This is a genomic window from Pseudomonas linyingensis, assembly GCF_900109175.1.
Taxonomy (GTDB): Bacteria; Pseudomonadota; Gammaproteobacteria; order Pseudomonadales; family Pseudomonadaceae; genus Geopseudomonas; species Geopseudomonas linyingensis.
Window position 1 is genome coordinate 92174 of record NZ_FNZE01000003.1, and the last position, 56335, is coordinate 148508.

Consider the following 56335-nt stretch of genomic DNA (forward strand, 5'->3'; position numbering starts at 1 on the left):
TGCCGACCCTGACCAGCGGGCTGGGCAACACGCTGACCATCACCGGGGTCGACTACGATCCAGCGACCGGCAGCGGCACGGTCTTCTACAGCTACACCCTGCTGGACAACGAAATGCACACCCAGCCGGCCAACGACACCGCGCTGAGCGAAAGCTTCGCGGTGGTGCTGGTCGACGACAGTGGTACCACCATCGGCCAGAGTCTGGACGTCACCATCCTCGATGACGTGCCGCAGGCTTTCCTCCCCGAGTACGGCATGCTGATCGACCAGGTGAGCGACACCCGGACCATCAGCGGCGACTTGCGCTTCGCCGATGCGGCCGGTGCCGATGGTGTGGGCGATGTGGGCTTTACCTTCACCGAAGGGGCCCTGGCGCTGGATGCCAATGGCAACCGGATCACCCTGGATGATCAGCAGCTGTACCTGTATTACGGCGACGACAACACTCAGTTGGTGGCCAAGACCGGACCGAATGGGGATGTCGGCTTCGTCATCGATATCGATCCGGAAACCGACAGCTACAGCCTCACGACCTACGGCGTGCTGTCCAATCACACCAGTACCGTTCTGAGCAACCTGTCGGGTGTGGGCAGCGCGGGTAACATCAATTTCAAAGGACTGATCGATGTCGGCGGCACCCAGCAGGATGTGTTGATGTCATCCACCTCCGGCAGCATCAACAGTACCCCGACCGACGTTGCCATCGGCAACCAGTGGATCGATCCTGCTGACAACATTCGTTTCGACTTTCTCAACGGTCTGGTGGTCAACGCGCAGAGCAGCACGGGCTTCAGCTACAGCAGCCACAACCTGTTTTCCAGCTTCCGCCAGAGCATCGCTCAGGTGCAGAGCAGCAATGGCACCGTCAGCCTGACGATCCTGGCGATCATCGCCGACAACGATAACGTGTTCGGCTCGGGAGATGTCGGCGAGAGCTATGTGCCGCTCTCGACCAGCAATATCCATGTGTATGACAAGCTGGGCAACGACGTCACCAGCTCGGTGACCTTGGTCGACAACGGCGACTCGATCACCATTCGTGGGCTTCTGGACGACTGGAGCTACGAAGTCAGCTCGGCCACCCAGTTCAGCGCGCTGCAGGTATCGAGTGCATCGGACTCTTCGCCGTTCGCCCTCGGCGGCTTCAGCTACACGCAGGTGCTGCCCGAGCAGCCGATCGAGCTGTCCTATCAGATCGAGGCCACCGACGGCGATGGCGACACGATCTTCAGCAACCTGCAGGCCACCCTCTATCCGCAGGCCAGTACGTTGGAGGGTGATGATGGCAGCAACAGCCTGGTGGGTACCGCTGCCGCGGACTGGATCTTCGGTCATGGCGGTGACGACAGCCTGAGTGGGCTGATCGGCGACGATGCGCTGTCCGGCGGTGGCGGTAACGACATCCTCGATGGCGGGCAGGGCAACGACCTGCTGTCGGGTGGTACCGGCGCGGATAGCTTTGTCTGGAACTCCGGCGACACCGGGGTTGACCGCATCACCGACTTCACCCCAGGCGAGGATCAACTGGACCTGTCCGACCTGCTGATGGGGGTCGACGGCGCTCTGGATTCACCGGAACTGGCCAGCTCGCTGACCGACTATCTGAGCATGGCCTTCGGCGCCAGCACCACCATCACCGTCAACCCGGATGCGGCCGGGCCGCTGCCGGCGAACCAGTCGATTGTGCTGGAGGGTATCGACCTGTCGCAGGCCTATGGCTCCAGCGATGAGGCCACCATCATCCAGGGCATGCTCGACGACGGTTCGCTGAAAGTCGTCTGAGTCCTACGATCGCCACCGCCCCTTGCCTGCGTGGAAGGGGCGGTTTTTTGTGTTGCTGTTTCGGCAATGAGCGACAGGTAGTGGTGGTGGAGAAAGCTTCGGGGATAAGCTCGACGCCAGAAATGGCGCCGGGCGCTCCGGTCAGGTCCGGATCAGGGGAGGGGAAGGGATGATCTACGTGCAACATGATGAGCAGGGTGAGCTGCTGCGAGTCGAGATGGAGCCGTTTGCCGGCATGACCACGGCACTGCCCGTGATGGATGAACAGGTGCAGGCCTGGCTCACCCGCGAGGAGCTGCGCACGCGCCTGAGCCGGCTGAAGGATTCCGACCTCGAGTTGATTCGGGTGCTGGAGGACCTGGTTTCGGTACTGGTCGAGCGCGGGGTGATCCGCTACACCGATCTGCCCGAAGCGGCGCAGCGCAAGTTGCAGGCGCGTGCCGAGGTGCGTTCCAGCCTGGGCTGCTTGAGCGGACTGCTCGGCGACGAGGATGAGCAGCAGCTCATCTGAACTCTTCTCATCCGAGCTCTTCTTATCTGAACTCCTCCGGCGAGTCGGACGGCAAGCTGCCCGAGTGCGACGCTGCCCGGTGCCCCGGTCGGGGTACCGGCGCGCCGATCAGCCGGCCCATCACCCCGTGGATTCCCAGTTCGCGCAAGGCGAGTGCCTCGCCCTCGTGCTCGACCATTTCCGCAATCAGTGGCAGATCGATGTTGTGGGTGGCGCGGCGGATGGCATCGATGAACACCCGTTTGTCCGTCTCCCGATCCAGCCTGCGGATGAAACTGCCGTCGATCTTCAGATAAGCCAGGGCGAGATGGGCCAGATTGCCGATCAGACTGAAGCGTCCGCCGAAATGCTGCAGGCCAAGTGCATAGCCGGTGTCGCGGATCGACTGGCAGAGTGGCAGCAGTTGCTCTGCAGCCGGCAGGCTGCGCTCGTCCAGCTCCAGGGTGAGCAGGTGAGCCGCCTGTGGGTGCTCGCGCAGGGTGTGGAGAATCAGGGCCATGCTGACCTGATCGTTTAGGGTCGCACTGGACAGACTCAGCGCCAGTGGCTGAGGGTGCTGGCCGAGATGGGCCAGGGTGTGCTCGAGCATCAATTGGTCGAGCCGGGGCATCCAGCCGAAGCGGGCGACCCAGGGCAGGAATATGCCGGCGGGGATGGCCTTGCCCTGGGCGTCGAGCAGGCGGGCCAGCACCTTGTGGTGCAGGATCACCGTATGGTCTGCGCAGCGCACGACGGGCTGGAAGTAGAGCTGCAACTTGCCCTGGCCGATGGCGTCATCCAGCCAGGTGCGCCATTCGTGCTGATCGAGGTCTCCGCCTCCTTCGTAGCTGTCTAGGCGCTCCCATGGCTTGTCCGCTCTGTTTTGGGCCTGGGCCAGTGCCTGGTCGGCGCGGGCGAGCACCCGTTGCTCGGTTTCGCCGGGATGGAACACGCACAGGCCGATATGGGCCAGCGGGGCGCAGTCGCTGGCCTCGGTGCTGCGCAGACTCTCCAGTGCCGCATTGAGCTCGGTGGCCAGCTGATCGGCTTCGCTGCTGCTCTGGCCGGGCATGATCAAGGCGAATTCGCCGCCGCGGGTGCGCGCGGCGAGCCAGTCGGGGTGGCCTTGCCGGGCGCTCAGGCGCTGCAGCAGTTCGCCGATGGCGCACAACAGTGCATCGCTGCGCGTGCCGCCCAGGCGTTGGTTGAGGCCGGCCAGATCATTGACCCGCAGCAGCAGCAGATAACCGGCTGCGGTCTGTTCGCCGGCGACCAGCTGGCTGCCCAGGCGCATGTCGAAGCGGCGCCGGTTGGCCAGGCCGGTGAGGCTGTCCTGGTAGGCTTCGCGGGCCAGGTGCTCGCTGTGCTGCGCCGCCTCGGCGAACAGGCTGCGCAGCTTTTCCACCATCTGGTTCATCGCCAGTACCACGCGGCGCAGTTCGGGCGTGCGCGGTAGCTGCGGCAAGCTGATGAATTCGCGCCGGCTGATCGCCTGCGCCTGTTGCACCATGTCGTCGAGCGGGCGCAATTGCAGGCGCAGCAGCCAGCCGCCGAGGGCGGCGCTGAGCAGGCCGCAGAGCAGCAGCCAGGACAGGCTGCCCATGCTGCTGTCCCACAGGCGGGCGAGGGCGAACTGTGGATGGCTCACCACTTCGACCCTGGCTGCCTGCTCCCAGCCGCGCATGATCAGGGCTTCGCCGCCTTCGGGGTGGAGATCGACCAGGCTGCTGAACCAGCTCGGCACGGCGTCGTTGCCAGGAGTCATCTGCCGCTCGACGATGATGCTGTCGTCACCGACACGCCGCACGCGGATGCTGGCGTAGTAGCCGCTGTCGAATATCGAGTTGACCATCAGCTCGACCATCGCCGGATCGTCGACGTGCGGGGTCAGCGACAGGCCCAGCGCCGTGGCGGCGTCCTGGGCGTGCGAGCGCAACTGGCTGATCGTCTGCGCGCGCGAGCTTTCCAGGCTGGTGACGAAGCTGCCGGTGAAGGCCGCCAGCAGAAACAGGCAGATGGCGATGAACAGTTGCTTCAACAGGGACATGGGGCCTCCTAGCCTCAGTTCGAGGCAAAACCTTCGGCGTGCATCTTCTTCAGCAGATCCTGCCAGCGTGAAAGATTCTTGCTGTCGCCACCTTGCCTGCCGCCGCCGGGACCGGGCAACCAGAGGCCTTCGGCGTTGAAGGCATACACGGGCAGCAGGTCGCGGCGTTGCGAGGCGGGGCGGATGTCGGTGGTCAGGTTGTCGAGCACCAGCGGGTCACTGGTCGGTGTGGCATACCAGGTCAACACCATGTGCGCCTGGTTCAGCTCCAGCGCCTTGACGTAGGTGATGCGCAGTCTGTCGCTGGGCACACCCAAGCGGCGCAGGGTCAGGTACTTGGCGATCGCATAGTCTTCGCAGTCGCCAGCGCCCTTGATCAGCGCCTCGACCGGGGTTGCCCAGTAGTCGATCTGCTGCCAGGTACGCACATCGTCGATGAACAGCAGGGTGCGGTTAAAAAAGGCGTTGACTGCGTGCAGCTGCTGCTGTTCCTCCAGGCTCACGCCTGTGCCGATCAGGTCGGCCCACTCCTGCAGACGGTCCCGGCCTGGGCCGAGGGGGCCGTGCTGCTGCTCGGCCAGCTGGATGATCCGCGCGAACTCCCCCCACGCCTGCGCCCGGAAACCCAGCAGCAGGCCGGCGAGCAGGCACAATAGGGCCAAGACATGCTTGCCCTCCAACTGCAGCGGGATCATCCCTTGCGGCTCCATCGACTGCCCATGTCTTGCCGTTATCTGTTGAGGATAGGCGCAATCGTCATCGCCTGCCTGTCCGCCAATCAGGGACGGCCCAGGGTTTTCTGGCGAAGGATGTAGACAGTGACCAGCACGGCGCTGGTGAGCATGAACAGGCGCGCCGGCAGCAGGGGGACCAGATAGCAGGACAGCAGGATGCTCACCCACATCAGGCCGATGGCCCAGGCCTTGGCCTTGAACGGAATGCCCTCACCGTCGAGGTAGTCGCGGATCCAGGGGCCGAGGCGGGGATGGGTGACCAGCCAGATGTACACCCGGCGCGAGCTGCGCACGAAGCAGGCAGCGGCCAGTAGCAGGAAGGGGGTGGTCGGCAGGACCGGCAGGAAGATGCCGATGACGCCGAGCGCCACGCTCAGCCAACCGATGCCCAGCAGCAGCCAGCGCAGCCAGGCATGACGTATCTCGGTCGGTTCGCGTGGCGCCATGCGGCGCGACTCAGTGCTGGCGGGGCTTGAGCAGTGCGGGCTTCTCGTCCGGGGCCTGGCAGAGCAGGAACAGCGCGGTCAGCAGCTCGGGGATCTGGTCGATCATGTCGTCGACCAGGTCGCGGTCGCGAGCAATCTCGTCGAACTCGGGCTGCTCGTCGAACAGGCCGGAGCCGACCATGATCGGCAGCAGCAGTTCGCTGACTTCGTCCTCGGCGTCCTCGAACCACACGCCTTCGCGCAGGAACACCCCCTCCATGAAGCCGATGCACCAGCCGCGCAGGTCGGAGGCGTCGGGCTCGTCGCCCAGATCGAGGTCGCAGGGCAGCTCCATGTCCTCGTCGCTGGCCAGCTGGCGACCGATGTGGGTCTTCAGCTGGATCAGGGTTTCCTCGATTTCGGCCTTTTCGGCATCGCTGCGGTAATGCGGCGGCTCGGCGAACAGGGCGTCGATCCACTCGCGCTCGGGAACCTGCTCGGGGCAGATGGACAGGGCGGTCAGGTAACCGTGGGCGGCCACGTAGTCCAGCGCTTCCTCATGCAGATCGTCGGCATCGAGAAAGGCTTGCAGGCGGGAGAGTTGCTCGGCGAAGGACATCGGGACACTACCTCAAGACGGATGCGCGTCGATTGTAGACGAGCCGCACTGCCGCCGCTAGGCAAGTGGCGCACGGTAGCGCCGCGTGGCTGACGTATAATGCGCGGCTTCACCAGGAGGCACCATGCTCGATTCAGCCCTGCGCACCCTCAAAGACGTATTCGGTTACGACGCTTTTCGCGGCAATCAGGCGCGCATCATCCAGCGTCTGAGCGAGGGGGGCGACGCCCTGGTGCTGATGCCCACCGGCGGTGGCAAGTCGCTGTGCTTCCAGGTGCCGGCGCTGCTGCGCGACGGCGTGGCGGTGGTGGTGTCGCCGCTGATCGCGCTGATGGACGATCAGGTCGCCACCCTCGACGAGCTGGGTGTGGCGGCGGTGGCGCTGAATTCGACGCAGACGGCGGAGGAGCAGCGCGAGATCGCCGAGCGCCTGCGCCGCGGCGAAATCAAGCTGCTCTACCTGGCTCCCGAACGCCTGGTGCAGCCGCGCATGCTGGCTTTCCTGCAGAGCCTGCCGATCGCCCTGTTCGCCATCGACGAGGCGCACTGCGTGTCGCAGTGGGGCCACGACTTCCGCCCCGAATACCTGCAGCTCGGCCAGCTCGCCGAGCTGTTCCCGCAGATTCCGCGCATCGCCCTGACCGCCACCGCGGACATGCGCACCCGCGAGGAGATTGCCCAGCGCCTGCATCTGGAAAAGGCCGAGCTGTTCCTGTCCAGTTTCGATCGGCCGAACATCTTCTACCGCATCGTGCCCAAGGATCAGCCGCGCAAGCAGCTGCTGGGCTTTCTCGCCGACCGCAAGGGCGATGCCGGCATCGTCTATTGCATGTCGCGCAAGAAGGTCGAGGAGGTCGCCACCTTCCTCAGCGAGCAGGGCTACCCGGCGCTGCCGTACCACGCCGGCCTGCCCAGCGAGCTGCGCGCGCACAACCAGAAGCGCTTCATCAACGAGGAAGGGCTGATCATGGTGGCGACCATCGCCTTCGGCATGGGTATCGACAAGCCCAACGTGCGCTTCGTCGCCCACCTCGATCTGCCCAAGTCGCTGGAAGCCTACTACCAGGAAACCGGCCGCGCCGGCCGCGACGGCCTGCCCTCCGAGGTGTGGATGGCCTACGGCCTGCAGGACGTGCTGTTCCTGCGCCAGATGCTGCAGAACTCCGAGGGCGACGAGCGCCACAAGCGCGTCGAGCGCCACAAGCTGGAAGCCATGCTGGCCCTCTGCGAAGAGACCCGCTGCCGCCGCCAGGCGCTGCTGGCCTACTTCGACGAGGAGCTGCCCAAGCCCTGCGGGCACTGCGACAACTGCGTCGACGGCGTGGAAACCTGGGACGCCACCGAGCCGGCGCGTCTGGCGCTGTCGGCGATCTACCGCAGCGGCCAGCGCTACGGCGTCGGCCACCTGATCGACCTGCTGCTCGGCCGCGAGACCGACAAGATCCGTGCGCTCGGTCACCAGCATCTGTCGGTGTTCGGCAAGGGCAAGGAGCTGGCCGAGGCTGACTGGCGCACCCTGTTCCGCCAGCTGGTGGCGCGCGGTCTGGCCGACGTCGATCTCGACGGCTATGGCGGCCTGCGCCTGACCGACAGCTGCCGGCCGCTGCTGCGTGGCGAGGTGAATCTCCAGCTGCGTCGCGATCTCAAGCCGCAGCGTGCCCAGCGCAGTTCCGGCGGGGCGAGCCAGGCCAGCCAGCTGGTGCGCGGCGACGAGCGGCCGCTGTGGGAGGCGCTGCGCACCCTGCGCCGCAAGCTGGCCGAGGAGCACAGCGTGCCGCCCTACGTGATCTTCCCCGACGCCACCCTTCTGGAGATGCTGCGCAGCCAGCCGCAGTCGCTGTCCGACATGGCTCAGGTGAGTGGCGTCGGCGCCCGCAAGCTGGAGCGCTACGGCCAGGCCTTCCTCGACGTGCTCATCGACAGCCCGGCCGCACCTGCCGAGCCGCCGAAGGTTACCGACCTGCGCCACGAGTTGGTCAGCCTGGCCCGCTCCGGCATGACCCCGCAGCAGATCGCCCGCCAGCTCGATTGCAGCGAGAAGAACGTCTACAGCCTGCTGGCCGAGGCCATCGGCCGCCAGCAGCTGAGCCTCGAGCAGGCGCTGGATCTGCCCGAGGAGCTGCTCGGCGAGATCCACGATGCCTTCCTCGATGGCGACGCCGAGCTGCCGCCGGTGGCGGCGATTGCCGAGCTGTTCGACGGTCGCGTGGCGCTCGGCGTGCTGCACTGCGTGCGCGCGGCGCTGGAGTCCGAGCTGGACGCCTGAGCCCGGCTCATTTCCCTCTCTACGGGCGCCGTCTCCGGCGCTCCCAGTCTTCCGTCGTGATCGGCAGGGACTGCTTGCAAGCATATACTTAGCAGGCTAATAATTAGCTCATTAAGTATCTGGAGTTCGACCATGGCCCATTCCGATCACCGTTTCGGTGCCGACATCGCCCTGCTGGCGCGCACCTGGCGCGCCGAGCTGGATCGCCGCCTCAGCCATCTCGGCCTGTCGCAGGCCCGCTGGCTGGTGTTGTTGCACCTGGCGCGATATGCGCAGGCGCCGACGCAGAGCGAGCTGGCGGCCAAGGTCGGCGTCGAGTGCGCGACCCTGGCGCGTCTGCTCGATGGTCTCGAGGCGCAGCAGCTGGTGCGCCGGGTGACGGTGGCCGAGGACCGGCGGGCCAAGCGCATCGAGCTGCTGCCGGGCACCGAGACGTTGATCGCGCAGATCGAAGCCATCGCCAGCGAGCTGCGTGGCGAGATCCTCGTCGACATCGACCAGCAGGAGCTGGAGGTGTGCCAGCGCGTGCTGAGCCAGATGCAGGCCAACCTGGAGCGGCGCTGACATGGGCCACGACCTCGACGTCCTTGCGGCGCGTTTCGGCAAGCATTACCCGCGCTGGCTGCTGGCCCTGCTGATCATCTCCACCATGACCATGGTGCTGTCGTCGACCAGCATCAACGTGGCCCTGCCGGCGATCATGGCGGACTTCGCCATCGGCCGGCCGCTGGCCCAGTGGCTGGTCACCGGCGTGCTCGCCGCGATGACCTCCGGCCTGCTGCTGTCGTCCTGGGCGCAGGCGCGCTTCGGTCCTCGTGCGACCCTGCTGACCAGTTTCGGCCTGTTCCTGATCACCTCGCTGGTGGCACCCTTCGTCACCTCGATCTGGGCGCTGATCGCCATCCGCATCGTTCAGGGCCTGTGCGCGGGCATCGCCCAGCCGCTGTCCATGGTGCTGATCTTCCGCACCTATCCGGGCGAGGGGCGCGGCCTGGCCCTGGGCCTGTTCGGCCTGGGCGCGATGATGGCGCCGGCCCTGGGGCCGACCCTGGCGGGCTTTTTGGTCGACCATTTCGGCTGGCACGCGGTGTTCTGGCTGCCGGCGCCGGTCTGCGTCATCAGCCTGATCGGCGGCGCGCTGCTGCTGCCTACCCTGCGTTCGCTGACTCCGCCGCGCCTCGACGTGCCCGGCTTCGTTCTGCTCAACCTGGCGCTGTTCGGCGTCCTCGCCGCCCTGGCCGAGGCGCAGCGCTTCGGCTGGCTGGACAGCGCGACTCTGCTGCCCGGGGCGCTCGGCCTGCTCGGCCTGGTCGCCTTCCTCTGGCGCTGCACCCATCACCCGGCGCCGCTGCTTCCGCTGCGCCTGTGGCGCAACGCCAGTTTCCGCCACACCAGTTGGGTGTCGATGGTGCTGGGGGTCAGCCTGTTCGGCATCACCTACCTGGTGCCGCTGTACGTGCAGACGGTGGAGGGCTACAGCGCCAGCGACGCCGGTCTGTTGCTGCTGCCCACCGGTATGGTGCTGGGCGCCGCCGTGTTCGTCGGCGGCTGGTTGAGCGACAAGGTGGCGGCGCGCTGGCTGCTGGTCGGTGGCCTGGGGCTGCTCACCCTGTCCACCGCCGGCCAGGCGTTGATGGGCAGCGGCGCGGGATTCTGGGCGATCTGTGCCTGGGCCTCGCTGGGTCGCCTCGGTATCGGCGGCCTCATGCCGGGGGTGAGTACCGGCGCGGTGCAGGACCTGCCGCCCGAGGAGCTGGCGCCGGCCACCGGCACCATCAGCTTCATGCGTCAGCTCGGCGGTGCGCTGGGCATCAACCTGCTGACCTTCTTCCTCGAGTGGCGTCACGCGGCCGAAGGTGCCGATGCGGCCGCCAATGCCATGGCTTTCCAGCAGAGCTTCTGGCTGCTGACCGTGCTGTTTGCCCTGGCCATCTGGCCGGCCTGGCTGCTGCGCAATCGCTGACGTGCGGCGCGGGCGGGGCGCTATGATGGCGTCCCGCCCGTTATCACGTTGAGGATGTCGTCGGCATGTCCACGTCCAAACCCGAGATCGTCATCACCTACTGCACCCAGTGCCAATGGTTGCTGCGCGCCGCCTGGCTGGCTCAGGAGCTGTTGTCTACCTTCAGCGACGAGTTGGGCCGGGTGAGCCTGGAACCCGGCACCGGCGGAGTGTTCCGCATCACCTGCGACGGCGTGGAGATCTGGGAGCGCAAGGCCGACGGCGGCTTCCCCGAGGCCAAGGTGCTCAAGCAGCGGGTGCGCGACCGCATCGACCCGGGCCGCGACCTCGGCCACAGCGACCGCCCGCGCAGCAGCTGAGCGGCGGTACACGCCTCTGCTTGCGCCGACGACCGGCAGCGGTGCGCGACTGGGCTATGCTGCGGTAACGAGGCTTTGCGTCATTCGCGTTACGCGGGCGTGAAACTGTGTGACGTCCGTACAGTTCGCTCAATCCCAGCCGGAGGTGGCAGATGGACTGTGCCCAGCTTTGCCCGTCGACGAGCAGGCCGTGGCTGATCTGTCCGCGGCTGGCATCAGCGTCTGCGGCGCCCGCTGATGGGGCTGGCGGATCGCACCTATGCGGCTGTTGATCGTCAGCGATACCTGGGAGCCGCGGGTGAGCGGGGTAACCACCTGCCTGCGTGCGCTGGCCGACGAACTGCAAGCGCTCGGGCATGAGGTGCGTGTCTTGTCGCCGCTGGATTTTCACGCCGTGCCCTGTCCGGGCTACCCGGAGATTCTGCTGGTCTGGAATCTCTGGCGAGTGGCCGACAAGATCCGCGAGTTCGCTCCGGATGCCGTCCATCTGGCCACCGAAGGTCCGCTCGGCTGGGCGGCGCGGCGCTGGCTGCAGCGCCATGGGCTGGCGTTTTCGACCGCCATGCACACCCGCTTTCCCGAGTTCGTGCATGCGCGCTGGCCGGTGATTCCCTTGAGCTGGGGTTATGCTTGGCTGCGCGCCTTTCATCGGCCAAGCGGGGCGGTGCTGGTCAGCACCGTGCGCATGCAGCTCGAGTTCGCCCAATTGGGCTTCTCCCGGCTGGTGCTGTGGCGCAAGGGCGTGGACATCGGTCAATTCAAGCCGCGTGTCGAGCCGCAGGCAGAGCACGAGCGGGTGTTTCTCTATGTGGGCCGTCTGGCCCCGGAGAAGAATCTGGAGGCGTTCTTCGAGCTTGACCTGCCCGGGGAGATGCGGGTGGTGGGCGACGGCCCGCTGCGCGCCGAGCTCGAGCGACGTTATCCCCACGTGCGGTTTCTCGGTTACCTGCGCGGCGAAGCGCTGGCGCAGGCCTATCGCAGCGCCAGCGTGCTGGTGTTCCCCTCGCGCACCGATACCCTCGGCATGGTGATGCTCGAGGCACTGGCCTGCGGCACGCCGGTGGCGGCGTTTCCGGTGAGCGGGCCGCTGGATGTGCTGCGTCAGGGCGTCAGCGGGGTGATGGACGAGGATCTGCAGCGCGCCTGCCTGCAGGCCCTGAGCCTGGATCGCAGCCAGTGCGTGGCCGAGGCGCAACGCCAGTCATGGCAGGCCTCGGCGCTGGAGTTCCTCGCCCGCCAGCCACGCCTGGACGGCGGGCCCTGCGTGTCGGCCGAGCAGCTGAGGGCCGAGCGCGCCGCGCCTTGAATGTTCAGCGTCCCAGCCGTGCGCTGACGAAGGTGGCCAGCACGATCAGCGCGCCGCCACCGAGGATGCTCAGGCTGGGTATTTCGCTGAACAGCAGCCAGGCGAAGAAGATCCCGTAGACCGGCTCCATGGCGAACACCACCGCCGCGGTGCGCGCCTTGAGTATGCGCAGGCTGGCGACGAACAGGCTGTGGGCCAGGCCGGTGCAGAGCACGCCGAGCAGGGCCAGCCACAGCCAGTCCAGCGCCGCCATGACCGCCAGTTGCGGCGCGGCCAGCGGCAGCAGGCACAGGGCGATGGTCAGGTTCTGCCACAGCGCCGCCTGCACCGGGCTGATGCCGCGGGCGCTGACCCGGTTGACCAGCGACAGCAGGGCGAACAGCAACCCGGACAGCACCGCCCACAGCAGCCCCTGACTGGCCTGGCTGGCCAGCTCGAACTGCGGGGTCACCAGCACCAGCCCCAGGCACACCAGACCGACCACGGCGAACTCCGCCGCCCTTAGTCGTTCGCGGAACAACAGTCCCTCGAGCAGCAGGGTGAAGGCCGGGAAGCTGGCGAAACCGAGGGTGGCGATGGCCACGCCGGAAACCTTCACAGCGTGGAAGAAGGTCAGCCAGTGGCTGCCCAGCAGCAGCCCGCCGAGGGCCAGCAGACCCAGCTGGCGCAGGTCGGGGCGCCCGCTGCTGGCGTTGCGGGCGAAGGCGAGGACCAGGCCGAGGGCGAGCACCGCGAACAGCGCTCGGCCGGCGGTGATCGCCAGCGGCGCGGCCTCGGCCAGCTTGCCGAACACCCCGGTCAGGCCGAACAGCAGCGCGCCGAGATGCACGGCGAGCAGGGCATTGCGCGGGGTCATGGCTGGCGGCTCGGGGAGCGAAGGGCGGGCGGTAGGGCGCGGAGCGGGTACATGCGGGTTTCCTTGGCAAAGGCGACCAGTGTACCTGCCCGCCGTCGTCTGTCATCGCCCTGCCTTCGCCCTGTCATCCCGTTTACACGGCGCCGCCGCACCATCGGGGAAACCCGTCGGAGGCCGTCGATGACCAGTGCCCAGCCGCTCCCGCCCAAACGCAAGCAATCCGTGCGTACCCTGTGGATCTCCGACGTGCATCTCGGAACCCGCGATTGCCAGGCCGAACGCCTGGATGCCTTTCTCAAGCGTTATGCCCCCGAGCGGGTCTACCTGGTCGGTGACATCATCGACGGCTGGAAGCTGCGCAGCGGCGTGTACTGGCCGCAGAGCCACACCAACGTGATCCGCCGGCTGATCAACATGAGCCGGCGCGGCACCGAGGTGATCTACGTCACCGGCAACCACGATGAGTGCCTGCGCCGTTATGCGGATCTGGTGCTGGGCAACATCCGCCTGGTCGACGAAGCCGAGCACCTGACCGCCGACGGCCGCCGCCTGCTGGTCCTGCACGGCGACCAGTTCGACGTGATCACCCGCTACCACCGCTGGCTGGCCTTCCTCGGCGACTCGGCCTACGAGTTCACCCTCACCCTCAATCGCTGGCTCAACCACTGGCGCCAGCGCTGGGGCTACGGCTACTGGTCGCTGTCGGCCTGGCTCAAGCACAAGGTCAAGGGCGCGGTCAGCTACATCAGCGAGTTCGAGGAGGCGCTGGCCCACGAGTGCACCAAACGCGGCTTCCACGGCGTGGTCTGTGGGCATATCCACCACGCCGAGATCCGCCGCGTGGGCGCCATCGAATACCTCAACTGCGGCGACTGGGTCGAGTCCTGCAGCGCGTTGATCGAGCATGCCGATGGCCGCATCGAGCTCTACCGTCTGGCGGGCGACGCCACGGCGGGGCTGGCGCTGGAGGACGAAGTCGCCGAGTCCCTGGTGGAGTCTTCGACATGAGACTGCTGATCGTCAGCGATGCCTGGGCGCCCCAGGTCAACGGCGTGGTCACCAGCCTGCGCGCGCTGGTGGCCGAGCTGGAGCTGCTGGGGCACGAGGTCGGCGTGCTGTCGCCGCAGGACTTTCGCACGTTGCCCTGTCCGGGTTATGCGGCGATTCCGCTGGCCTGGGATGTCTGGACGGTGGCGGAGAAGATCCGCGCCTTCGCTCCGGACGCCGTGCACCTGGCCACCGAAGGGCCGCTGGGCTGGGCGGCGCGGCGCTGGTTGAAGCGCCGTGGACTGGCGTTTTCCACGGCGATCCACACGCGCTTTCCCGAATACGTGAGCGGGCGCTGGCCGTGGATTCCGCTGGGTTGGGGCTATGCCTGGCTGCGTGCCTTTCACCAGCCGAGCCGGACGGTGCTGGTCAGCACCGAGCGCCTGCAGGACGAGTTCGCCGGGCATGGCTTCAAGCGCCTGGCGCTGTGGCGCAAGGGCGTGGATTTGCGCCAGTTCCAGCCGCGCCTCGAGCCGGGGGAGGGCGCGCCGCGGTTCCTGTATGCCGGGCGCCTGGCCCCGGAAAAGAATCTCGCGGCCTTCCTCGACCTCGACCTGCCGGGCGACAAGCAGGTGGTCGGCGACGGCCCGCTGCGCGCCGAACTTGAGAGCCGCTATCCGCAGGTACGCTTCTGCGGCTACCTGAGCCAGGACGAACTGGCCGAGGCCTATCGCGGCGCCAGCGTGCTGGTGTTCCCCTCGCGAACCGACACCCTCGGCCTGGTGATGCTCGAGGCGCTGGCCTGCGGCACGCCGGTGGCGGCCTTTTCGGTGGCGGGGCCGCTGGACGTGCTGCGCCAGGGCGTCAGCGGGGTGATGGACGAGGATCTGCAGCGCGCCTGCCTGCAGGCGCTGAACCTGGATCGGCGCGCCTGCGCCGCCGAGGCGCAGCGCCAATCGTGGCAGGTGTCGACACAGGAATTCCTGGCCCACCAGCCCCGGCTGGATGGCGGCCTCCGGGCTGGACCGGAGACGATGCAGGGCTGAGTCATGCACGGGGGGCGTCGCCGGCGGTGGCGAGAATCCCCCCGGGCAGGCGGCGGATTCCCGCCGCGAAGCCGCCTTCGGCGGCTATAAATCTATCCCATGGTGCTGATTTATAAGGAGTATTTGTTTTTTTCAGGGTTGGCCCGAGGCTTGCAATGACGCGTTACCCCTCCAGGCGAGGGGCACACAAGAAGTCTCCCGGAGAGGGGGCTAACGCGTTCGGTGACGTTCGGCGACAGGGAAAGGTCGGCGTTGCCTGTGAGGAAGACTGCATGTCTCGTCAACCGCTGTACAAGAGCCTGTACGTCCAGGTGCTGGTCGCGATCGCCGTTGGTATCGCGCTGGGCCACTTCTATCCGGAAACCGGTGCGGCGATGAAGCCGCTGGGTGACGGCTTCGTCAAGCTGATCAAGATGGCCATCGCGCCGATCATCTTCTGTACCGTGGTCAGCGGCATCGCCGGCATGCAGGACATGAAGGCGGTGGGCAAGACCGGCGGCATCGTCCTGCTGTATTTCGAGATCGTCTCTACCGTGGCTCTGGTCATCGGCCTGGTGGTGGTCAACCTGGCGCAGCCGGGGGCCGGCATGCATGTCGATCCGTCCACCCTGGATGCCAGCAGCATCGCCGCCTACGCCAAGGCCGGCGAAGAGCAGAGCACCGTGGCCTTCCTGATGAACGTGATCCCGAACACCGTGGTCGGCGCCTTTGCCGAAGGCAACATCCTCCAGGTGCTGTTCTTCGCCATCCTGTTCGCCTTCGCCCTGCAGCGCATGGGCAAGCACGGCAAGCCGGTGCTCGAGTTCATCGACGACATTGCCCATGTGATGTTCGGCATCATCGGTGTGATCATGAAGCTGGCGCCACTCGGTGCCTTCGGCGCCATGGCCTTCACCATCGGCAAGTATGGCGTCGGCTCGCTGCTGCAGCTCGGTCAACTGATGCTGTGCTTCTACATCACCTGCGCGTTCTTCGTGCTGATGGTGCTCGGCGGCATCGCCCGCGCCAACGGCTTCAGCATCCTGCGTTTCATCGGCTACATCCGCGAGGAGCTGCTGATCGTGCTAGGCACCTCGTCCTCCGAGTCGGCGCTACCGCGCATGCTGAACAAGATGGAGAAGCTCGGTTGCCACAAGTCGGTGGTCGGCCTGGTGATCCCGACCGGCTACTCGTTCAACCTCGACGGCACCTCGATCTACCTGACCATGGCTGCGGTGTTCATCGCCCAGGCCACCGATACGCCGATGGACCTGACCCAGCAGCTGACCCTGCTCGCCGTGCTGCTGATCTCCTCCAAGGGGGCAGCCGGCGTGACCGGCAGCGGTTTCATCGTGCTGGCGGCCACCCTGTCTGCGGTGGGCGGCCTGCCGGTGGCCGGTCTGGCGCTGATCCTCGGTATCGATCGCTTCATGTCGGAAGCGCGCGCCCTGACCAACCTGATCGGCAACGGCGTGGCCAGCGTGGTGGTGGCCAAGTGGTGCGGCCAGCTGGACAACGAGCAGCTGCAGCGCGAACTGGCCAACCCGAGCCGCACCGCCGTGGAGCTGCCGCTGGTGGCCGAGCCGGCGGAGGTTACGGCTGGCGCTGTTCGCCGCTGAATACCAGGGTCGCCCGGCAGCGCCGGCACAGGTAGCTGCGCCCGCGCAGCACCAGCGCATGGCGCTGCGGGGTGAAGGGAAACTCCCCGTCTGGGCACTGGCAGCGGTACAGGTAGGGCCGCTGCCGGCGTTTCACTTCATAGCTGTGGCAGCGCTCGGCGGGCAGGCCGTAGACCTTGAGCATGATCTGCTGCCATTCGCGGCCGTGCGGGCGGATGCCGGCGCCGAAGCGTTGGTGGGCGACCAGGTGTGCGACCTCGTGGGCCACGGTCTGGCGCAGAAAGTGCTCGCGATTCTCCCGATACAGCTGGGCGTTGAAGCGCAGGCGGTTTTCCGTGAGGTGGGCGACGCCGGCCTTGAGGCCGCGCAGGCGCAGGCTGATCTGCGGGCGGAGAAAGCGGCAGTCGAAGAAGGCCTCGGCCTGCTGGTAGCAGGCTTCGACACGGGCAAGCAGCTGATCGGGCATGGGCGAGTCGGGGCAGGGGAGCGTGTGCCGATTATGCCAGTCGTGTGCGGCACAAACAGCAAGGCCGCCCGCAGGCGGCCTCAGGTGGGATGGTCCGTGATTGTTGTTGGAGAATAGACCGGACCTACGCCAAGTTGTTTCGTTGCGATCTCACTCAGCTGGTGTAGACCGGACCTACACCGAAGCCCCACAGCACGACCGAGATGGCCATCATCGCCACCAGTACCACCAGTCCCACCGCCAGCACCGAGCTGGAGAACATGAAGCCCTCGTCTTTCGGGATGTTCATGAAGGCCGGGATGCCGACATACAGCAGGTAGGCCGTGTAGCACACCGCCAGCGTACCGACGCCCATGGCCAGCCACAGGTTCGGGTACAGCGCGGCCAGGCCGCCGATGAACAGGGGCGTGGCACAGTAGGCAGCAAACACCACCGAGTCGGTCAGGCTCGGTCTGGCGTCGTAGGTGCGCGCCATCCAGTGGATGAATGCCCCCATGGCGGCCACGCCGGCCAGCATGGCCAGGTAGGACAGCACGGTCATCTGCAGGGCGCTGGCCTCGGTCAGGCGTACCGCATCGCCGCTGCCGAACGACCAGCCGACCTGGGTCGTACCGATATAGGCTGAGATGGCCGGGATAGCGGCCAGGATCAGTACATGACTCAAATACATATGGCTGATGGTTTCTTTATCGCCACGAATCTCTTGCCATTCTTGATCAGGATGGGCGAAGAGCCCCCAAACGTGGTGGATCATGATCGGACACCTCATCGTTATAGGCGGATCGCCGCTGACAAGGCGCCGGAGGCACATGGCCAGTGCCATCCGGTGCCGGGTCGTCCTCTGCGACCTTATGCCGCAGTATAGGCGTCGTCCCGACAAGCTGCCGTACGAGGGCATAGAGCGATTTAGCCTCTCAGCCGCGGTTGTAATAGCGTTCGAGAATTTCCATCGCCTTGTTGATCGACTGCAGGCGTGAGGTGCTGCCCCCGCGATCCGGGTGGTGCTGGCTGACCAGCTGGCGATAGCGCAGGCGGATGGCCGGGTAGTCGGTCCGCGCCTCCAGGCCGAACAGCTCCAGCGCGGCCTGCTGTTCCTCGCCCCCGTGCATGCGGGTCCAGAAACTCTGCAGCAGATGCGCGACATCCGCTTCGCTGGTGTCGCGCAGATGGGCCTCGTCGAGATAGTAGGCGCGCAGCGGATCATGCTCGGTCAGGCCCTGTTGCCCATCCTGGTAGGACAACAGGCGTACCCGCAGGGGGCTGATTTCCAGGTGCGCACTCCTCTCGGCCCACAGGCGGTCGCGCAGGCGGTAGAGGGCGTTGAACAGCATGAAGTGGATGCGAAACAGCACCAGCTTGTCGCTCAGCGGCAGCTGGGGGATGTGCGAGCAGTGCCCATCCTTGAGTTGACGGATGATCTGGTGCTCGCTGAGGCCGGCCGGCGTTTGGCGCAGCAGCGCCAGCAGGTGCTCGGTCAGGTCGAGGGCGGGGTCGAATGTGGTGTTCATGTTGGCCAGCCTAGCACGCAGCTGACCGGCGACTTTCGGCGCGCCAGCGCAGACGTGAGCGGCTTCGCAGGGCAGGGAATCGGGTCGCACATTTCAGGGGCTGGGGTGATCGCGCGTTTGCGCGTAAAATGAGCGCCTTTTTCGCAACTCCTTTTTCTCAAATCCCCCGGACTCCACACCACCATGGGCACCCTTTCGGTCAACCAGAACAAGCTGCAGAAACGCCTGCGTCGCCAGGTCGGCGAAGCCGTCACCGACTTCAACATGATCGAGGACGGCGACAAGGTCATGGTCTGCCTGTCCGGCGGCAAGGACAGCTACACCATGCTCGACGTGCTGCTCTACCTGCAGAAGGTCGCGCCGATCAAGTTCGAGATCGTGGCGGTGAATATGGACCAGAAGCAGCCGGGTTTCCCCGAGCACGTGCTGCCCGAGTACCTCAAGTCCATCGGCGTCGACTACCACATCATCGAGAAGGACACCTACTCGGTGGTCAAGGAGAAGATCCCGGAGGGCAAGACCACCTGCTCGCTGTGCTCGCGCCTGCGCCGCGGCACCCTGTACACCTATGCCGACGAGATCGGCGCGAACAAGATGGCGCTCGGCCATCATCGCGACGACATCCTCGAGACCTTCTTCCTCAACATGTTCTACGGCGGCACCCTCAAGGCCATGCCGCCCAAGCTGCTGTCCGACGACGGCCGCAACGTGGTGATCCGTCCGCTGGCCTACTGCAGCGAGAAGGACATCGAGGCCTACGCCCAGCTCCAGCAGTTCCCGATCATCCCGTGCAACCTGTGCGGCTCGCAGGAAAACCTGCAGCGCCAGGTGGTCAAGGAGATGCTCCACGAGTGGGAGCGCAAGTCGCCGGGCCGCACCGAGATCATGTTCCGCGCCCTGCAGAACGTGGTGCCCTCGCAGCTGGCCGACCGCAACCTGTTCGATTTCCAGAGCCTGAAGATCGACGACACCGCTACGCCACGCTTCATCGACGTGATGAGTCTCTGATTTCGCCGATCAGGCCGGGGCGGGCCACCGCTGCGGTCGTATCACGAGGAAGCCGACATGCATGACTACCGCTGGCTGCACGAGTACTGTCTGAACCGTTTCGGCTCGGTCGCCGAACTGGAGGCGCGCCTGCCGCAGGCCAGGTCGGCCGAGGAACTGCGCGCCGTCGGTGACGACCGCTACCTGTCGCTGCTCAGCCTGCGGGTGTTCCGCGCCGGCCTCAAGCACAGCCTGGTGGACGCCAAGTGGCCGGCCTTCGAGGAAGTGTTCTTCGGCTTCGATCCGCACAAGGTGGTGCTGATGGGCGCCGAACACCTCGAGCGGCTGATGCAGGACGAGCGCCTGATCCGCCACCTGGCCAAGCTCAGGAGCGTGCCGCGCAACGCCCAGTTCGTCCTCGACGTGGCTCGCGAGCACGGCAGCTTCGGCGCCTGGCTGGCCGACTGGCCGGCGAGCGACATCACCGGCCTGTGGCGCTACCTGGCCAAGCACGGCAGCCAGCTCGGTGGCCTCTCCGCGCCGCGCTTCCTGCGCATGGCCGGCAAGGACACCTTCATTCCCACCGACGACGTGGTCGCCGCGCTCCAGGCCCAGGGCATCGTCGACAAGGCGCCGAGCAGCCAGCGCGATCTGGCCGCCGTGCAGGCCGCCTTCAACGCCTGGCAGGCGCAGAGCGGGCGGCCGCTGTGCCAGTTGTCGATGATGCTGGCCTTCACGGTAAATCATTGACGCACATGGATTTTTTGCCTTTCGTCGGCGACGGCCAGGGGCGCGGACGGCACTGATAGCAGATGAAGTCACATTCTGCGCGATAAAATTTGCAAATGGGGTCGTTGGTCGGCATAGTCGCCGCTCATCAACTTTCATCGACACGGTTGTGCCCATGCTCAAGCGCTTTGCACCCCTCGTGCCAATCACCCTGGCCCTCCTGCTGACTGCCTGCGCCAGCACCTCGCAGCCGCACAGTTACAGCAGCTACAACAGCTCCCATCACAGCCTGTCCTTCGAACTGGACGCGGCCAGTGCCGCCAAGGCGGAAGAGAGCAGCGTCGAGCAGCAGCTGCTCGACGACAAGCCCTACGAACTGCCGGCCCTCGACTCCCTGCTGGTGCGCGGTTTCTCGCTGATTGGCACGCCATATCGGTTCGGCGGCTCTTCGACCCAGACCGGTTTCGACTGCAGCGGCTTCATTGGCTACCTGTTCCGCGAAGAGGCGGGTATCAAGCTGCCGCGCTCGACCCGCGAGATGATCAACCTGCCTGCGCCGAAAGTGGCTCGCCACGACCTGCAGCCCGGCGATCTGATCTTCTTCGCCACCAGCGGGCGTGGTCGCGTCAATCATGCCGGCATCTATATTGGCGACGACGAATTCATCCATTCCGCCAGCCGCCGCAGCGGTGGGGTGCGGGTGGACAAGCTGTCCAGCAGTTACTGGAACAGCCGTTATCTGATGGCCAAACGCGTTATCGACTGACAATCGAGTACTGACTTGCGCACTCAGGGTGGGCACGGCTAGGGTCAAAGAGTTTCAGCAAGGATTTGCTACCGATGACCATGCCGGCCCGTTTCGCCTGTATCGCCTTTGCCCTTCTCCTCGCTGCCTGCTCCTCGCAGGCGCCGCTTCCTCCTGCCGCCTCCCTGCCAGCGTCGCCCCTGCACGCCGACGAGGTGCTGTTGCGCGCCATCGGCCTGGTCGGCACGCCTTATCGCTGGGGCGGCAACACGCCGGAGAGTGGTTTCGACTGCAGCGGCCTGATCGGCTACGTCTATCGCGATGCCGCCGGCCTGCAACTGCCGCGCACCACCCGTGAAATGAGCACCTTGCGCGTGCCCCAGGTGCCGCGCCAGCAGTTGCGTTCCGGCGATTTGGTGTTCTTCGCCACCAACGGCGGCCGTCAGGTCAGCCATGCCGGCATCTACGTCGGCGAGGGCCGCTTTGTCCACGCGCCCAGCAGCGGCGGCACCGTGCGGCTCGACAGCCTGAGCAACGGCTACTGGCACCAGCGCTACCTCGACGCCCGCCGCGTACTCGGGGAAGCGCGCCTGGCGCACAATCCCTGAGTCGCGTGCCGGCTCCGCTAGCTCAATCGCGTTCCCAATCCACGTCCAGATGGGTCTTGTCGTCGCTGTAGGTGTAGCGGGTAGTGCCGTCGTAGGCGGAATCCAGGGCATGGCCGATGCGATTGGCCAGGTGCATGCCGGTGGTGGTCACCACCACGGCATCCCCCTCGTCGGCGATGCCGATCAGCCGCTCCAGGGCATGCTCCTTGTTTTCCATCGCCTCGGTGTTGCGGATCAGATTGAGGATTTCCTCGCGATGCGCCTGGACGAAGGTGCCGGACAAAATGACGGTGCCGGCCGCGGCTTTTTCGGCGATGCGCTTGCAAGCCGGGCAGGTGGCTTCCTCCGCGGCGGTGCCGGCATCCAGCGCCTGCCACGACCAGCGCCCGGCATGGAAGTTGGCGCCGCAGCCAGGGCAGTGGGCGGCTCCGGCGAAATGGCGGGTCTCCATGTCCCGATCATGGTGTTGAGGCTGGAGCAGCGTGTCTTTGTGGCCCTGTTGATGTTTGTCCATGACCGACTCCCACTGAAAGAATTCGTCTGTCGACCACAGTCTGCCTGTGGTGATCGCATGTCCTTTCCAGTTTTGAAAAGTGCACCGGGGGACAGATTGATTATGGTCAAGCCGGGTTGGGCAACCTTAGTTGCTTTTGCTGTTTGCAGCAGACTGTAGATAGCTATTGGTCTTCAGACGAGTCCGTCTTGCAGGTCCGGCAGTCCGGTATAGGCTTGCAGAGTGGGGTTGTCCAGGAGGTTGCCATGATGCGCAAGGCGCAGATAGAGGTACCGATTCCCGACCGGGTGGCGGCGGGCAAGACCTTGGCCGGCTTGCTCGATGCCTACCGCAACCAGCCGGACGCCATTGTGCTGGCATTGCCGCGTGGCGGGGTGCCGGTGGCTTGGGAGATTGCCCGTGAGCTGGCGTTGCCGCTGGATCTGATGCTGGTGCGCAAGCTCGGCATGCCCGGGCACGAGGAATACGCCATGGGGGCGATTGCCAGCGGCGGCGTGCGGGTGCTCAACCAGGAGGCGCTGGGTTTCGGGCGGGTCAGCGAGAGCACTCTGGAGGCGGTGACGGCGCGGGAAAGGCGCGAGCTGGAGCGTCGCGACCGCCTGTACCGCGGCGAGCGCCCGCAGCCGGAGCTGCGCGATCGTCAGGTGCTGCTGGTCGACGACGGCCTGGCCACCGGCTCGACCATGCGCGCGGCGGCGCAGGCGGTGCGCCAGCAGGCGCCGGCGCGCATCGTCCTGATCGCCCCGGTAGCTTCCACCGAGGCCATCGCCAGCCTGCGCCCACTGGTCGACGAAGTGGTCTGTCCGCTGGTGCCGGACTGGCTGTCGTCCATCGGCGAGTGGTATCGCCACTTTGGCCAGACCAGCGACGAGGAGGTGCAGGAACTGCTGCGCGAGGCCTGGAGTCGCTAGCGTGCGCTCACGCTCTCGGCCCCGCAGCGCATGGCGGGGCCGCTACTCCCAGCGGCCTGGCTGGTAGGAGAACACCGGCAGCGACCAGGACCAGCGGATGGCGGCCAGGCGCAGGGCCAGGCCGAAGCTGAAGGAGGCCAGCAGGGTGATGTCGTGGTTGACGCCCAGTCGCTCCAGCAGCAGGTAGAGCATGGCCACCAGCATCGACACGCTGGCGTACAGCTCGTGACGCAGCACCACCGGCACGCGCTGGCAGAGGATGTCGCGCAGGATGCCGCCGAAGATGCCGGTGATCATGCCGGCCATGATCACCACCGGGGTCGAGTACTTGAGCTCCAGCGCCACGTTGCAGCCGATCACGGTGAAGGCGATCAGACCCATGGCGTCGAGCACCAGGAAGATCTTGTGTAGGTGGTGCATGAAGCGGGCGACCAGCATGGTGAACAGGCCGGCGCCGATGGTCAGGTAGATGTAGGGCGGGTGCTGGGTCCAGCCGACCGGATAGTTGCCCAGCAGCATGTCGCGCACGGTGCCGCCACCGAGGGCGGTGATGAAGGCGATCAGGCTGACGCCGAACATGTCCATGTTGCGCCGGCCAGCCGCCAGCGCGCCGGACATGGCCTCGGCGGTGATGGCGATGAGGTAGATGTAGAGCAGCAAGAGAGGACTCCTTGGTCCGGTCGCCTCTCCCTCTGTCCTGTGTACCTGAGAGTTTACGCAGCCGTTGGCTGCTTGCCCCTTCGGTGGGTTGCCCGCAGCAACCGCTCTCCAGATGGCGTAAATGGGTGTTCGCAGTTCCTGAGCCTGAGCGATTATGGGAGTTTGCGCCTTCGGCGGAGCGTTCGGGGTGGCCGCAACGCTCACTCTCCTGCGAAGCGGCGCATTATACGGCCGAGCCCGCCACTTGCCAGCCGTCATCGATCGAAAAGAGTGCGCCGCACCTGCGGCCGTCTCAATTCAGCGCCCGGCGCAGCACCTCGATGCAGAATTCGGTCTCGTAGGGCGGTACGTTGCACTCGATGATGTCGGTCGGCGCCACCTGCAGGCGCAGTCCGGTGATGTCGGCGCGCACCGGCTGGCGGTTCACGCAGCGGTCCACCAGCACCGCCGTGCGTGTCTCCAGCGCGCCCATCTGCGCCAGCCAGGCGCTGGCGCGCAACAGCGAATGGCCCTCGTAGAGCACGTCATCGACCACCAGCAGGCAGGTACGGGAGAGATCCAGCGCCGCCAGTTCGGGGTTTTCGATCAGCGCCGTTTCCGCGTGGAGCAGACTTAGGTCGTCGGCATAGCGCTTGAGGTGCAGTGGGTACAACGGCCAGCGGGGCAACCCGCAGTGCTCCACCAGGGCGCTCTGCAGGCGCTGCGCCAGCGGTTCGCCGCGGCGCAGGATGCCGACCAGCACGACCTCGCGGCGGCCATCGAACAGTGCGGCCGCCTGTCGCGCCATCTGCTCGATCACGGCCTCAAGCTGGAGCGCCGAATACAGGCGGAAGCGTTCGCCGGCGGGTTTGCTGTCCATGGTCACTCTCTCGCTCGCTCAACGGATGACGCCTTACAGACTAGATCCGCACGGGCGCTCCTGCTGCCCCTTAATCCGCCAGCGCTTCCAGCCGCGCCAGCCAGAGCGCCCGCTCGGCGTCGCCGACGAAGGCGGCCTCCAGGCTGTTGCGGGCGAGGCGTTGCAGTTCGGCACGGCTCAGTTGCAGCGCCTCGGCGGTCTGCCGGTAGTTCTCCAGCACATAGCCGCCGAAATACGCCGGATCGTCGGAGTTGATCGTCACCTTGAGCCCGGCGTCCAGCAGGGCCTTGAGGTTGTGCTGCTGCAGGGTCGGGAACACGCGCAGCTTGACGTTGGACAGCGGACAGACGGTCAGCGGCACCTGTTCGCGGGCCAGGCGAGCGAGCAGCGCCGGGTCTTCGGCGGCGCGCACGCCGTGGTCGATGCGCTCGACCTTGAGCACATCCAGCGCCTCGACGATGTAGGCCGGCGGACCTTCCTCGCCGGCATGGGCGACGCAGTGCAGGCCCAGTTCGCGGCAGCGCGCGAACAGGCGGGCGAACTTGCTCGGCGGATGGCCCTGCTCCGAGGAGTCGAGGCCGACGCCGTGGATGCGCGCCAGGTGCGGCAGCGCCTGCTCGAGGGTGGCGAAGCCGTCTTCCTCGCTGAGGTGGCGCAGGAAGCAGAGGATCAGTCGCGAGCTGATGCCGTAGCGCTCGCGCGCTTCGCTGCAGGCGCGCTCCAGGCCGTCGAGCACGCTGGCGAAGGCCACGCCGCGGGCGGTGTGGGTCTGCGGATCGAAGAACAGCTCGGCGTGCACCACTCCGTCGGCATGGGCGCGGGCGAAGTAGGCCATGGCCAGGTCGAAGAAGTCCTGCGCGTGGATCAGCGCGGCCGCACCGGCGTAGTACAGGTCGAGAAAGCTCTGCAGGTCGGCGAAGGCATAGGCCGCGCGGGTTTCCTCGACGCTGTGCCAGGGCAGGGCGACCTGGTTGCGCTCGGCCAGGGCGAACATCAGCTCAGGCTCCAGGGTGCCCTCGATGTGTAGGTGCAGTTCGGCCTTGGGTAGGGCGCGCAGGTAGGTTGTGAGGTCCATGGTCATCTCCCTTTTCGACTCATTTCAGCTTAGGGCACAACGCCCAGGCGGCGCTCCGCCTGTTCCAGTGCGGTCAGCAGCGCCGCGTCGCGGTGGTAGAGGTCCGGGCGGTAGTGCAGGCGGCCGTCGTCGCCGACCTCGACCGTCCAGTAGGCCAGCAGGATGGTCACCGGGCGGGGCAGGTTGACATCCTTGGTGGTGCCGCTGGCCTGGATGGTGGCGATGCGCGCGCGCTCGGCCGGCGTGGCGTCGGCGAGCAGGAAGTCGAGCAGCTCGGCGACCTGCTCGACCCGCACGCAGCCTGAGCTGAACACCCGTGGCAGCTTGTCGAACAGGTGCTGGTTGGGAGTGTCGTGCAGGTAGACCGAGAAGGGGTTGGGGAAGCGGATGGCGACCACCCCCAGCGCACTGTCAGGGCCGGCATCCTGGCGCAGCAGAATGCCGGGTGGATTGCTCCAGTCGATCTGGTGCGGGTCCAGCTGGTTGCCGGCAGGGTCGAGTACGCGGATGCGGTTCTTGGACAGGTAGCCGATGTCGCGGCGAATCTCCGGCAACTTGTCCTCGCGGAAGATGGTCGGCGGCACCGTCCAGGTGGGGTTGATGGTCAGGTGGCTGATCCGCGACTTGAGCAGCGGTGTCTGCCGCTCGGCGCGGCCCACCTGGGTGCGCGCCTGCCAGCGGCGCTGGCCGTTCTGGTAGTAGCTGATCTTGGCCCCGGCGATATCCACCAGCACCATGGTCGGTTCGGCCTCGCGGGCCAGCCAGCGCAGGCGTTCGAGATTGACGCGCAGCTGGTCGCGGCGAGCAGCCGGGCTGACGTTCAGCTCGGTCAGGGTGGCAGGGCCGACGATGCCGTCGTCCTTGAGCAAATGCGCGCGCTGATAGGCTTCCACGGCGTCGACCAGCAGCGGGTCATAGGGATCGATATCCGGGTTTTGCGCGCGAGCCTCGACCGCCGCCTCGCTGAGGAAGCCCTCGCTGGCCAGGCGCTGGGCCAGTGCGAGCACGCGAGGATCGTGCCTGCCGGGGCGCAGCAGGGGGCCGCCGGGCACGCGTTGCCACTGCGGCAGTGGTTGGCGGCGCACTTCGGACCAGGTGCTGCGCAGCTTGCGGTACAGCTCGAATTGCGGGCGCGCCTGCGCGAAGGCGCCGGCCAGATCGTCCAGACCGCTCACGGCGAAAGGCGGCGGAGCAACCGGTCGGACCGGTGCCGGGGTGCGCGGCGAATGCCAGATCGGCTCCACCTGGGCCGCATCGAGTCGCCCCCAGCTCAGGTGTTGCAGGGCCTGCAGGTAGGCATGGCTGGCCAGCACGTCGGTGCAGGGCGACTGGCGCTCGGCACGGCTCTGCGCGAGGCGCCGCAGCGTGGCTGCCTGATAGCCGTGCGGGTCGAGGCCGTCATCGGCCAGCTGTTCAAGCTGCTCCACCAGCCGCTCGAGTCGCGATCCCCGGCGCCAGACGGGGGCGAACGCCTGCTGCTGGTAGAAGTCCTGCAGGGTTGCCCGGTCCGTCGCGGACAGCCGCAGCACCGGCGCAGCGCAGTTCAGTTGCGGCTGCTCGAGTTCCAGGCGTATGACTTCCCCCGCTTCGGCATCCTGCGCGGCGGCGGAAGAAAAAGAAAATGGGCTGGCCAACAGCAGAATCGCCAACCACGGTGTATGTTTTTTAGACAAGCGTGTCACTCCGGTCCGTCGTTTGCTTGTTAGAATGCCCGACTTTGTGGGCAGTCGCATGGCAGAAGGCTGGTTGTGCAGGCTCGATCGTATGCAGGGCGGCAGAATCAACGACAGGGCGTCGCGGACAGACAGAGCGTGAAACCAGCGCACAGGCTATGGCGTGTGTCGGTGGTTGTGCGTTCTGTCAGTACAACAGAGGACACCTTATTCATGACCAGGCTGATTCGTTCGCTCTGGCTGGCTGCAGGTCTTGCAGCTTTCTCGTCTTCGCTCCTGGCCAACACGCCTCGAACTCCCGCCTTGATCGACAGCCTGGCCAAGGCCGCGCCGACCCTCAATCGCGAGGTCCTGCGCCACGCCCTGGCAGCCATGCAGTGCGCCATCAATAACGGCTCGCAGCCGGCCGAGCGCCTGGCGGTCATCGACTTCTCGCTGCCTTCTACCCAGCGCCGCCTGTGGATCTTCGACCTGAGCAGCAAGCGCCTGCTACTGCGCGAGCTGGTCGCCCATGGGCAGGGATCCGGCGAAAACTTCGCCACCAGCTTCTCCAACCGCGAAGGCAGCCACCAGTCGAGCATCGGCCTGTTCCGCACCTCGGAAACCTACCATGGCCAGCACGGCTACTCGCTGCGCATGGATGGCCTGGAGCCCGGCATCAACGACCGTGCCCGCGAGCGGGCCATCGTCATCCATCCGGCCGACTACGTGAATCCGGCCTGGATCAAGCGCCACGGTCGCATCGGTCGCAGCCACGGCTGCCCGGCGGTGCGTCCGCAGGTGGCTCGTATGGTGGTAGACAGCCTCAAGGGCGGGCAGTTCATGTTCTCCTGGTACCCCGACCAGAAGTGGATGCGCTCCTCCGCCTACCTCAACTGCAAGCCGCAGCGGGTGGCATCGATCCTCGCCGCGAGCAAGGATTCGGAGAGCTGATCGGTTGGCCGGCTGGTTCCCGGAAGGAGCCCGCCGGCCGCGACACTTTTTGTCGCACCCAGCTGGCACAATGCGCGCTCTGTCGGTGAATGGAGCGTGACATGCAGGACAACGAGCTGACGCCCGGATTCATGGTGGTGCACGGCAACCGCCTGGAGGAGCTGCGCGAGCTGGCGGTGGCGTGGATGCACAGCCATCCGCTGGCGCCGCTGGAGAACGAGCTGGTGCTGGTGCAGAGCAACGGCATCGCCCAGTGGCTGAAGCTGGCGCTGGCCGGCCAGGACAGCTGCGGCATCGCCGCAGCGCTCCAGGTCGAGCTGCCGGCGCGCTTTCTCTGGCAGACCTACCGTGCAGTGCTCGGCAGCGACAGCATTCCGCTGGAGTCGCCGCTGGACAAGGCGCCGCTGACCTGGCGGCTGATGCGCCTGCTGCCCGGCTTGCTGGCCGGCGAGGCGTTCGCCCCGCTGAGCCGCTTCCTGGCCGACGACCGCGACCTGCGCAAGCGCCACCAGCTCGCCGAGCGCCTCGCCGACCTGTTCGACCAGTACCAGGTGTACCGCGCCGACTGGTTGGCCGACTGGGCCGCCGGGCTGGACCAGCTGCGCAACGCGCGCGGCGAGGTGAAGTCGCTGGACGCCGCGGTGCGCTGGCAGCCGGAGCTGTGGCGTGCGCTGCTCGAGGACGTCGGTCGCGAGCAGCTGGCCGAGAGCCGCGCCGGCGTGCATCCGCGCTTCGTCGCGCACCTGCGCAACGTGGACGAAAGGCCCCAGGGCCTGCCGCGGCGGGTGATCGTCTTCGGCATCTCCTCGCTGCCGGCGCAGACTCTCGAGGCGCTGGCCGCCCTGGCGCGCTTCAGCCAGGTGCTGCTCTGCGTGCACAACCCCTGCCAGCACCACTGGGGCGACATCGTCGCCGACAAGGACCTGCTGCGCCACGAATACCGCCGCCAGCAGCGCAAGCACGGCCTGCCGGCCGGCATCCACGACGACGAGCTGCACCAGCACGCCCATCCGCTGCTGGCCGCCTGGGGCAAGCAGGGCCGCGACTACATCAACCTGCTCGACATGCACGATGACCCGGCGGTGTACCGCGAGCGCTTCGCCGCCTTCGGCCAGCGCATCGACCTGTTCGGCGAGGGCGACACCAGCCATCTGCTCGGCCAGCTGCAGAGCGACATCCTCGACCTGCGCCCGCTGGCGGAAACCCGTGAGCAGTGGCCGCCGCTCGATCCTAACGCCGACCAGTCGCTGCGCTTCCACATCGCCCACAGCGCCCAGCGCGAGGTGGAGATCCTCCACGACCAGCTGCTGGCGCGCTTTTCCGCCGATGCCGAGCTGCGCCCGCGCGACGTGATCGTCATGGTGCCGGACGTCAACGCCTACGCGCCGCACATCCAGGCGGTGTTCGGCCAGTACGCGCAGGACGATCCGCGCTGGATTCCCTTCACCCTGGCCGACCAGGGCCAGCGCGGCTGCGAGCCGCTGCTGATCGCCGTCGAGCACCTGCTCAAGCTACCGGAAGGGCGCCTGACCGTCAGCGAGGTGCTCGACCTGCTCGACGTGCCGGCGCTGCGCGCCCGCTTCAAAATCGACGAGAGCGAGCTGCCGACCCTGCACCGCTGGATCGAGGGAGCCGGCATCCGCTGGGGACTGGACGCCGAACGCCGCGCCGCGCTGGGCCTGCCGGACGGCCTGGAGCAGAACACCTGGCGCTTCGGTCTGCGCCGCATGCTGCTCGGCTACGCGGTGGGCAGCGGCGCGGCCTGCGCCGGCATCGAGCCCTACGACGAGATCGGCGGCCTGGACGCCGCGCTGATCGGCCCGCTGGTGCAGCTCCTCGATGCGCTGGACACCCTGCACCGGCGCCTGGCGCAGCCTGCCGCTCCCGCCGCGTGGGACGCGACCCTGCACGCCATGCTCGGCGACTTCTTCGTGGCGCAGAACGAGCGCGACGAAACCCTGCTTGGCCAGCTGGTCGAGGCGCTGGAAGACTGGCTGGAGCTGTGCGCCGGCGTCGCGCTCGACGAGCCGCTGCCGCTCACCGTGGTGCGCGAGGCCTGGCTCGGCACCCTGGACCAGGGTCGCCTCAGCCAGCGCTTCCTCGCCGGCGCGGTGAACTTCTGCACCCTGATGCCGATGCGCGCCATCCCGTTCCGCGTGGTCTGCCTGCTCGGCATGAACGACGGCGACTACCCGCGCAGCGTGACGCCGCTGGACTTCGACCTGATGGCCGGCGACTACCGCCCCGGCGACCGCTCGCGCCGCGAGGACGACCGCTACCTGCTGCTCGAGGCGCTGCTCGCCGCCCGCGAGCAGCTGTACGTCAGCTGGGTGGGACGCAGCATCCGCGACAACAGCGAGCGTCCGGCCTCGGTGCTGCTCGGCCAGCTGCGCGACCATCTGGCCAGCGGCTGGACGCTGGTGCCTGGGCATCCAGCCTGGACGAAAAATCCGGAGGACAAAACGCCGCCCTTGTTGAAGGCGCTGACCACCGAGCACCCGCTGCAGCCATTCAGCCGCCGCTACTTCGCCGGCGAGGAGGGGCTGTTCAGCTACGCCCGCGAGTGGGCGGCGCTGCACCGCCAGGCGCCGGCCAGGGCGGCGGGCGCCTTGCCACCGTTCCAGGCGGACGCCGAGCTGACCCCGGAGAGCCTGCAGAATTTCCTGCGCGACCCGGTCAAGCACTTCTTCACCCAGCGCCTCAAGGTCCACCTCGACGAGGACGTCCAAGCCCAGCTGGATGAGGAACCGTTCGGCCTCGACGGCCTGCAGCGCTTCCAGCTTCAGCAGGAGCTGCTGGCCGCCGGCAGCCGCGCCCTCGACGCCGACCCGGCGCAGGTCGAGCCGGCGCTGCAGGCCGCCGCGCTGCGTCTGCAACGCAGTGGCTGGCTGCCGCTGGCCGGCTTCGGCGAGCGCCTGCGCGAGCAGATCGTCGACAAGCTGCCGGTGCAGCTGCAGCGCTTCCAGGCGCTCTGCGCACTGTGGCCCGAGCGGCTGGAGTCGCCCAAGCCGCTGCAGTTCCAGCATGCCGGCATCGACCTGCAGGGCTGGCTCGGCGGCCTGCGCAGCCGCGACGGCGAGACGCTGCTGGCGCACATCGAACTGCTGCCCGGCGCCCTCGCGCAGGGCAAGAGCTGGAAGTGGCACCGCCTGCTGCGACCCTGGGTCAGCCATGTGGCGGCCAGCGCCTGCGGTCTGCCGCTGAGCAGTCTGCTGGTCGGCGAGGACGTCAGCCTCGCCTTCGCTCCGCTCGAGCGCGAAGCGGCGCAAAAGATCCTGCGCCAGTGGCTGGAAGGCTGGCGCGCCGGCCTGGAGGCGCCGCTGCCGGTGGCGCTGAAGACCGCCATCGCCTGGCTGAGTTCTGGTGGCGACGGCGCGGAGGACGAGGCGAAGGCCGAGGAGGCCGCGCGCAAGACCTACGAAGGCGACTACAACCACGGCGGCGAAGTGCAGGGCAGCGCCAGCCTGGCGCGCCAGTACCCGAACTTCGCCGCCCTGGTCGCCGACGGCGAGTTCTACGCATGGAGCCACGACCTCTACCAGTCGCTGCTGGCCTGCAGTTTCGAGGTATTGAAGGACCAACAGGAGGACGCCGCATGAGCCAGTCGACCAGCAACGGGCGCCCGCTGGCGCTGCGCTTCCCGCTGCACGGCAGCCGGCTGATCGAGGCCAGCGCCGGCACCGGCAAGACCTTTACCATCTCCGCCCTGTACCTGCGTCTGGTGCTCGGCCACGGCGGCGCGGAGGGCTTCAGTCGCGAGCTGCTGCCGCCGGAAATCCTCGTGGTGACCTTCACCGACGCCGCCACCCGCGAGCTGCGCGACCGCATCCGCGCCCGGCTGGTCGAGGCGGCCAGGGTATTTCGCGCCGAAGAGCCGGGCGACGGCCTGCTTCAGCAGTTGCGCACCGATTTCGGCGCCGATCAGTGGCCGGCCTGCGCGCGGCGCCTGGACATCGCCGCGCAGTGGATGGACGAGGCGGCAGTGTCGACCATCCACGGCTGGTGCCAGCGCATGCTGCGCGAGCACGCCTTCGACAGTGGCAGCCTGTTCACCCAAAGCCTGGAAACCGACCACGGCGAGCTGATGGCGGAGGTGGTGCGCGATTACTGGCGCCAGCAGTGCTACCCGCTGAGCGGCGTGGCGCTGCAGTGGGTGATCGACAACTGGCAGCACCCGGACCAGCTGCTCAAGCACAAGGTGCGCCCGCTGCTCGGCGAGCCGGGCGCGGCGCCGCGCGAGGCGCTGGGCGCGCTGCTCGAGCAGTCCCTGGCCGAGCAGGCGCGCGGGCTGGCCGAGCTGAAGGCGCCGTGGGCGACCTGGGCCGACGAGCTGGAGCAGCTGCTCGACGCTGCGGTGGCCGCCAAGCAGGTGGACGGACGCAAGATCCAGGCGCGTTATTACCAGCCATGGTTCGCCAAGCTGCGCGAATGGGGGAGCGGCGAGGAGGCGGCGCTGGACCTCGGCACCGGTTTCACCCGCCTGACCCCGGACGGCCTGTTCGAGGCCTGGAAGAAGGGCGAGCCGCCCCGGCACCCGGCGCTGGACGCCATGAGCGACCTGCAGGCCGCCCTCAGGCGACTGGCCGGTCCCGACGAGCCGGCCCAGCGCCACGCCGCCGCCTGGGTGTGCGAGCGCTTCGAGGCGGAGAAGCGCCGGCGCGCCGAGATGGGCTTCGACGACATGCTCAGCCGCCTGGATGCCGCGCTGCAGGGCGACAACGGCGAGCGCCTGGCCGAGGTGATCCGCGCGCAGTTCCCGGTGGCGCTGATCGACGAGTTCCAGGACACCGACCCGCAGCAGTACCGCATCTTCGACCGCATCTACACGGTGGCGGACAACCGCGCCGACTGCGGGCTGTTCATGATCGGCGACCCCAAACAGGCGATCTACGCCTTCCGCGGCGCCGACATCCACACCTACCTGCGGGCGCGGCGCGCGACCGACGGCCGCCACTACGACCTGGACACCAACTTCCGCTCAAGCCATGCGATGGTGGCGGCGGTCAACCGGGTGTTCCAGCTGGCCGAGCAGCGTCCGCTCGGCCGCGGTGCCTTCCTGTTCCGCGAAGGCGCGGACAACCCGCTGGGCGGCAACCCGCTGCCGTTCCACGCGGTGCTGGCGCAGGGGCGCAAGGAGGTCTGGCAGGTCGAGGGCAGCGAGCAGCCGGCGCTCAATATCTGGCAGCTGGCCAGCGAGGAGCCGCTGGCCGGCGGGACCTACCGCCAGCAGCTGGCCGAGCGCGCCGCTGGGGAGATCGCCCGCCTGCTCGACCTCGGCCAGCAGGGCCGCGCCGGTTTCGCCGGGCCGGAGGCGTTCCAGCCGCTGCGCCCCGGCGACATCGCCGTGCTGGTGCGCGACTTCAAGGAAGCCGAGGCGATACGCAGCCAGCTGGCCGCGCGCGGGGTGCGCAGCGTCTACCTGTCGGACAAGGACTCGGTGTTCGCCAGCCAGGAGGCGCGCGACCTGCTGTTGTGGCTGCGCGCCTGCGCCGAGCCGGACGTCGACCGCCCGCTGCGTGCCGCGCTGGCCAGCCGCACCCTCGGCCTCGAGCTGGCCGAGCTGGAGCAGCTCAACCAGGACGAGCGCATCTGGGAGCGGCGGGTCATGCAGTTCCGCGGCTATCGCCAGCGCTGGCAGCGCCAGGGCGTGCTGCCGATGCTGCGCCAGCTGCTCCACGACTTCCAGCTGCCGCAGGCGCTGATGAGCCGCCCCGACGGCGAGCGGGCGCTGACCAACCTGCTGCATCTCGCCGAACTGCTGCAGCAGGCCGCTGCCGAGCTGGACGGCGAGCAGGCGCTGCTGCGCCATCTTGCCGAGCTGCTGGCCGGCGAGATCCAGGCCGCCGAGGAGCAGGTGCTGCGTCTGGAAAGCGACGAGGCGCTGGTGCGGGTGGTGACCATCCACAAGTCCAAGGGCCTCGAGTATCCGCTGGTGTTCCTGCCGTTCATCTGCGCCTTCCGTCCGGTGGACGGCGGCAAGCCAGTGCATGTGCACGACGGCGAGCGCCGCCGGCTGGTGCTGGCCGCCGACGCCGACACCCTGCAGCGTGCCGACCGCGAGCGCCTCGGCGAGGAGCTGCGTCTGCTCTACGTGGCGCTGACCCGCGCGCGGCATGCCTGCTGGCTGGGTATCGCCGACCTGAAGATCGGCAACGGCAAGAAGTCGCGCCTGCACGAATCGGCGCTGGGCTACCTGCTCGGCGGCGGCGCGGCGCTGGAGGCCAGTCCCGCGCTGGCCCAGTGGCTGGAGCCGCTGGCGGTGGCCGGGCAGTGCGCGGTGCTGGCCGCGCCTGAGCCGAGCGCGCAGCGGTTCCAGGCGCCGAGCCCCGAGCAGGCGCAGCTGCACTGGCGTACCCCGGCGCGCAAGGCTGCCGAGCACTGGTGGATCGCCTCGTACAGCGCCCTGCGCACCGGCGAGATCGAGGAGGTCGCCACGCCGAGCCGTTTCGACGATGCCGCGCCGGACAGCCCGGCGGCGCAGAAGGCCGCCGACGACGAGCGCGAGAACGTGTTCGTGCCGCTGCGTGCGGGCGACGTGCCGAGCCTGCACCGCTTCCCGCGCGGCCCCAACCCCGGCACCTTCCTCCACGGCCTGCTCGAGCTGGCCGGCCGCGAAGGCTTCGCCGCGCTGGCCGCCCAGCCCGCGCGGCTGCGCGACCAGATCGCCCGGCGCTGCCAGCTGCGCGGCATGACCGAGTGGATCGCGCCGCTGGGCGACTGGCTGCTGGACCTGCTGAGCACGCCGCTGGCGCTGGGCGAGGGCGGCAGTGTCGCCCTTGCCGAACTGACCACCTACCAGCCGGAACTGGAGTTCTGGTTCGAGGCGCGCGACGTCGACGTGCGGCGCATCGACGCGCTGGTGCAACGCCAGGTGCTGCCCGGCCTGGCGCGCCCGGCGCTGCTGCGCGACACGCTCAACGGCATGTTCAAGGGCTTCATCGACCTGGTGTTCGAACACGGCGGGCGCTACTACGTGGTCGACTACAAGTCCAACTGGCTGGGCGACGACGACAGCGCCTACACGCCCGAGGCGATGGAGGCGACGGTCGCCAGCCATCGCTACGACCTGCAGTACGTGCTCTACCTGCTGGCGCTGCACCGCCAGCTCAAGCTGCGCCTGGCGGACTACGACTACGACCGCCACGTCGGCGGCGCGCTCTACCTGTTCCTGCGCGGCAGCCGCGCGGCGGGGCTGGGCATCCACCATGCCCGTCCGCCGCGCCAGCTGATCGAGGCGCTGGATGCGCTGTTCAAAGGGGAACTATCCAGGGAAATACAAGCGGAGGCCGTGGCATGAGCGAACAACTGTCCCTGTTGACGGCGGCAGCCGCCCCGTCGGCCGAACTGCATGACTGCAGCCGCCTGCTTGGGCTGCTCGATGCCTGGGTCGAGAAGGGCTGGCTGCGCGCGCTGGACCGCGCGCTGGCAGGCTTCCTGCTCGAACTGGACGACACCAGCCCGCCGCTGACCCTGCTGGCCGCCGCGCTGGCCAGCCACCAGCTCGGCCACGGCCATGTCTGCCTCGATCTGGCGGCGACCCTGGCCAATCCGGACTTCGCCCTGTCGCTGCCGCCGGAAGGCGAGGACGCGGCGCGCGCCACCCTGCTGCCCTCCGAGGTGCTCGCCGGCCTGGAGCTGGCGCCCTGGCTGGCGGCGCTGCAGGCCAGTCGCCTGGTGGCCGGCGCGGACACGCAGGACGAGGCGCCGCTGGTGCTGTGCGGCGGACGTCTATACCTGCGCCGCTACTGGAGCTACGAGCGGGCGGTGGCCGCCGCTATCGCCGCGCGCCTGGGCGATCCTTCGGTGGTGCCGGCGCAGCTCTCGGAGCGGCTGGCCAAGCTGTTCCCCACAGCACTGACGGTGGACGGCGAGCGCCAGACCGACTGGCAGAAGGTCGCCTGCGCGCTGGCCGCGCGCGGCAGCTTCAGCCTGATCACCGGCGGTCCCGGCACCGGCAAGACCACCACGGTGGTGCGCCTGCTGGCGCTGCTGCAGGAACCGGCGCTGGCCGCTGGCCAGCCGCTGCGCATCCGTCTCGCCGCGCCGACCGGCAAGGCCGCCGCGCGGCTGACCGAATCCATCGGCGCCCAGGTGGCCTCGCTGGAGGTGGACGACGGGGTGAAGAAGGCGATTCCCAGCGAGGTGACTACCCTGCACCGCCTGCTCGGCAGCCTGCCGGACAGCCGCCACTTCCGCCATCACGCCGGCAACCTGCTGCCGCTCGACGTGCTGGTGGTGGACGAGGCGTCGATGATCGACCTGGAAATGATGGCCTGCCTGCTCGCCGCCCTGCCGCGCCACGCCCGGCTGATCCTGCTCGGCGACAAGGACCAGTTGGCCTCGGTGGAGGCCGGCGCGCTGCTCGGCGACCTGTGCCGCGACGCCGAGGCCGGCTTGTACAGTCCCGACACCCGTGGCTGGCTGGAGCAGGTCAGCGGCGAGATCCTCGCCGACCCGGCCCTGCGCGAAGGGGCGGCGGCGCGCCAGCCGCTGGCCCAGCAGACAGTGATGCTGCGTCATTCGCGGCGCTTCGGCAGCGGCTCGGGCATCGGCCGGCTGGCCCGCGCGGTGAACGCCGGCGCTGCCGCCGAGGCGCGGGCGATCCTCGCCGCCGGCGGCAGCGACCTGCAGGTGCTGCGCCTGCGCGGCGAGCAGGATGCGGCGCTGGAGCGCCTGCTGCTCGACGGCCTGCCGGCGACGGAGGCCGGCCAGCCGCAGGGCTATGCCCATTACCTGGCCGTGCTGCGTGACTCGCGTCCGGCTGGCGATTGCCCGCCCGACAATCAGCGGTGGCAGGACTGGGCCGGCGGGGTGCTCAAGGCCTTCGACGCGTTTCAGCTGCTCTGCGCCGTGCGCAAGGGGCCGTGGGGCGTGGAAGGCCTCAATCCGCGCATCGCCGCCGCCCTGCATCGGCGCGGCCTGCTGGAAGGCGACCAGGGCTGGTACGAGGGCCGTCCGGTGCTGGTGACCCGCAACGACTACAGCCTAGGCCTGATGAACGGCGACATTGGCATCGCCCTGCGCCTGCCCGAGCCGGCCGACGCGCCGGACCAGCCGCCGCGTACCGTGCTGCGCGTGGTGTTCCCGCGCAACGATGGCTCGGGTGGTCTGCGCTTCATCCTGCCCAGCCGGTTGAGTGCGGTGGAAACTGTGTTCGCCATGACCGTGCACAAGTCGCAGGGCTCGGAGTTCGCCCACACCGCGCTGATCCTGCCCGACAGCCTCAACCCGGTGCTGACCAAGGAGCTGGTCTACACCGGCATCACCCGCGCGCGGAACTGGTTCAGCCTGATCGAGAGCCGCGGCGGGGTGTTCGACGAGGCGGTGCGGCGCAAGGTGGAGCGGCGCAGCGGCTTGCTGGAGGGCTTGCTGGGCGGGCGTTGAGGGTCGGCCGTCGCTCTTGTGGGAGGCCCGACCCCGGGGCGATGCTCTTGCTCTTCGGGCGGGCCTGCGGCCCGCATCGCCGCGAGGTCGCGTCTCCCACAGGGTGAGTTGCGTGCGTATGGTCGGAAGGAGTGGTATCGATGAGTGACTTGCAGATAGTAGCCGACGCCCTGCGCCGCGCCCGGCACCTGGTGGTATTCACCGGCGCCGGCGTCTCGGCGGAAAGCGGCATCCCCACCTTTCGCGATGCGCTGAGCGGCCTGTGGCAGCGCTTCGATCCGGGCGAGCTGGCCACGGCGGCGGCCTTTCGGCGCGATCCGGCGCTGGTCTGGGGCTGGTACGAATGGCGCCGCGCCCAGGTGCTCAAGGCCCGGCCCAATCCGGCGCATCTGGCCATCGCCGAACTGGCCCGGCATGTGCCGCAGCTGACCCTGGTCACCCAGAACGTCGACGACCTGCACGAGCGGGCCGGCAGCCCGGCGGTCATCCACCTGCACGGCAGCCTGCACCAGCCGCGCTGCTTCGACTGCCAGCGGCCCTTCACCCGGCTGGCCGCCGATCCGCAGGAGCCGGCCAAGGGGCGGCGCATCGAGCCGCCGCGCTGCCTGCAGTGCGGCGGCCCGGTGCGCCCGGGAGTGGTCTGGTTCGGCGAGATGCTCCCGGAGCAGGCCCTGCAGCAGGCCTTCGCTGCGGCCGAGTCCTGCGATCTGCTGCTGTCCATCGGCACCTCGGGCGTGGTCTATCCGGCGGCGCATGTGCCGCAGCTGGCGCTGGACAGCGGCGCGGTGGTTGCCCATATCAACCAGCAGGCCTTTGCCCCGAACAGTCCCCGCGAGCATTCCCTGGTGGGGCCGGCGGGCGAGCTTGTGCCTGCGCTGCTGCAGCGGGCAGGATGGCAGTGAGCCATGGAAACCGGCAGACCGTAGCGCCTGTCGATTGTTGAACTCGGGAGACCCCGGATGGAATTTCTCAAGCAAGCGCCGCGCTTCCTGTTCTTCACCGGCAAGGGCGGGGTGGGCAAGACCTCGATCGCCTGCGCCACCGCCATCCGTCTCGCCGAGAGCGGGCGGCGGGTGCTGCTGGTCAGCACCGACCCGGCCTCCAACGTCGGCCAAGTGTTCGGCATCGCCATCGGCAACCGCATCACCCCGGTGCCGGCAGTTGCGAATCTCGCGGCTCTGGAGATCGACCCGCAGGCCGCTGCCCAGCTGTATCGCGAGCGCATCGTAGGCCCGGCACGCGATACGTTGCCTGCGGACCAGGTGCGCGGCATGGAGGAGCAGCTGTCCGGCGCCTGCACCACCGAGATCGCCGCCTTCGACGAGTTCACCGCGCTGCTGGTCGACCCCAGCCTGACCGCCGCCTACGAGCACATCATCTTCGACACCGCGCCGACCGGGCACACCATCCGCCTGCTGCAATTGCCAGGCGCCTGGAGCGGCTTCCTTGAGGCCGGCAAGGGCGATGCCTCCTGTCTCGGTCCGCTGGCCGGGCTGGACAAGCAGCGCGAGCAGTACCGCGAGGCAGTGGCGGCACTGGCCGATCCCGAGCGCACCCGCCTGGTGCTGGTGGCCCGCGCCCAGCAGGCCACCCTGCGCGAGGTGGCGCGCACCCACGAGGAGCTGGCGGCCATCGGCCTGTGCCAGCAGTACCTGGTGATCAACGGCGTGCTGCCGTGCAGCGAGGCCGACGGCGACGAGTTGGCCGCGGCTCTGTGCGATCGCGAAGCGGCGGCGCTGGCTAGCATGCCCGAGGTGCTGCGCGCGCTACCCTGCGACCAGCTGCCACTCAAGCCGTTCAACCTGGTCGGTCTCGACGCCCTGCGCCAGTTGCTCGACGAAACGCCGATGCCGGCGACCCGGGTGGTCGAGCAGGCGGACATGCTGGAGGCACCCAGCCTGGCGAGCCTGGTCGATGCCATCGCCGCCGACGGCCACGGCTTGGTGATGCTGATGGGCAAGGGCGGGGTGGGCAAGACCACCCTGGCCGCCGCCGTGGCTGTGGCGCTGGCCCACCGTGGCCTGCCGGTGCACCTGACCACCTCCGATCCCGCCGCGCACCTGGCGGAAACCCTCGACGGCACGCTGGACAACCTCACTGTGAGCCGCATCGACCCGCACACCGTCACCGAGAGCTACCGTCAGCACGTGATGGCGAGCAAGGGCGCCAGGCTGGATGCCGAGGGCCGCGCGCTGCTGGAGGAAGACCTGCGCTCGCCGTGCACCGAGGAGATCGCCGTGTTCCAGGCCTTCTCCCGGGTGATCCGCGAGGCCGGGCGCAGGTTCGTGGTGATGGACACCGCGCCGACCGGCCATACCCTGCTGCTGCTGGACGCCACCGGCGCCTACCACCGCGAGATCGCCCGGCAGATGGAGGGCAGCGCCATGCGCTTCTCCACGCCGATGATGCAGCTGCAGGATCCTAAGCAGACCAAGGTGCTGCTGGTGACCTTGGCGGAGACCACGCCGGTGCTGGAGGCCGCCAACCTGCAGGCCGACCTGCGCCGCGCGGGCATCGAGCCCTGGGCCTGGGTGATCAACAACAGCGTCGCCGCCGCCCGCCCGCGCTCGCTACTGCTGCGCCAGCGCGCCCGCAACGAGCTGGGCGAGATCGAGGCGGTGGCCAACCGCCATGCCCGGCGCTATGCGGTGGTGCCGCTGCTGGAGCAGGAGCCGGTGGGCGTGCAGCGCCTGCTGCAACTGGCCGAGGGGGCCATCGATGACTGAGTGCAAGGGCAGCTGTGTTTGTAGTTGCAGCGGCGGGGCGGCGTCCGCCAGCCCGGCGGTCGAGACGGGCGAGGCCGGCCGGGTTAGCCATTTCCTGGTCCCGAAGATGGACTGCGCAGCCGAGGAACGCATGATCCGTCTGGCTCTGGAACCGCTGGCGGAAGTGGCGGCGCTGGCCTTCGATCTGCCTGGCCGGCGCCTGCAGGTGTTCCATGACGGCGAGATCGCGCCGATCGCCGCGCGCCTGGAAAGCCTGGGGCTGGGGGCGCGCCTGGAGTCCAGCGAAGCGGTGCATGGCGCCGCGCTCGAGCAGCAACAACGCCGGGACTCCGAGCAGAGCAGCCGGCAGGCCGGCGTGCTCAAGTGGTTGCTGGCGATCAATGCACTGATGTTCGTGGTCGAGCTGGGCAGCGGCTGGCTGGCGCAGTCCACCGGACTGATCGCCGACTCGCTGGACATGTTCGCCGACGCCGCGGTGTACGGCGTGGCACTGTTCGCGGTCGGCCGTGCGCTGGCGTGGCAGGTACGGGCGGCGCACTTCGCCGGGGTGCTGCAGCTGATTCTGGCCCTGGGAGCGCTGGTCGAGGTCGGCCGGCGCTTCTTCTACGGCAGCGAGCCGCAGTCGCTGTCGATGATCGGCATCGGCCTGCTGGCGCTGGTCGCCAACGTCGCCTGCCTGTGGCTGATCTCCGGCCATCGCGATGGCGGCGCGCACATGCGTGCCAGCTGGATCTTCTCGGCGAACGACGTGCTGGCCAACCTCGGGGTGATCGTCGCCGGTGCGCTAGTGGCCTGGACCGGCTCGCCGTATCCGGATCTGCTGATCGGCAGCGTGGTCGGCCTGCTGGTGCTCGATGGTGCGCGGCGCATTCTGGCGCTCAAGGGCTGAGACAGGCCACCGTGAAGTCGTCAGTCTTCCTCGTTCAGGTCGAGGTAGTCCAGCACGAACTCGATGATCTTCTCGTCGCTGCCGGGCAGGTCGGCGGACACATAGGGCAGATCCTGCCAGTCGTCCTCCTTGGCGTAGGGGCGCCAACTGACATCGGCGTTGGCACGCACGGTGTTGTAGCTGACCACGATGCAGCCATCGGTGATCTGTTCCCACTCGTCCTGCGCATCGCCGGTGTGGCCCAAGGATTTCTTGAGCGTTCGAATGGCCATGTTGCTGCTCCTTCTCTGAGGTCCGCCTGGCCGTTTGGCCGTAGCTACAACCTTAGGCCAGATTCGGCGCGGCGCAGGCTGGCGCCGTACCCGGGGCACGGCCAGCGGCCGGCTGGTCTACGCTGACAGCACTCGCACGCGGCCACAGCGGAGCCAGGCATGTCGGCCACCACTCCCCGAATTGCGGTGCTGGCGGCGCCCGGTGGCAGGGCGCCGCCCTACTCGAACCTTCACCATTTCGGCGATCCCGATGCGCTGCTGGCTGGTGCGCCCTGGGATGTGGTGCTGCTCGACCATCCCGGGCCGCAGGCCGGCCAGCTTCTGCTGCGTCTGCGGCGCAGCGAGGCCTGCCGCTTCGTGCCGATCTACTGCTGCCGCGACCAGGATGCCTGGTGTCTGGCTCTGGGCGACGGCGGGCCGCCGGCCGAGGCGGATGCTCTGGTCGCGCACTGGCGGCTGTGGCGGGGTCGCTTCTCGCTGTTCAACCGCGGCACGGCGCCTGAGCGTTTCGACAGCCGGGTGCTGGCGTGGCTGTGGCTGCGTTCGCCCGGCGAGATCCGGGCACTGCGCGATACGTCGGTGGCCCAGCATTACCGCTACCCGCTGCTGGAAGTGCTGGCGGGGGAGGAGGCGGTCAACGATTTCGTCTGGTTGCAGCTGATGGTGCAGCAGGGCTGGTTGCAGGCCGGCGAGCTGGTCGATCGCCTGCGCCTGTGCAGCCATTGCGGCTCGGGTCGCATCAACTATGTGGATGTGTGCCCCGAATGCGGCGCCCTCGACATCGCCCGCCAGCCGTCGCTGCACTGCTTCACCTGCGGTCATGTCGGCCCGCAGGAGCAGTTCGTCAAGGAGGGGGTTCTGCTCTGCCCCAACTGCCTGAGCCGCCTGCGCCATATCGGCAGCGACTACGACCGGCCGATGGAAAACTACGGCTGCCGCCAGTGCCATGCGTTCTTCGTCGATGCGCGTGTCGAGGCGCGCTGCCTGGACTGCGGCCAGATCCAGACCCCGGACAAGCTGCGGGTGCGCGAGGTGCGCCACTACCGGCTGACCGACGCCGGGCGCCTGCGCTGCCGCCTGGGCAACGGCAGCCAGGCGGATCTGGCGCTGTTTCGCCTCAATCTGCGCGGCGGGCAGGAGTTCGCCGAGCTGCTCAGTTGGCAGATCGAGCTGGTCCGGCGCTACGGCAGTCCATCCTTCTCGCTGCTGGGGGTGCGCCTGCGCAACCTGAGCGAAACCTTGGGCGCCCTGGGCGAGTTGCGCGCCCATGCCTTGATCGACAACCTGGTGGAGCGCCTGCTGGAAATGGTGCGCGAAACCGACCGTTGCACCCGCGCCAGCGAGGATCTGTTCTGGCTGCTGCTGCCGCATACCGACGCACAGGGTCTGGCCAGGCTCCGCCAGCGCCTCGCCAGGGCCAGCGAGCTGGTTACCGAAACCGCCGCCCATGGCATCGAGCTGCGCACGGTGGGCTTTACCGCGCCGCAGGACCTGCTCGAGCAGGAAGATGGAGCGCTGCTGCTGGCGCGCCTGGCCGGCGAGCTGGCCTGAGCCGATGGACGCCCTCGCCACCCTGCTGGCCGCCCTGCCGCTCGAACTGGCTCGCGAGGACGGCGGGGCGGCGCTGCTGGTTGCACTGCTGCCGGCCTTCCTGCTGTTCGAGGTGCCGCTGAACCTACTGATCCTGCTCGGCGTGCTGCGCTGGTTCGCCCGCCAGCGCTTCCAGCGCCCGTTCGCCAGCGCTTACCGGCCACGGGTGTCGTGCATCGTGACCTGCTACAGCGAGGGGCCGGATGTGCGCAAGACCCTGCAGAGCCTGTGCGAGCAGGTCTACGCGGGGGAGATCGAGATGATCCCGGTGGTCGACGGTGCGGCGGTCAACCGCGAGACCCTGCGCGCGATCCGTGAGTTTCGCGTCGACCCGCTGCTGTATCCGCGCCGCCACCTGCGGCCGATCGCCAAGTGGCAGCGCGGCGGCCGGGTGTCCTCGCTGAATGCCGGGCTGGCCCATTGCTCGGGGGAAGTCGTCATGGCGCTGGATGGCGACACCTCCTTCGACAACGACATGGTGGTGGCCATGGTGCGTCACTTCGCCGACCCGCAGGTGCCAGCGGTGGCCGGCAGCCTGCGGGTGCGCAACGTGTTCGCCTCCTGGGTGACGGCGGTGCAGGCGCTGGAATACCTGCTGTCGATCCACATGGCCAAGATCGGCCTGGGCGAGTGGAACCTGGTGAACAACGTCTCCGGCGCCTTTGGCGCCTTTCGCCGCAGCTTCCTCGACAAGATCGGCGGCTGGGACACCCATACCGCGGAGGACCTCGACATCACCCTGCGGATCAAGAGCTACTTCGGTCGCGCGGCTCTGCGCATTCCCTTCGAGCCGGCGGCCGTGGGGCATACCGATGTGCCGGTCGGCCTGCGCCAGCTGCTGCTGCAGCGCCTGCGCTGGGATGGCGATCTGTACTTCCTCTACATCCGCAAGCACCGCCACAGCATCGCGCCGCGTCTGCTCGGCTGGCCGAACTTCCTGATGACGCTGCTCACCGGCCTGCTCTTCCAGCTGGCGCTGCCCCTCATCATCCTCGGCTACTGCCTGATCGGCCTGCTGGTGCTGCCCTGGCCGCAGCTGCTGAGTCTGGGCGCGCTGATCTATCTGGTCTATCTGGGCGTCACCCTGCTGCTCTACGGCGTGCTGCTGCTGGCGGTTTCCGAGCGCCCGCGCGAGGACCTCAAGCTGGCCCCCGTGATCCTGCTGTTCCCGCTGTGCATGCTGGGCATGCGTTGCTGGAGTGCCGTGGCCATACTCAACGAGATGCTGCGCCGCGGCCACGAGGAAAGCGGCATGGCGCCGTGGTGGGTGCTGAAAAAGGGCAAAAGGTTCTGAATGTCGCGATCATCGCTCGCACTGGCGGCGCTGGGCCTGGCCGGCTCGCTGCAGGCCGCGCCCCTGGCGCTGGACAGCCTGCTGCTCGGCTTGCCGCCTGCTCCCGCCGAGCGCCTCGCCGTCGCCGAACTGGCAGCGCAGGGCGCCGCCATCGAGCAGCGCCGGGCCGAAGCCAGCTGGCAGCTGTTCGGCTCGGCCACGGCCGGCAGCTACCACGAGCTGGGCGAAACCGAGCAGCGCGACGACTACTACGGCCGCAACCTGGCCCTCGGCGTGCGTCACCCGCTGCTCGGCAGCCTGCAGCGGCGGCTGGCGCTCGTGCAGGCCGGTCTGCACGAGCAGGAGCGCCAGCGTCTGCGCCTGGCCCTGCTGCAGGCTCAGCAGCGCCTGGAGGTGCGCAGCGCCTATGCCGACTGGTGGCGGGCCCAGGAGGAACGGCGCGTCTGCCAGCCGCTGACCGAGGCCGCAGCGGCGGCGCTACGGATGTTGCAGGTGCGCCGTGGCCAGGGCTGGATGCTGCCGTCCGAGGCCGACGGGCTGCGCAGCCGCTGGCAAGGCCTGCAGCGCCGCTGCGCCACGGTGGGCGACAGCCAGGCGCAGGCCGTCGAGTGGCTGGCCGAGCTGGCCGGGCGGGACATTCCGCTGGCGAGCACGGCCATGGCCGAGCCGCTGGCCAGCCGGCCGCAACCCTTGCCGGCCTGGCTGCAGAGTCTGGAACGCCATCCGCGGGTGATCGAGCGACAGAGCCGTCTGGCCGAGGCCGGCCGGCAGCGGGAGCTGCCCTGGTATGCGCTACTGGAGTCGAGCATCAGCCTGAGCCGCGACTTCGAACGGCGCAGCAGCACGGATCAGTCGGGCGGCGACTGGGTCGCCAGCCTGGACGTCTCTGCGCCCTTCGACGTGTTCGACTACGGCGATGCCCGGCGCCGTGAAGGCGAGGCGCGCTACCGGGCCGCCGAGGCGGCACTGGAGGACGAGCGCCACGGTCTTCGTCGCGTCCTGGCGGCGGCCCTGCGCAGTTACCAGCGGGCGCTGGAAGACCTGCGCCGACAGCGCGCGGAGCTGGAGGTCGCCCGCCGGCGCGATACCGAGCGCCGGCTGCGCGGCGCCCTGGAAGGCGAGGCCGGCGTGGCGCGGCGCCAGGAGGCCGAGCTGGACGTGCACGAGGCGGCCCTGCAGCAGGTCGCGGCCTGGCATGCGCTGTGGCTCGGCGAGGCGGCCTTGCGGGTGTTCGCCGACGATGCCGACGCGGCCCTGCTGGGCGGCGTGGACGAGCGCTGGCAGCCGGGCGGCGACTGGAGCCAGGGCGTGTACATCTGGGACAGTCGCGCCCTGCTCGACGCGCGGCGCCGGCCGGGCGAGCTGCGCGCGTTGCGCGAGGCCGGCATGCGGCGGTTGTACCTTGGCCTGAGCGCGGCGCAGGTGGCGCGCCTGCCCGAGTTGCGCGGGGCGCTGCAGGCCCTGCTGCGGGAGGCCCGTGACGCGGATCTGGAGCCGCTGCTGCTGCTCGGCGAGCCCGGCTGGCTGCTGCCGGCGCAGCGAGCGCAACTGGCCGACCTGCTGCAGCGGCTGGCCGATCTGCCCTTCGCCGGCCTGCACCTGGATCTGGAGGTGGAACAGCTCGGCTGGCCGGTGCCCGAGCAGCGCCTGCGCGACTGGCTGGACACTCTGGCCCTGGCGGTGCGCAGCAGTCCGTGGCCGCTGGAGCTGTCCAGCCATCCCCGCTGGTTCGCCGCCGACGCAGGCGTCCCCTGCGTGCCCTGTGCCTTGCCGGGGCTGGGCGTGCACCAGGTGAGCCTGATGATTTACACCGCCAACACCGAGCGCAGCGCCGCCCTGGCCGGCGAGATCGCCCGGCGCTGGCCGGCGCTGCGCTTTCGCCTGGCGCAGAGCATCGAGCCGCAGCTGCCGGCGAGCGAAAGTCTGGCCGGCCACAGTCGCGACGCACTGCAGCGCCAGGCAAGGCAATGGCAACGGCAACTGCAGTCGGCCGCGCTGGGCGGCATCGACTGGCAGGCCTGGCAGCACTATCCACCCCGTTGAGGCGCCGCCATGAAGATCCGCTTCGACAGTCCCAAGGAAAGTCGTCCGACCGAGGAACAGGGGCTGCAGGTGCTCTATGCGCCGGGCAAGCGTCTGGCGTTCCGTTTGCGCTGGTACCTGATCCTGCTGCTGGTCGCCAGCCCGCTGCTCTGGCTCGGTGGCCAGTGGTTGTGGTCCGCGCTGCGCATCGAGGCAGCCGCGCGGCTGCATGTGCCCATGCTGCAGCTGCGGGCGTTCGAGACCGCGCAGATCAGCGAGGTGCTGGTGGCGCCGGGGCAGCTCGTGGCGGCCGGCGAAGTGCTGCTGCGCCTGGACAATCCGCAGTGGCGAGAGCGCCTGGCGCTGCTGGCGGAGCCCGCTGGTACAGCCCCTGCCGGCGGCGAGCTGCCGGTGCGCGAGCGGCAAGTGCTGGAGGAGGTGCTGGCGCTGGCCGAGCGCCGCCTGGCCGAGGTACGCCGCCTGTACACCCTGGCGGCGGCGACCCGCGGCGAGGTGTTCCAGGCCGAGGTCGAGCGAGCGGCACGCCGGCACGATCTGCTGCAGTTCGAGCAGCGCCTGCTGCGCACGGAGCCGGCCGAGTTCGGGCAGCGTCGACTGGAGCGGCAGTGGCTCGAACGGCGGCTGGCCGCCCTTGAGGTACGCGCGCCGGAGGATGGGCGGGTGCTGGATGTCGCGGTGGCGGCGGGGGAGAGCGTGGCGCCGGGCCTGCCGCTGCTGAGCCTGGAGCGCCAGCTGCCGGCACAGATCTGGGTCTATCTGCCGGCGCGGCATGCCGCCTACGCCAGCCCCGGGCAGGCGCTGACCCTGCGCCTGCCGGACGGTTCGTCGCGGGCGGCGCGGGTGGTGCGCCAGGTGCGCGACACCGCGCAGGTGCCCGCCGAGCTGCAGCCGCCGTTCGGTTCGGCGGCCCGCACCCTGCTGGTGCTGGTGGAGTCGCTGGAGCCCTGGCCGGAGCGCTGGCGCATGGACCGCCTGGGCTTGCAGGCGCGTTTCGCGCGCGACTGGCGGCGGGCTTTCGGCTTGGGAGAGTGAGTCGGGGCGCAGCCCTTGGCGAAAAATCGACAGGCAACAAAAAAGCCCCAGGCTTTCACCTGGGGCTTTGAATTCTGGCTCCGCGACCTGGACTCGAACCAGGGACCCAATGATTAACAGTCATTTGCTCTACCGACTGAGCTATCGCGGAACAACGATGCGTATGTTACTGATTAAGAAGGAGAAGTCAACCCCTTGAGGCTGACTTCTCGATTCTGTCTCAGAGCACTTCGACGATGGCGCGGGTGACCACCTCGAGGTTCTTGCTGTTCAGCGCGGCGACGCAGATGCGCCCGGTGCCGACGGCGTAGATGCCGAACTCGTTCTTCAGGCGCTCGACCTGATCGCTGGTCAGGCCGGAGTAGGAGAACATGCCGCGCTGGTCATTGACGAAGCCGAAGTCGCGCTTGGCGCCGAGGGCGGCCAGCTGCTCGACCATGCCGTTGCGCAGCTGCTTGATGCGCTGGCGCATCTCGCCCAGTTCCTCTTCCCAGAGGGCGCGCAGCTCGGGGCTGTTGAGCACTGCGGCGACCACGCTGGCGCCGTGGGTCGGCGGGTTGGAGTAGTTGGTGCGGATCACCCGCTTGACCTGCGACAGCACGCGGCCGGCTTCTTCCTTGGAGGCGGTGACGATGGACAGCGCGCCGACGCGCTCGCCGTACAGCGAGAACGACTTGGAGAAGGAGCTGGAGACGAAGAACTGCAGGCCGGAGTCGGCGAACAGGCGCACCGCTTCGGCGTCTTCGGCGATGCCGTCGCCGAAGCCCTGGTAGGCGATGTCGAGGAACGGTACGTGGTTGCGCTCGCGCACCACCTCCAGCACCTGCTTCCAGTCGCTGGAAGACAGGTCGACGCCGGTCGGGTTGTGGCAGCAGGCGTGCAGCACGATGATCGACTTGGCCGGCAGGGCGCGCAGGTCGGAGAGCATGCCGGCGAGGTTCACGCCCTGGCTGGCGGCGTCGTAGTAGCTGTAGTTCTGCACCGGGAAGCCGGCAGACTCGAACAGCGCGCGGTGGTTTTCCCAGCTCGGGTTGCTGATCGCCACCACGGCGTCGGGCATCAGGCGCTTGAGGAAGTCTGCGCCGGTCTTCAGCGCGCCGGTGCCGCCGAGCGACTGGGTGGTGACCACGCGGCCTTCGGCCAGCAGGGCGGAGTCGGCACCGAACAGCAGTTTTTGCACGGCGCTGTCATAGGCGGCGATGCCTTCGATCGGCAGATAACCGCGCGGCGACTGGGCGGTCAGGCGGGCCTTCTCGGCTTCGATCACGGCGCGCAGCAGCGGAATGCGGCCTTCTTCGTTGTAGTAGACGCCCACGCCCAGATTGACCTTGCCCTGACGGGTGTCGGCATTGAAGGCTTCGTTGAGGCCCAGGATGGGGTCGCGGGGAGCCATTTCGACGGCGGAGAACAGACTCATGTGCGGCAGCTCGGAGAATGAGGGTGGGAGGCGATGCAACACCCTGCCGTCATTGCGGCTAGGGGGTTACGCAAACGGGGCGATATTATAGACAGCACCATCCCGGTGCGGCGATACGCAGGTGCGGCGAAAATGGCCATTGGTGCGACATTGTGTCGCTCCAGGCCGAGCCCCTGCCTGCAGTGCTCGTCAGCCGCAGGAGTTTGTCCTCTCAGGGTACGTCCATGTCCAGATTCCACCTTGTTACCCGCTTCAAGCCGGCCGGCGACCAGCCGGAAGCGATCCGCCAGATGGTCGAGGGTCTCGAGGCGGGGCTGTCGCACCAGACCCTGCTCGGCGTGACCGGCTCGGGCAAGACCTTCAGCGTCGCTAACGTGATCGCCAAGGTGCAGCGCCCGACCCTGGTGCTGGCGCCCAACAAGACCCTGGCGGCGCAGCTGTACGGCGAGTTCAGGAGCTTCTTCCCCGACAACGCGGTGGAGTATTTCGTCTCCTACTACGACTACTACCAGCCCGAAGCCTACGTGCCGTCCTCGGATACCTACATCGAGAAGGACGCCTCGATCAACGACCACATTGAGCAGATGCGCCTGTCGGCCACCAAGGCGCTGCTCGAGCGGCCGGACGTGATCATCGTCGCCACGGTGTCGTCGATCTACGGCCTGGGCGATCCCGAGTCCTACCTGAAGATGGTTTTGCACGTCGACCGCGGCGACAAACTCGACCAGCGCGAACTGCTGCGTCGGCTGGCCGAGCTGCAGTACACGCGCAACGACATGGACTTCGCCCGCGCCACCTTCCGGGTACGCGGCGATGTGATCGACATCTATCCGGCCGAGTCGGAGCTGGAGGCGATCCGCGTCGAGCTGTTCGACGACGAGGTGGAGAGCCTGGCCGCCTTCGACCCGCTGACCGGCGAGGTGATCCGCAAGCTGCCGCGTTTCACCTTCTACCCCAAGAGCCACTACGTCACCCCGCGCGAGACGCTGCTGGAGGCGGTGGAGAACATCAAGGTCGAACTCAAGCAGCGCCTGGACTACCTGCGCGCCCACGACAAGCTGGTCGAGGCGCAGCGCCTGGAACAGCGCACCCGCTTCGATCTGGAGATGATCCTCGAGCTGGGCTACTGCAACGGCATCGAAAACTACTCGCGCTACCTGTCCGGTCGCGAGCCCGGCGCGCCGCCGCCGACCCTCTATGACTACCTGCCGGACGATGCGCTGCTGGTGATCGACGAGTCGCATGTCACCGTGCCGCAGGTCGGCGCCATGTATAAGGGCGACCGCTCGCGCAAGGAGACCCTGGTGGAGTATGGCTTCCGCCTGCCCTCGGCGCTGGACAACCGGCCGATGAAGTTCGAGGAATGGGAGGCGGCCAGTCCGCAGACCATCTTCGTTTCCGCCACCCCGGGCCCCTACGAGGCCGAGCACGCCGGGCGGGTCATCGAGCAGCTGGTGCGCCCGACCGGGCTGGTCGACCCGCAGATCGAGGTGCGCCCGGCGACCACCCAGGTCGACGACCTGCTCTCGGAAATCCGCAAGTGTGCGGCCGCCGAGGAGCGGGTGCTGGTCACCACCCTGACCAAGCGCATGGCCGAGGATCTCACCGACTACCTGTCCGACCACGACGTGCGGGTGCGCTATCTGCATTCGGACATCGACACCGTGGAGCGGGTGGAGATCATCCGCGACCTGCGCATCGGTGCCTTCGACGTGCTGGTCGGCATCAACCTGCTGCGCGAGGGCCTGGACATGCCCGAGGTGGCGCTGGTGGCGATCCTCGATGCCGACAAGGAAGGTTTCCTGCGCAGCGAGCGTTCGCTGATCCAGACCATTGGCCGCGCCGCGCGCAACCTCGAAGGCCGCGCGATCCTCTACGCCGACCGGATGACCGGCTCGATGCAGCGCGCCATCGACGAGACCGAGCGGCGCCGCGCCAAGCAGATCGCCTTCAACGAGCAGCACGGCATCGTGCCCAAGGGCGTCAAGAAGGACGTGCAGGACATCCTCGAGGGCGCCACCGTGCCCGGCTCGCGCAGCCGCAAGCGCGGCGCGGCGGCCAAGGCGGCCGAGGAGAGCGCCCGCTACGAGGCCGAGCTGCGCTCGCCGAGCGAGATCACCAAGCGCATCCGCCAGATGGAGGAAAAGATGTACCAGCTGGCCCGCGACCTGGAGTTCGAGGCCGCGGCGCAGCTGCGCGACGAGATCCAGAAGCTGCGCGAGCGGCTGCTGGCGTTGTGACCGTCAGCGCTGGGCTGTCCGGCCATTGAGAATGGCGCTGGCCAGCGCGCCGGCGACCAGGCCCCAGAACGCCGCGCCGACGCCAAACAGGCTGAGGCCGGAAGCGGTGATCAGGAAGGTGATCAGTGCCGGCTCGCGCTGGCGCACGTCCTGCAGCGCGCCGGCCAGGCTGTTGCTCAGGGTGACCAGCAGCGCCAGGCCGGCGATGGCGAGGATCAAGGCCGGCGGGAAGGCGGCGAACAGGCTGGCCACGGTGGCGCCGAACAGGCCGATCAGCAGGTAGAAGGCGCCGCCGCACACCGCCGCCCAGTAACGCCGCTGTGGTTCCAGCCCGGCCTCAGGGCCGGCGCAGATGGCCGCGGTGATCGCTGCCAGATTGATGGCGAAGCCACCGAAGGGCGCCAGCAGCAGGCTGGCCAGGCCGGTCCAGCCGATCAGCGGCGATACCGGTACCCGCTCGTAGCCGCAGGTGCGCAGCACCGCCACGCCGGGCAGATTCTGCGAGGCCATGGTGACCACGAACAGCGGAATGCCGACGCCAATCAGCGCCTGCCAGTTGAATGCCGGGGCGATGAACTGCGGCTCGGCGATGGCCAGCTCGACCCGTTGCCAGTGCAGCAGATCCAGCTGCCAGGCCATGCCGACGCCCAGCAGCAGGACGATGAGGATCGCGTAGCGCGGCAGCAGGCGCTTGCCCAGCAGGTAGGCGAGAAACAGGCTGCCGACCAGCAGCGCCTGCTGCTCGAAGGCGCTGAACAGCTGCAGTCCGAAGCGCAGCAGCACGCCGGCCAGCAAGGCGGCGGCCAGTGCCTGGGGGATGCGTTGCATCAGGCGGGCGAACAGACCGGTGAAGCCGCTGAGGGTGATCAGCGCCGCGCTGAACAGGAAGGCGCCAACCGCCTCGGCCAGGCTCAGTCCGCCGAGGCTGCCGGCCAGCAGGGCGGCGCCGGGGGTCGACCAGGCGGTGAACACCGGCGCACGGTAGCGCAGCGACAGGCCGATGCTGGTCAGCCCGCAACCCAGACACAGCGCCCACAGCCAGGAGCTGACCTGGGCGGCATCGGCGCCAGCGGCGGCCGCGGCCTGGAAGATGATCACCGCCGAGCTGGTGAAGCCGACCAGCACGGCGATCAGGCCGGCGCTGACGTGGCTGGGGGCCGGGAAGCGGGACATGGGCAGGAGCCTCGGGCTTGAGTGATGGGGAGTTCTGTGCGTTATTGCGCACATAATGGTTACGTTACCCTTGTGCGCTATAGCGCACAAGGGTGGGAGAGGGTGGATGATGACGGATATCAATAGGCGGATTGCCGGGCGCCTGCGCGCCCTGCGCCAGGCCAATGGCTGGAGCCTGGATCGCGCAGCGCAGGCGACCGGGGTGAGCAAGGCGATGCTCGGGCAGATCGAGCGCGGCGAGTCGAGCCCGACGGTGGCGACCCTGTGGAAGATCGCCGCGGGCTTCGATATCTCGTTTTCCGCGCTGCTGGAGGATGCGCCGCAGGCCGACGGGGTGCTGCTGCGCAGCAGTGCCGGCGGCGACTGGCCGACCGATGACGGCAGCATCCAGGTGCGCTCGCTGTTTCCCTACGATCCGGCGCTGGGCATCGAGTTCTTCGTCATCGAGCTGCAGCCCGGTGCCTGTCACCAGTCGGAGGCGCATGCCGCCGGCGTCACCGAGCACGTGATCCCGGTGAGCGGCAGCCTGGAGGTCTGCGTCGATGGCCGCTGGCACGCGCTGGCCGGCGGCGAGGGGCTGCGCTTCGCCGCCGATCGGCCGCACGCCTATCGCAATTCGGGCCGTGAACCGGTGCTGTTCCACAACCTGATCCATTACCGGCAGACTCGGCCGCTGCCTTGTGGACCCGCTGCCGGGGCTTTATAAAGCGCTTTTCCCCGATATGGATGGCGACCCATGCTGCGACTCTCCGCGCTCTACCGTTTCCCGGTCAAATCCCTCGGCGGCGAGATGCTGCAGCGCGCCGCAGTCGACGGCCTCGGCCTGGCCGGCGATCGGCGCTGGATGGTGGTCGATGCGGCCAGCGGGCGCTTCCTCACCCAGCGTCAGGTCGGGCGCATGGCGCAGATCGGCGCGTGCTGGCTGGATGGCGCGACGCTGGAGTTGAGCGTTGCCGGCCGGGCGTCGCTGACGGTGGCGGTGCCGCCGGCCGATGAGGCGCTGCGCGGGGTGACGGTATGGGGCGACAGTCTGCAGGCGCCGGATGCCGGCGACGCGGCCGCTGCGTGGCTGAGCGCCTTCCTGGATCGCGACTGCCGGCTGGTGCACGTGCCAGCCAGCCGCGCCCGCCAGGTCGACACCGCCTATGCGCAGGTGGGCGACCAGGTGGGCTTTGCCGACGGTTTTCCGCTGCTGCTGATCGGTCAGGCGTCGCTGGACGACCTGGCGGCGCGGGTCGGCCGGCCGCTGGAGATGCTGCGCTTTCGCCCCAACCTGGTGGTCGAGGGCGCCGAGCCCTACGCCGAGGATGGCTGGGGGCGACTGCGCATCGGCGCGGTCGAGTTCGAGCGGGTCAAGCCCTGCTCGCGCTGCGCGATCCCGACCCTCGATCCGCACAGCGGAGAGCGCGCGGCCGACGGCGAGCCGCTGAGGACGCTGGCGACCTACCGGCGCGATGCCGACGGCGTGTACTTCGGTCAGAACCTTATCCAGCGCGGTACGGGCGTGCTGGAGGTGGGCATGCCGGTGGTCCTGCTGGATTAGGGGCTGTAGGGGCGAATTCATTCGCCAAAATGGCGAGCCAAGGCGAATGAATTCGCCCCTGCAGTCGTGCGTCGAAGGGCGACGTGCCGGTATTACTGCTGCCCCAGCTCGCGCTCGTGCCACTCCACCAGCTTCTGCGGAGCGCCGAGTTTTTCCCCGTAGATCACCGAGTACGACAGCACGTTCTGCACGTACTGGCGGGTTTCGTCGAAGGGTATGGTCTCGATCCAGATGTCGAACGGCATCTGCTCGTTGCCGCGCAGCCACTGGCGCACCCGGCCTGGACCGGCGTTGTAGGCGGCCGAGGCGAGGATGCGGTTGCCGCCGAACTGGCCATAGACCTGACTCAGGTAGGCGGCGCCGAGCTGGATGTTGACCTCGGGCGAGAAGGCCTGCTGCGCCGAGCGCAGCGGAATGCCGTAGCGCCGCGCGGTTTCCTTGGCGGTGGCCGGCATCAGCTGCATCAGGCCCATGGCGCCGACCCCCGAGCGCGCGTCAGCCATGAAGCCGCTTTCCTGGCGGGTAATGGCGAACACCCAGCTCGAGTGCAGGCCGCGGTTGCGCGCCTCACGGGTCAGGGTGTGCTGGTGGGCCATGGGGAAGCGCACGTCGAGGTCATCCCAGTACTGGGCCTGGCTGATGGCGCGGATTGCCGGGAAGTACCATTCCATCTCGTAGCCAAGGCGCGCCTGGGCCACCAGCTCCTCGCGGCTGAACAGGCGGCTGACGTGGTACCACTCGCGACGCCCGTCGGCGATCTGGCCGCGGGCGTGGAACTCTAGGGCGCGGCGGATGCCGGCGGTGTTGCGCACCTTCTGCATCACCTTGGGGTCGATGGCCATCGGCTTGTGGTTGAGCTGATAGGGTGCGTTGATCCGGTCGGCGGAGAGGAAGCCGTAGAAGTCGCGCTCGCCGGCCACCGGCATGTACAGGCGGATCGGGTCCTTGCTGCCGGGCTGGGCCAGCTGCAGGCTGCGCGCCTGCCAGTAGCGCCAGCGGCTGCTGGCCGCCAGGTCGCCGGGCATCTGCCGGGTCAACTGGTGAGCGTCGGCCCAGCGGCCCAGGCGCAGCAGCAGGCGGGCGCGCCACTCGCTGACGGTGTTGTCGCGCAGTTCAGGATCGTACTGGCTCATCACCTTGAGGGCCCGGGCGTCGAAGCGGCGCGCCAGGGTCAGACCGATCTCGCGGGCGATGGCTACCTTCTCCTCGCTGGAGAACGGCAGGTGGCGGCTGTATTCCTCGAGCAGGCCGAGGGCCTGTTCCGGGTTCTGCCGCGCTAGGCGGCGCAGGCCGAGACCGACGGCGTCGGCAGTGTGGCGGTCGCTGGCGGCAAAGCGCTGGCGCTGCTGCAGCAGTTCGGGCTTCTGCGCCACCTCGATCAGCAGCTGGCCTTGGCCGGCGAGGCTGCCCAGGGTCTTCTGCAGGTAGCTGGCCAGACCATAGTTGCGCTCCTGGGCGGCCAGCTTGAGGCGCTGCCAGCGCATGTCCTCGGTCAGCCCGCCCTGGGCGCGCCACTGGTCGAACAGGCGGTCGCAGGTGTTGGGCTGCGACTTGCCGGTCAGCCACAGCCGTTTGGCGGTGATGGCGCCGTCGGCGGCCTGGCCGTGACGGAACTGGTACTCGCCGAGCAGGCAGTCCAGCTCGGTGAATTCCAGGGCCGGCGAATAGTGCTTGATGAAGGTCTGCCACTCGCCGCGCTCGGCCAGCCAGCGCAGCCAGCGCAGCTTCATCCAGCCGATCTGCGGCAGGTCGCCGTGCTCGGCCAGGAAGGTCTCGATCTCGCGGTTGCTGGCGTTCTTCAGGCGCAGAGTCAGCTCGTCGTAGGCCAGATGCGGCTCCAGCGGGTAGCCCTGCAGGGCCTGGCGGTTGCGCAGGTAGGGCGCAGGGTCGTTCTTGCCCAGGGCGCGCTTGGCTTCGTCGTAGAGGATGCGCTGCTGGGCCAGGGAGGCGGCGGTCGCGGGCTGGGTGAACAGGCCGAGGCTGGCAAGCAGACAGGCAATCAGGACAAGCGGGCGGGCGCGCATGGGGAATCCGGTACTTCTGGCGTGGGCGGGATGAGCTGAATGCGTGAAGCTTAGCGCGCGGCAGACGGCCCTCAAAGCGCCGCTCGTTGGAAAACCGGCGGTTTGGCGAAATTACTGCTGTCTGTAGGAAATCCACTATGCCCCGTGTGGGCAAACAGCGAGTAGAATGCGCGGCCATTCCTGCGGAGAGCGTTGCCCATGACCCTGCTCAAGTTCACCGATGTGTCCCTCGCCTACGGCGCCACGCCGTTGCTGGACAAGGTGTCGTGGCAGATTGCCCGGGGCGAGCGGGTGTGCATCATCGGTCGCAACGGCACCGGCAAGTCCAGCCTGCTCAAGCTGGTCAAGGGCGACCAGCGTCCGGACGACGGCCAGGTCTGGCGCGCACCGTCGCTGAAGATCGGCGAGTTGCCGCAGGAGCTGCCGCCGGCCGACGAGCGCAGCGTGTACGACGTGGTGGCCGAAGGGCTGGCCGAGGTCGGCAAGCTGATCGCGCAGTACCACCATCTGTCCCAGCACATCCAGACCGACGATGACCTGACCGAGCTGTCCCGCGTCCA

At 68.3% G+C, this 56335-nt stretch carries 47 protein-coding genes, 1 tRNA gene and 2 riboswitches (1 of these 50 only partly in view); of the genes, 30 read left to right on the top strand and 18 right to left on the bottom strand.

The window, feature by feature from the left end:
• The coding region (locus BMZ19_RS22775; protein ID WP_170847706.1) for a type I secretion C-terminal target domain-containing protein at nucleotides 1-1784 on the top strand (1784 nt) is incomplete at its 5' end.
• A 169-nt stretch (nucleotides 1785-1953) separates the two neighbouring features.
• Nucleotides 1954-2295: a tryptophan synthase subunit beta gene (locus tag BMZ19_RS04690; protein WP_090307617.1), complete on the top strand. Its 342-nt coding sequence runs from the start codon at nucleotides 1954-1956 to the stop codon at nucleotides 2293-2295.
• Between the two features lie 22 nt (nucleotides 2296-2317).
• Here the strand turns inward: BMZ19_RS04690 and lapD are convergent, their stop codons facing one another.
• The 4 genes from lapD to BMZ19_RS04710 all read right to left on the bottom strand — a co-directional run bounded on the left by lapD (nucleotide 2318) and on the right by BMZ19_RS04710 (nucleotide 6099).
• Nucleotides 2318-4321, bottom strand: a complete 2004-nt coding sequence (gene lapD, locus BMZ19_RS04695; protein ID WP_090307620.1) for a cyclic di-GMP receptor LapD — start codon at nucleotides 4319-4321, stop codon at nucleotides 2318-2320.
• A gap of 14 nt (nucleotides 4322-4335) precedes the next feature.
• On the bottom strand, nucleotides 4336-5016 hold the full coding sequence (gene lapG / locus BMZ19_RS04700; RefSeq protein WP_244517102.1) for a cysteine protease LapG: 681 nt from the start codon (nucleotides 5014-5016) through the stop codon (nucleotides 4336-4338).
• An 83-nt stretch (nucleotides 5017-5099) separates the two neighbouring features.
• On the bottom strand, nucleotides 5100-5501 hold the full coding sequence (locus BMZ19_RS04705; protein WP_090307626.1) for a YbaN family protein: 402 nt from the start codon (nucleotides 5499-5501) through the stop codon (nucleotides 5100-5102).
• A gap of 10 nt (nucleotides 5502-5511) precedes the next feature.
• A complete protein-coding gene (locus tag BMZ19_RS04710) occupies nucleotides 5512-6099 on the bottom strand; it encodes a UPF0149 family protein (protein WP_090307628.1) in 588 nt (195 codons plus the stop codon).
• Nucleotides 6100-6223: 124 nt separating this feature from the next.
• Between BMZ19_RS04710 and recQ the strand changes: the two genes are divergently transcribed.
• The 5 genes from recQ (at nucleotide 6224) to BMZ19_RS04735 (ending at nucleotide 11993) form a co-directional block, all read left to right on the top strand.
• A complete protein-coding gene (recQ, locus tag BMZ19_RS04715; protein WP_090307631.1) occupies nucleotides 6224-8365 on the top strand; it encodes a DNA helicase RecQ in 2142 nt (713 codons plus the stop codon).
• A 132-nt stretch (nucleotides 8366-8497) separates the two neighbouring features.
• Entirely contained in the window at nucleotides 8498-8929 is a 432-nt protein-coding gene (locus BMZ19_RS04720; protein WP_090307633.1) for a MarR family transcriptional regulator, read from the top strand.
• A gap of 1 nt (nucleotide 8930) precedes the next feature.
• Nucleotides 8931-10328, top strand: a complete 1398-nt coding sequence (locus BMZ19_RS04725) for a DHA2 family efflux MFS transporter permease subunit (protein WP_090307636.1) — start codon at nucleotides 8931-8933, stop codon at nucleotides 10326-10328.
• Nucleotides 10329-10393: 65 nt separating this feature from the next.
• On the top strand, nucleotides 10394-10687 hold the full coding sequence (locus BMZ19_RS04730) for an Rdx family protein (RefSeq protein WP_090307639.1): 294 nt from the start codon (nucleotides 10394-10396) through the stop codon (nucleotides 10685-10687).
• Between the two features lie 259 nt (nucleotides 10688-10946).
• Nucleotides 10947-11993 (top strand): glycosyltransferase family 4 protein, encoded by a 1047-nt coding sequence (locus tag BMZ19_RS04735; protein WP_090307643.1) that lies wholly within the window; start codon nucleotides 10947-10949, stop codon nucleotides 11991-11993.
• A 4-nt stretch (nucleotides 11994-11997) separates the two neighbouring features.
• On the opposite strand, the gene BMZ19_RS04740 is transcribed toward BMZ19_RS04735, so the two are convergent.
• Nucleotides 11998-12849 carry a DMT family transporter gene (locus tag BMZ19_RS04740; protein ID WP_090307647.1) on the bottom strand — a complete coding sequence of 284 codons (852 nt, stop codon included), beginning with the start codon at nucleotides 12847-12849 and terminating at the stop codon, nucleotides 11998-12000.
• A 180-nt stretch (nucleotides 12850-13029) separates the two neighbouring features.
• Between BMZ19_RS04740 and BMZ19_RS04745 the strand changes: the two genes are divergently transcribed.
• The 3 genes from BMZ19_RS04745 to BMZ19_RS04755 all read left to right on the top strand — a co-directional run bounded on the left by BMZ19_RS04745 (nucleotide 13030) and on the right by BMZ19_RS04755 (nucleotide 16480).
• Nucleotides 13030-13857, top strand: coding sequence for a UDP-2,3-diacylglucosamine diphosphatase (locus tag BMZ19_RS04745; RefSeq protein WP_090307650.1), 828 nt, complete (start codon nucleotides 13030-13032; stop codon nucleotides 13855-13857).
• Complete coding sequence (locus tag BMZ19_RS04750) at nucleotides 13854-14882, top strand: glycosyltransferase family 4 protein (RefSeq protein ID WP_090307654.1); 1029 nt, start codon at nucleotides 13854-13856, stop codon at nucleotides 14880-14882. Before BMZ19_RS04745 ends, BMZ19_RS04750 begins: the two co-directional genes overlap by 4 nt.
• 272 nt (nucleotides 14883-15154) lie before the next feature.
• Nucleotides 15155-16480: a dicarboxylate/amino acid:cation symporter gene (locus tag BMZ19_RS04755; RefSeq protein WP_090307658.1), complete on the top strand. Its 1326-nt coding sequence runs from the start codon at nucleotides 15155-15157 to the stop codon at nucleotides 16478-16480.
• Here BMZ19_RS04755 and BMZ19_RS04760 read toward each other — a convergent pair.
• The 3 genes from BMZ19_RS04760 to BMZ19_RS04770 all read right to left on the bottom strand — a co-directional run bounded on the left by BMZ19_RS04760 (nucleotide 16455) and on the right by BMZ19_RS04770 (nucleotide 18454).
• Nucleotides 16455-16946 (bottom strand): SprT family zinc-dependent metalloprotease, encoded by a 492-nt coding sequence (locus tag BMZ19_RS04760; protein WP_090307660.1) that lies wholly within the window; start codon nucleotides 16944-16946, stop codon nucleotides 16455-16457. The two genes, BMZ19_RS04755 and BMZ19_RS04760, sit on opposite strands and share 26 nt — an antisense overlap.
• Before the next feature lie 154 nt (nucleotides 16947-17100).
• Nucleotides 17101-17700 carry a Yip1 family protein gene (locus BMZ19_RS04765; protein ID WP_090307663.1) on the bottom strand — a complete coding sequence of 200 codons (600 nt, stop codon included), beginning with the start codon at nucleotides 17698-17700 and terminating at the stop codon, nucleotides 17101-17103.
• A 160-nt stretch (nucleotides 17701-17860) separates the two neighbouring features.
• On the bottom strand, nucleotides 17861-18454 hold the full coding sequence (locus BMZ19_RS04770; RefSeq protein ID WP_090307666.1) for a DNA-J related domain-containing protein: 594 nt from the start codon (nucleotides 18452-18454) through the stop codon (nucleotides 17861-17863).
• Nucleotides 18455-18637: 183 nt separating this feature from the next.
• Here BMZ19_RS04770 and ttcA point away from each other — a divergent pair, with 183 nt between their 5' ends.
• From ttcA to BMZ19_RS04790, 4 genes are all read left to right on the top strand, one after another.
• Nucleotides 18638-19462 carry a tRNA 2-thiocytidine(32) synthetase TtcA gene (gene ttcA, locus BMZ19_RS04775; RefSeq protein WP_090307669.1) on the top strand — a complete coding sequence of 275 codons (825 nt, stop codon included), beginning with the start codon at nucleotides 18638-18640 and terminating at the stop codon, nucleotides 19460-19462.
• A gap of 57 nt (nucleotides 19463-19519) precedes the next feature.
• Nucleotides 19520-20191 (top strand): DNA-3-methyladenine glycosylase I, encoded by a 672-nt coding sequence (locus tag BMZ19_RS04780; protein ID WP_090307671.1) that lies wholly within the window; start codon nucleotides 19520-19522, stop codon nucleotides 20189-20191.
• 154 nt (nucleotides 20192-20345) lie between these two features.
• Nucleotides 20346-20936: a C40 family peptidase gene (locus BMZ19_RS04785; protein WP_090307674.1), complete on the top strand. Its 591-nt coding sequence runs from the start codon at nucleotides 20346-20348 to the stop codon at nucleotides 20934-20936.
• Between the two features lie 74 nt (nucleotides 20937-21010).
• Complete coding sequence (locus BMZ19_RS04790; RefSeq protein WP_090307677.1) at nucleotides 21011-21523, top strand: C40 family peptidase; 513 nt, start codon at nucleotides 21011-21013, stop codon at nucleotides 21521-21523.
• A 22-nt stretch (nucleotides 21524-21545) separates the two neighbouring features.
• Here BMZ19_RS04790 and BMZ19_RS04795 read toward each other — a convergent pair whose 3' ends face one another.
• A complete protein-coding gene (locus BMZ19_RS04795) occupies nucleotides 21546-22037 on the bottom strand; it encodes a BCAM0308 family protein (RefSeq protein WP_090307680.1) in 492 nt (163 codons plus the stop codon).
• A 245-nt stretch (nucleotides 22038-22282) separates the two neighbouring features.
• Here BMZ19_RS04795 and BMZ19_RS04800 point away from each other — a divergent pair, with 245 nt between their 5' ends.
• Nucleotides 22283-22948 (top strand): phosphoribosyltransferase, encoded by a 666-nt coding sequence (locus BMZ19_RS04800; protein WP_090307682.1) that lies wholly within the window; start codon nucleotides 22283-22285, stop codon nucleotides 22946-22948.
• Nucleotides 22949-22990: 42 nt separating this feature from the next.
• On the opposite strand, the gene BMZ19_RS04805 is transcribed toward BMZ19_RS04800, so the two are convergent.
• The 4 genes from BMZ19_RS04805 to BMZ19_RS04820 form a co-directional block, all read right to left on the bottom strand.
• Complete coding sequence (locus BMZ19_RS04805) at nucleotides 22991-23608, bottom strand: trimeric intracellular cation channel family protein (protein ID WP_090307684.1); 618 nt, start codon at nucleotides 23606-23608, stop codon at nucleotides 22991-22993.
• A gap of 22 nt (nucleotides 23609-23630) precedes the next feature.
• Nucleotides 23631-23730, bottom strand: a riboswitch (glycine riboswitch).
• Nucleotides 23731-23829: riboswitch (glycine riboswitch) on the bottom strand. It lies immediately after the preceding riboswitch.
• Nucleotides 23830-23900: 71 nt separating this feature from the next.
• Nucleotides 23901-24467, bottom strand: coding sequence for a phosphoribosyltransferase family protein (locus BMZ19_RS04810; protein ID WP_090307685.1), 567 nt, complete (start codon nucleotides 24465-24467; stop codon nucleotides 23901-23903).
• Between the two features lie 70 nt (nucleotides 24468-24537).
• A complete protein-coding gene (locus BMZ19_RS04815) occupies nucleotides 24538-25542 on the bottom strand; it encodes an adenosine deaminase (RefSeq protein ID WP_090307688.1) in 1005 nt (334 codons plus the stop codon).
• Between the two features lie 29 nt (nucleotides 25543-25571).
• Nucleotides 25572-27215, bottom strand: a complete 1644-nt coding sequence (locus tag BMZ19_RS04820; protein WP_090307691.1) for a L,D-transpeptidase family protein — start codon at nucleotides 27213-27215, stop codon at nucleotides 25572-25574.
• Between the two features lie 213 nt (nucleotides 27216-27428).
• Between BMZ19_RS04820 and BMZ19_RS04825 the strand changes: the two genes are divergently transcribed.
• The 7 genes from BMZ19_RS04825 (at nucleotide 27429) to BMZ19_RS04855 (ending at nucleotide 41147) form a co-directional block, all read left to right on the top strand.
• Nucleotides 27429-28148: a murein L,D-transpeptidase catalytic domain family protein gene (locus BMZ19_RS04825; RefSeq protein WP_090307694.1), complete on the top strand. Its 720-nt coding sequence runs from the start codon at nucleotides 27429-27431 to the stop codon at nucleotides 28146-28148.
• A 101-nt stretch (nucleotides 28149-28249) separates the two neighbouring features.
• Nucleotides 28250-31747, top strand: a complete 3498-nt coding sequence (gene recC / locus BMZ19_RS04830) for an exodeoxyribonuclease V subunit gamma (protein ID WP_090307697.1) — start codon at nucleotides 28250-28252, stop codon at nucleotides 31745-31747.
• Entirely contained in the window at nucleotides 31744-35445 is a 3702-nt protein-coding gene (gene recB / locus BMZ19_RS04835) for an exodeoxyribonuclease V subunit beta (RefSeq protein WP_090307699.1), read from the top strand. The genes recC and recB overlap by 4 nt, the downstream gene beginning before the upstream one ends.
• Nucleotides 35442-37532, top strand: coding sequence for an exodeoxyribonuclease V subunit alpha (gene recD / locus BMZ19_RS04840; protein ID WP_090307702.1), 2091 nt, complete (start codon nucleotides 35442-35444; stop codon nucleotides 37530-37532). The genes recB and recD overlap by 4 nt, the downstream gene beginning before the upstream one ends.
• A gap of 140 nt (nucleotides 37533-37672) precedes the next feature.
• Nucleotides 37673-38434, top strand: coding sequence for an SIR2 family NAD-dependent protein deacylase (locus tag BMZ19_RS04845; protein ID WP_090307706.1), 762 nt, complete (start codon nucleotides 37673-37675; stop codon nucleotides 38432-38434).
• Nucleotides 38435-38491: 57 nt separating this feature from the next.
• Nucleotides 38492-40258 (top strand): arsenical pump-driving ATPase, encoded by a 1767-nt coding sequence (gene arsA / locus BMZ19_RS04850; RefSeq protein ID WP_090307709.1) that lies wholly within the window; start codon nucleotides 38492-38494, stop codon nucleotides 40256-40258.
• Entirely contained in the window at nucleotides 40251-41147 is an 897-nt protein-coding gene (locus BMZ19_RS04855) for a cation efflux transmembrane domain-containing protein (protein WP_090307712.1), read from the top strand. Before arsA ends, BMZ19_RS04855 begins: the two co-directional genes overlap by 8 nt.
• Before the next feature lie 20 nt (nucleotides 41148-41167).
• Here BMZ19_RS04855 and BMZ19_RS04860 read toward each other — a convergent pair whose 3' ends face one another.
• On the bottom strand, nucleotides 41168-41419 hold the full coding sequence (locus BMZ19_RS04860; protein ID WP_090307715.1) for a hypothetical protein: 252 nt from the start codon (nucleotides 41417-41419) through the stop codon (nucleotides 41168-41170).
• A 159-nt stretch (nucleotides 41420-41578) separates the two neighbouring features.
• Between BMZ19_RS04860 and BMZ19_RS04865 the strand changes: the two genes are divergently transcribed.
• Genes BMZ19_RS04865 through BMZ19_RS04880 form a run of 4 tightly spaced genes read left to right on the top strand, consistent with a single transcriptional unit; the run spans nucleotide 41579 to nucleotide 47378 of the window.
• On the top strand, nucleotides 41579-42970 hold the full coding sequence (locus tag BMZ19_RS04865; protein WP_090307718.1) for a TackOD1 domain-containing metal-binding protein: 1392 nt from the start codon (nucleotides 41579-41581) through the stop codon (nucleotides 42968-42970).
• A gap of 4 nt (nucleotides 42971-42974) precedes the next feature.
• Entirely contained in the window at nucleotides 42975-44303 is a 1329-nt protein-coding gene (locus BMZ19_RS04870; RefSeq protein WP_090308287.1) for a glycosyltransferase family 2 protein, read from the top strand.
• On the top strand, nucleotides 44304-46346 hold the full coding sequence (locus tag BMZ19_RS04875) for a TolC family protein (RefSeq protein WP_090307721.1): 2043 nt from the start codon (nucleotides 44304-44306) through the stop codon (nucleotides 46344-46346). It abuts the gene before it with no gap.
• A 9-nt stretch (nucleotides 46347-46355) separates the two neighbouring features.
• Entirely contained in the window at nucleotides 46356-47378 is a 1023-nt protein-coding gene (locus BMZ19_RS04880) for an HlyD family secretion protein (protein ID WP_090307724.1), read from the top strand.
• A 75-nt stretch (nucleotides 47379-47453) separates the two neighbouring features.
• Here the strand turns inward: BMZ19_RS04880 and BMZ19_RS04885 are convergent.
• Together BMZ19_RS04885 and BMZ19_RS04890 are read right to left on the bottom strand one after the other, a co-directional pair.
• Nucleotides 47454-47529: transfer RNA gene (locus BMZ19_RS04885), tRNA-Asn, on the bottom strand.
• A gap of 69 nt (nucleotides 47530-47598) precedes the next feature.
• On the bottom strand, nucleotides 47599-48795 hold the full coding sequence (locus tag BMZ19_RS04890; RefSeq protein WP_090307727.1) for an amino acid aminotransferase: 1197 nt from the start codon (nucleotides 48793-48795) through the stop codon (nucleotides 47599-47601).
• 224 nt (nucleotides 48796-49019) lie between these two features.
• On the opposite strand from BMZ19_RS04890, the gene uvrB reads away from it, so the two are divergent.
• Nucleotides 49020-51035 carry an excinuclease ABC subunit UvrB gene (gene uvrB / locus BMZ19_RS04895; protein WP_090307729.1) on the top strand — a complete coding sequence of 672 codons (2016 nt, stop codon included), beginning with the start codon at nucleotides 49020-49022 and terminating at the stop codon, nucleotides 51033-51035.
• Nucleotides 51036-51038: 3 nt separating this feature from the next.
• On the opposite strand, the gene BMZ19_RS04900 is transcribed toward uvrB, so the two are convergent.
• The gene (locus BMZ19_RS04900; protein ID WP_090307732.1) at nucleotides 51039-52208 is read right to left on the bottom strand and encodes a benzoate/H(+) symporter BenE family transporter; all 1170 of its coding nucleotides are present in this window, start codon (nucleotides 52206-52208) and stop codon (nucleotides 51039-51041) included.
• A 109-nt stretch (nucleotides 52209-52317) separates the two neighbouring features.
• On the opposite strand from BMZ19_RS04900, the gene BMZ19_RS04905 reads away from it, so the two are divergent.
• Nucleotides 52318-52914, top strand: coding sequence for a helix-turn-helix domain-containing protein (locus tag BMZ19_RS04905; protein ID WP_090308290.1), 597 nt, complete (start codon nucleotides 52318-52320; stop codon nucleotides 52912-52914).
• Between the two features lie 30 nt (nucleotides 52915-52944).
• Entirely contained in the window at nucleotides 52945-53751 is an 807-nt protein-coding gene (locus tag BMZ19_RS04910; RefSeq protein ID WP_090307735.1) for an MOSC domain-containing protein, read from the top strand.
• 92 nt (nucleotides 53752-53843) lie between these two features.
• Here the strand turns inward: BMZ19_RS04910 and BMZ19_RS04915 are convergent, their stop codons facing one another.
• The gene (locus BMZ19_RS04915) at nucleotides 53844-55775 is read right to left on the bottom strand and encodes a transglycosylase SLT domain-containing protein (RefSeq protein ID WP_090307738.1); all 1932 of its coding nucleotides are present in this window, start codon (nucleotides 55773-55775) and stop codon (nucleotides 53844-53846) included.
• Between the two features lie 198 nt (nucleotides 55776-55973).
• Between BMZ19_RS04915 and BMZ19_RS04920 the strand changes: the two genes are divergently transcribed.
• Nucleotides 55974-56335, top strand: the 5' end (the start) of a protein-coding gene (locus tag BMZ19_RS04920) for an ATP-binding cassette domain-containing protein (RefSeq protein WP_090307740.1). 1549 nt of this gene lie beyond the right edge of the window; the window shows 362 of its 1911 coding nt (coding positions 1-362); its start codon is at nucleotides 55974-55976; its stop codon lies beyond the right edge, outside the window.

Bases quoted from the DNA above. Each gene is read 5' to 3' on its own strand.
- recD (WP_090307702.1), top strand. From the start codon at position 35,442: ATGAGCGAACAACTGTCCCTGTTGACGGCGGCAGCCGCCCCGTCGGCC.
- BMZ19_RS04785 (WP_090307674.1), top strand. From the start codon at position 20,346: ATGCTCAAGCGCTTTGCACCCCTCGTGCCAATCACCCTGGCCCTCCTG.
- BMZ19_RS04750 (WP_090307654.1), top strand. From the start codon at position 13,854: ATGAGACTGCTGATCGTCAGCGATGCCTGGGCGCCCCAGGTCAACGGC.
- BMZ19_RS04705 (WP_090307626.1), bottom strand. From the start codon at position 5,501: ATGGCGCCACGCGAACCGACCGAGATACGTCATGCCTGGCTGCGCTGG.
- BMZ19_RS04755 (WP_090307658.1), top strand. From the start codon at position 15,155: ATGTCTCGTCAACCGCTGTACAAGAGCCTGTACGTCCAGGTGCTGGTC.
- recB (WP_090307699.1), top strand. From the start codon at position 31,744: ATGAGCCAGTCGACCAGCAACGGGCGCCCGCTGGCGCTGCGCTTCCCG.
- BMZ19_RS04720 (WP_090307633.1), top strand. From the start codon at position 8,498: ATGGCCCATTCCGATCACCGTTTCGGTGCCGACATCGCCCTGCTGGCG.
- BMZ19_RS04890 (WP_090307727.1), bottom strand. From the start codon at position 48,795: ATGAGTCTGTTCTCCGCCGTCGAAATGGCTCCCCGCGACCCCATCCTG.
- recC (WP_090307697.1), top strand. From the start codon at position 28,250: ATGCAGGACAACGAGCTGACGCCCGGATTCATGGTGGTGCACGGCAAC.
- BMZ19_RS04905 (WP_090308290.1), top strand. From the start codon at position 52,318: ATGACGGATATCAATAGGCGGATTGCCGGGCGCCTGCGCGCCCTGCGC.
- BMZ19_RS04730 (WP_090307639.1), top strand. From the start codon at position 10,394: ATGTCCACGTCCAAACCCGAGATCGTCATCACCTACTGCACCCAGTGC.
- lapG (WP_244517102.1), bottom strand. From the start codon at position 5,016: ATGATCCCGCTGCAGTTGGAGGGCAAGCATGTCTTGGCCCTATTGTGC.
- BMZ19_RS04725 (WP_090307636.1), top strand. From the start codon at position 8,931: ATGGGCCACGACCTCGACGTCCTTGCGGCGCGTTTCGGCAAGCATTAC.
- BMZ19_RS04880 (WP_090307724.1), top strand. From the start codon at position 46,356: ATGAAGATCCGCTTCGACAGTCCCAAGGAAAGTCGTCCGACCGAGGAA.
- BMZ19_RS04790 (WP_090307677.1), top strand. From the start codon at position 21,011: ATGACCATGCCGGCCCGTTTCGCCTGTATCGCCTTTGCCCTTCTCCTC.
- BMZ19_RS04740 (WP_090307647.1), bottom strand. From the start codon at position 12,849: ATGACCCCGCGCAATGCCCTGCTCGCCGTGCATCTCGGCGCGCTGCTG.
- BMZ19_RS04800 (WP_090307682.1), top strand. From the start codon at position 22,283: ATGATGCGCAAGGCGCAGATAGAGGTACCGATTCCCGACCGGGTGGCG.
- BMZ19_RS04860 (WP_090307715.1), bottom strand. From the start codon at position 41,419: ATGGCCATTCGAACGCTCAAGAAATCCTTGGGCCACACCGGCGATGCG.
- BMZ19_RS04865 (WP_090307718.1), top strand. From the start codon at position 41,579: ATGTCGGCCACCACTCCCCGAATTGCGGTGCTGGCGGCGCCCGGTGGC.
- BMZ19_RS04710 (WP_090307628.1), bottom strand. From the start codon at position 6,099: ATGTCCTTCGCCGAGCAACTCTCCCGCCTGCAAGCCTTTCTCGATGCC.
- BMZ19_RS04810 (WP_090307685.1), bottom strand. From the start codon at position 24,467: ATGGACAGCAAACCCGCCGGCGAACGCTTCCGCCTGTATTCGGCGCTC.
- BMZ19_RS04815 (WP_090307688.1), bottom strand. From the start codon at position 25,542: ATGGACCTCACAACCTACCTGCGCGCCCTACCCAAGGCCGAACTGCAC.
- BMZ19_RS04855 (WP_090307712.1), top strand. From the start codon at position 40,251: ATGACTGAGTGCAAGGGCAGCTGTGTTTGTAGTTGCAGCGGCGGGGCG.
- uvrB (WP_090307729.1), top strand. From the start codon at position 49,020: ATGTCCAGATTCCACCTTGTTACCCGCTTCAAGCCGGCCGGCGACCAG.
- BMZ19_RS04795 (WP_090307680.1), bottom strand. From the start codon at position 22,037: ATGGACAAACATCAACAGGGCCACAAAGACACGCTGCTCCAGCCTCAA.
- arsA (WP_090307709.1), top strand. From the start codon at position 38,492: ATGGAATTTCTCAAGCAAGCGCCGCGCTTCCTGTTCTTCACCGGCAAG.
- lapD (WP_090307620.1), bottom strand. From the start codon at position 4,321: ATGTCCCTGTTGAAGCAACTGTTCATCGCCATCTGCCTGTTTCTGCTG.
- BMZ19_RS04760 (WP_090307660.1), bottom strand. From the start codon at position 16,946: ATGCCCGATCAGCTGCTTGCCCGTGTCGAAGCCTGCTACCAGCAGGCC.
- BMZ19_RS04745 (WP_090307650.1), top strand. From the start codon at position 13,030: ATGACCAGTGCCCAGCCGCTCCCGCCCAAACGCAAGCAATCCGTGCGT.
- BMZ19_RS04765 (WP_090307663.1), bottom strand. From the start codon at position 17,700: ATGATCCACCACGTTTGGGGGCTCTTCGCCCATCCTGATCAAGAATGG.
- recQ (WP_090307631.1), top strand. From the start codon at position 6,224: ATGCTCGATTCAGCCCTGCGCACCCTCAAAGACGTATTCGGTTACGAC.
- BMZ19_RS04845 (WP_090307706.1), top strand. From the start codon at position 37,673: ATGAGTGACTTGCAGATAGTAGCCGACGCCCTGCGCCGCGCCCGGCAC.
- BMZ19_RS04780 (WP_090307671.1), top strand. From the start codon at position 19,520: ATGCATGACTACCGCTGGCTGCACGAGTACTGTCTGAACCGTTTCGGC.
- BMZ19_RS04875 (WP_090307721.1), top strand. From the start codon at position 44,304: ATGTCGCGATCATCGCTCGCACTGGCGGCGCTGGGCCTGGCCGGCTCG.
- BMZ19_RS04690 (WP_090307617.1), top strand. From the start codon at position 1,954: ATGATCTACGTGCAACATGATGAGCAGGGTGAGCTGCTGCGAGTCGAG.
- BMZ19_RS04825 (WP_090307694.1), top strand. From the start codon at position 27,429: ATGACCAGGCTGATTCGTTCGCTCTGGCTGGCTGCAGGTCTTGCAGCT.
- ttcA (WP_090307669.1), top strand. From the start codon at position 18,638: ATGGGCACCCTTTCGGTCAACCAGAACAAGCTGCAGAAACGCCTGCGT.
- BMZ19_RS04915 (WP_090307738.1), bottom strand. From the start codon at position 55,775: ATGCGCGCCCGCCCGCTTGTCCTGATTGCCTGTCTGCTTGCCAGCCTC.
- BMZ19_RS04900 (WP_090307732.1), bottom strand. From the start codon at position 52,208: ATGTCCCGCTTCCCGGCCCCCAGCCACGTCAGCGCCGGCCTGATCGCC.
- BMZ19_RS04735 (WP_090307643.1), top strand. From the start codon at position 10,947: ATGCGGCTGTTGATCGTCAGCGATACCTGGGAGCCGCGGGTGAGCGGG.
- BMZ19_RS04870 (WP_090308287.1), top strand. From the start codon at position 42,975: ATGGACGCCCTCGCCACCCTGCTGGCCGCCCTGCCGCTCGAACTGGCT.
- BMZ19_RS04910 (WP_090307735.1), top strand. From the start codon at position 52,945: ATGCTGCGACTCTCCGCGCTCTACCGTTTCCCGGTCAAATCCCTCGGC.
- BMZ19_RS04770 (WP_090307666.1), bottom strand. From the start codon at position 18,454: ATGAACACCACATTCGACCCCGCCCTCGACCTGACCGAGCACCTGCTG.